Annotated in this window: 50 protein-coding genes, 2 tRNA genes, 1 other RNA gene and 1 pseudogene; 18 read left to right on the top strand and 36 right to left on the bottom strand. The window is 69.1% G+C overall.

Features of this window, described 5'->3' with window-relative positions:
• Positions 1-26: 26 nt before the first annotated feature.
• A complete protein-coding gene (locus Tfont_RS14605; RefSeq protein WP_260682213.1) occupies positions 27-1,760 on the top strand; it encodes an NUDIX hydrolase in 1,734 nt (577 codons plus the stop codon).
• Between the two features lie 31 nt (positions 1,761-1,791).
• Here the strand turns inward: Tfont_RS14605 and guaA are convergent, their stop codons facing one another.
• The 4 genes from guaA to Tfont_RS00245 all read right to left on the bottom strand — a co-directional run bounded on the left by guaA (position 1,792) and on the right by Tfont_RS00245 (position 5,816).
• A complete protein-coding gene (gene guaA / locus Tfont_RS00260) occupies positions 1,792-3,408 on the bottom strand; it encodes a glutamine-hydrolyzing GMP synthase (RefSeq protein WP_068609583.1) in 1,617 nt (538 codons plus the stop codon).
• Positions 3,409-3,479: 71 nt separating this feature from the next.
• Positions 3,480-4,952: an IMP dehydrogenase gene (guaB, locus tag Tfont_RS00255; protein WP_068609581.1), complete on the bottom strand. Its 1,473-nt coding sequence runs from the start codon at positions 4,950-4,952 to the stop codon at positions 3,480-3,482.
• 84 nt (positions 4,953-5,036) lie between these two features.
• Complete coding sequence (locus Tfont_RS00250) at positions 5,037-5,351, bottom strand: RnfH family protein (RefSeq protein ID WP_143968013.1); 315 nt, start codon at positions 5,349-5,351, stop codon at positions 5,037-5,039.
• Between the two features lie 15 nt (positions 5,352-5,366).
• Positions 5,367-5,816, bottom strand: coding sequence for a type II toxin-antitoxin system RatA family toxin (locus Tfont_RS00245; protein ID WP_143968012.1), 450 nt, complete (start codon positions 5,814-5,816; stop codon positions 5,367-5,369).
• 33 nt (positions 5,817-5,849) lie between these two features.
• On the opposite strand from Tfont_RS00245, the gene smpB reads away from it, so the two are divergent.
• Entirely contained in the window at positions 5,850-6,332 is a 483-nt protein-coding gene (gene smpB, locus Tfont_RS00240; protein WP_143968011.1) for an SsrA-binding protein SmpB, read from the top strand.
• Between the two features lie 46 nt (positions 6,333-6,378).
• Here smpB and Tfont_RS00235 read toward each other — a convergent pair whose 3' ends face one another.
• Genes Tfont_RS00235 through rimP form a run of 8 tightly spaced genes read right to left on the bottom strand, consistent with a single transcriptional unit; the run spans position 6,379 to position 16,611 of the window.
• A complete protein-coding gene (locus Tfont_RS00235; RefSeq protein ID WP_143968010.1) occupies positions 6,379-7,509 on the bottom strand; it encodes an enoyl-CoA hydratase/isomerase family protein in 1,131 nt (376 codons plus the stop codon).
• A complete protein-coding gene (locus Tfont_RS00230) occupies positions 7,506-8,384 on the bottom strand; it encodes a DMT family transporter (protein ID WP_143968009.1) in 879 nt (292 codons plus the stop codon). Before Tfont_RS00230 ends, Tfont_RS00235 begins: the two co-directional genes overlap by 4 nt.
• On the bottom strand, positions 8,381-10,216 hold the full coding sequence (gene typA / locus Tfont_RS00225; protein ID WP_068609570.1) for a translational GTPase TypA: 1,836 nt from the start codon (positions 10,214-10,216) through the stop codon (positions 8,381-8,383). The genes Tfont_RS00230 and typA overlap by 4 nt, the downstream gene beginning before the upstream one ends.
• Positions 10,213-11,172: a tRNA pseudouridine(55) synthase TruB gene (gene truB / locus Tfont_RS00220; RefSeq protein WP_068609568.1), complete on the bottom strand. Its 960-nt coding sequence runs from the start codon at positions 11,170-11,172 to the stop codon at positions 10,213-10,215. The genes typA and truB overlap by 4 nt, the downstream gene beginning before the upstream one ends.
• Positions 11,169-11,543: a 30S ribosome-binding factor RbfA gene (rbfA, locus tag Tfont_RS00215; RefSeq protein ID WP_068609565.1), complete on the bottom strand. Its 375-nt coding sequence runs from the start codon at positions 11,541-11,543 to the stop codon at positions 11,169-11,171. Before rbfA ends, truB begins: the two co-directional genes overlap by 4 nt.
• Positions 11,544-11,552: 9 nt before the next feature.
• Positions 11,553-14,456 carry a translation initiation factor IF-2 gene (gene infB / locus Tfont_RS00210; protein ID WP_068609563.1) on the bottom strand — a complete coding sequence of 968 codons (2,904 nt, stop codon included), beginning with the start codon at positions 14,454-14,456 and terminating at the stop codon, positions 11,553-11,555.
• 28 nt (positions 14,457-14,484) lie between these two features.
• Positions 14,485-15,984 carry a transcription termination factor NusA gene (gene nusA / locus Tfont_RS00205; protein ID WP_143968008.1) on the bottom strand — a complete coding sequence of 500 codons (1,500 nt, stop codon included), beginning with the start codon at positions 15,982-15,984 and terminating at the stop codon, positions 14,485-14,487.
• Positions 15,985-16,017: 33 nt separating this feature from the next.
• Positions 16,018-16,611 (bottom strand): ribosome maturation factor RimP, encoded by a 594-nt coding sequence (gene rimP, locus Tfont_RS00200; protein ID WP_143968007.1) that lies wholly within the window; start codon positions 16,609-16,611, stop codon positions 16,018-16,020.
• 185 nt (positions 16,612-16,796) lie between these two features.
• Here rimP and Tfont_RS00195 point away from each other — a divergent pair, with 185 nt between their 5' ends.
• The 6 genes from Tfont_RS00195 (at position 16,797) to Tfont_RS00170 (ending at position 21,578) form a co-directional block, all read left to right on the top strand.
• Positions 16,797-17,456 (top strand): glutathione binding-like protein, encoded by a 660-nt coding sequence (locus Tfont_RS00195; RefSeq protein WP_068609556.1) that lies wholly within the window; start codon positions 16,797-16,799, stop codon positions 17,454-17,456.
• Positions 17,457-17,459: 3 nt separating this feature from the next.
• Positions 17,460-17,536 (top strand) — tRNA-Pro (locus Tfont_RS00190).
• Positions 17,537-17,550: 14 nt separating this feature from the next.
• Positions 17,551-17,627 (top strand) — tRNA-Arg (locus Tfont_RS00185).
• A 14-nt stretch (positions 17,628-17,641) separates the two neighbouring features.
• Entirely contained in the window at positions 17,642-18,475 is an 834-nt protein-coding gene (gene map / locus Tfont_RS00180; RefSeq protein ID WP_260682222.1) for a type I methionyl aminopeptidase, read from the top strand.
• Positions 18,476-18,538: 63 nt separating this feature from the next.
• Positions 18,539-21,208, top strand: coding sequence for a [protein-PII] uridylyltransferase (locus tag Tfont_RS00175; protein WP_068609552.1), 2,670 nt, complete (start codon positions 18,539-18,541; stop codon positions 21,206-21,208).
• A gap of 37 nt (positions 21,209-21,245) precedes the next feature.
• A complete protein-coding gene (locus Tfont_RS00170) occupies positions 21,246-21,578 on the top strand; it encodes a hypothetical protein (protein ID WP_260682211.1) in 333 nt (110 codons plus the stop codon).
• Here the strand turns inward: Tfont_RS00170 and ligA are convergent.
• The 5 genes from ligA to dnaX all read right to left on the bottom strand — a co-directional run bounded on the left by ligA (position 21,547) and on the right by dnaX (position 27,629).
• Positions 21,547-23,712: an NAD-dependent DNA ligase LigA gene (gene ligA, locus Tfont_RS00165; RefSeq protein WP_143968139.1), complete on the bottom strand. Its 2,166-nt coding sequence runs from the start codon at positions 23,710-23,712 to the stop codon at positions 21,547-21,549. The genes Tfont_RS00170 and ligA overlap by 32 nt on opposite strands.
• A 43-nt stretch (positions 23,713-23,755) precedes the next feature.
• Positions 23,756-24,763, bottom strand: a complete 1,008-nt coding sequence (locus Tfont_RS00160; RefSeq protein ID WP_185974437.1) for an ABC transporter substrate-binding protein — start codon at positions 24,761-24,763, stop codon at positions 23,756-23,758.
• Positions 24,764-24,907: 144 nt separating this feature from the next.
• Positions 24,908-25,507, bottom strand: coding sequence for a recombination mediator RecR (gene recR / locus Tfont_RS00155; protein WP_068609546.1), 600 nt, complete (start codon positions 25,505-25,507; stop codon positions 24,908-24,910).
• Positions 25,508-25,536: 29 nt separating this feature from the next.
• Positions 25,537-25,869 carry a YbaB/EbfC family nucleoid-associated protein gene (locus Tfont_RS00150; RefSeq protein WP_068609539.1) on the bottom strand — a complete coding sequence of 111 codons (333 nt, stop codon included), beginning with the start codon at positions 25,867-25,869 and terminating at the stop codon, positions 25,537-25,539.
• 26 nt (positions 25,870-25,895) lie between these two features.
• Positions 25,896-27,629: a DNA polymerase III subunit gamma/tau gene (gene dnaX / locus Tfont_RS00145; protein ID WP_143968004.1), complete on the bottom strand. Its 1,734-nt coding sequence runs from the start codon at positions 27,627-27,629 to the stop codon at positions 25,896-25,898.
• A gap of 34 nt (positions 27,630-27,663) precedes the next feature.
• On the opposite strand from dnaX, the gene ffs reads away from it, so the two are divergent.
• From ffs to Tfont_RS00120, 5 genes are all read left to right on the top strand, one after another.
• Positions 27,664-27,760, top strand: an RNA gene (ffs, locus tag Tfont_RS00140) — signal recognition particle sRNA small type.
• A 48-nt stretch (positions 27,761-27,808) separates the two neighbouring features.
• Positions 27,809-28,141 carry a thioredoxin TrxA gene (gene trxA / locus Tfont_RS00135; protein ID WP_068609536.1) on the top strand — a complete coding sequence of 111 codons (333 nt, stop codon included), beginning with the start codon at positions 27,809-27,811 and terminating at the stop codon, positions 28,139-28,141.
• A gap of 252 nt (positions 28,142-28,393) precedes the next feature.
• Positions 28,394-29,659, top strand: a complete 1,266-nt coding sequence (rho, locus tag Tfont_RS00130) for a transcription termination factor Rho (protein ID WP_068609535.1) — start codon at positions 28,394-28,396, stop codon at positions 29,657-29,659.
• 84 nt (positions 29,660-29,743) lie between these two features.
• Complete coding sequence (locus tag Tfont_RS00125; protein WP_068609972.1) at positions 29,744-29,998, top strand: type B 50S ribosomal protein L31; 255 nt, start codon at positions 29,744-29,746, stop codon at positions 29,996-29,998.
• A 138-nt stretch (positions 29,999-30,136) separates the two neighbouring features.
• A complete protein-coding gene (locus tag Tfont_RS00120) occupies positions 30,137-31,837 on the top strand; it encodes a hypothetical protein (protein WP_260682209.1) in 1,701 nt (566 codons plus the stop codon).
• Between the two features lie 23 nt (positions 31,838-31,860).
• Here the strand turns inward: Tfont_RS00120 and phoR are convergent, their stop codons facing one another.
• The 7 genes from phoR to pstS form a co-directional block, all read right to left on the bottom strand.
• The gene (phoR, locus tag Tfont_RS00115; protein ID WP_260682208.1) at positions 31,861-33,180 is read right to left on the bottom strand and encodes a phosphate regulon sensor histidine kinase PhoR; all 1,320 of its coding nucleotides are present in this window, start codon (positions 33,178-33,180) and stop codon (positions 31,861-31,863) included.
• A 60-nt stretch (positions 33,181-33,240) separates the two neighbouring features.
• Positions 33,241-33,960, bottom strand: coding sequence for a phosphate regulon transcriptional regulator PhoB (phoB, locus tag Tfont_RS00110; RefSeq protein WP_143968003.1), 720 nt, complete (start codon positions 33,958-33,960; stop codon positions 33,241-33,243).
• Complete coding sequence (phoU, locus tag Tfont_RS00105; protein WP_143968137.1) at positions 33,957-34,658, bottom strand: phosphate signaling complex protein PhoU; 702 nt, start codon at positions 34,656-34,658, stop codon at positions 33,957-33,959. The genes phoB and phoU overlap by 4 nt, the downstream gene beginning before the upstream one ends.
• Complete coding sequence (gene pstB, locus Tfont_RS00100) at positions 34,658-35,476, bottom strand: phosphate ABC transporter ATP-binding protein PstB (protein ID WP_058615634.1); 819 nt, start codon at positions 35,474-35,476, stop codon at positions 34,658-34,660. The genes phoU and pstB overlap by 1 nt, the downstream gene beginning before the upstream one ends.
• Positions 35,477-35,516: 40 nt before the next feature.
• Entirely contained in the window at positions 35,517-36,371 is an 855-nt protein-coding gene (pstA, locus tag Tfont_RS00095; RefSeq protein WP_058615584.1) for a phosphate ABC transporter permease PstA, read from the bottom strand.
• 1 nt (position 36,372) lies between these two features.
• Positions 36,373-37,356: a phosphate ABC transporter permease subunit PstC gene (gene pstC / locus Tfont_RS00090; RefSeq protein WP_185974435.1), complete on the bottom strand. Its 984-nt coding sequence runs from the start codon at positions 37,354-37,356 to the stop codon at positions 36,373-36,375.
• 98 nt (positions 37,357-37,454) lie between these two features.
• Positions 37,455-38,492, bottom strand: coding sequence for a phosphate ABC transporter substrate-binding protein PstS (pstS, locus tag Tfont_RS00085; RefSeq protein ID WP_143968001.1), 1,038 nt, complete (start codon positions 38,490-38,492; stop codon positions 37,455-37,457).
• Positions 38,493-38,633: 141 nt separating this feature from the next.
• Here pstS and Tfont_RS00080 point away from each other — a divergent pair, with 141 nt between their 5' ends.
• Positions 38,634-40,118, top strand: coding sequence for a Ppx/GppA phosphatase family protein (locus Tfont_RS00080; protein ID WP_143968000.1), 1,485 nt, complete (start codon positions 38,634-38,636; stop codon positions 40,116-40,118).
• Between the two features lie 51 nt (positions 40,119-40,169).
• On the opposite strand, the gene Tfont_RS00075 is transcribed toward Tfont_RS00080, so the two are convergent.
• The 4 genes from Tfont_RS00075 to Tfont_RS00060 form a co-directional block, all read right to left on the bottom strand.
• Positions 40,170-40,643 carry a SixA phosphatase family protein gene (locus Tfont_RS00075; RefSeq protein ID WP_143967999.1) on the bottom strand — a complete coding sequence of 158 codons (474 nt, stop codon included), beginning with the start codon at positions 40,641-40,643 and terminating at the stop codon, positions 40,170-40,172.
• 5 nt (positions 40,644-40,648) lie between these two features.
• Positions 40,649-42,736 (bottom strand): polyphosphate kinase 1, encoded by a 2,088-nt coding sequence (ppk1, locus tag Tfont_RS00070; RefSeq protein WP_143967998.1) that lies wholly within the window; start codon positions 42,734-42,736, stop codon positions 40,649-40,651.
• A 128-nt stretch (positions 42,737-42,864) separates the two neighbouring features.
• A complete protein-coding gene (locus Tfont_RS00065; RefSeq protein WP_082955482.1) occupies positions 42,865-43,788 on the bottom strand; it encodes a UDP-2,3-diacylglucosamine diphosphatase in 924 nt (307 codons plus the stop codon).
• Positions 43,788-44,645: a GNAT family N-acetyltransferase gene (locus Tfont_RS00060; RefSeq protein ID WP_143967997.1), complete on the bottom strand. Its 858-nt coding sequence runs from the start codon at positions 44,643-44,645 to the stop codon at positions 43,788-43,790. Before Tfont_RS00060 ends, Tfont_RS00065 begins: the two co-directional genes overlap by 1 nt.
• A 323-nt stretch (positions 44,646-44,968) precedes the next feature.
• On the opposite strand from Tfont_RS00060, the gene Tfont_RS14600 reads away from it, so the two are divergent.
• The gene (locus Tfont_RS14600) at positions 44,969-45,283 is read left to right on the top strand and encodes a hypothetical protein (RefSeq protein WP_260682206.1); all 315 of its coding nucleotides are present in this window, start codon (positions 44,969-44,971) and stop codon (positions 45,281-45,283) included.
• Positions 45,280-45,582: a hypothetical protein gene (locus Tfont_RS14595; RefSeq protein WP_260682205.1), complete on the top strand. Its 303-nt coding sequence runs from the start codon at positions 45,280-45,282 to the stop codon at positions 45,580-45,582. Before Tfont_RS14600 ends, Tfont_RS14595 begins: the two co-directional genes overlap by 4 nt.
• On the opposite strand, the gene Tfont_RS00050 is transcribed toward Tfont_RS14595, so the two are convergent.
• A complete protein-coding gene (locus tag Tfont_RS00050) occupies positions 45,536-46,786 on the bottom strand; it encodes a glycosyltransferase family 4 protein (protein ID WP_143967996.1) in 1,251 nt (416 codons plus the stop codon). The two genes, Tfont_RS14595 and Tfont_RS00050, sit on opposite strands and share 47 nt — an antisense overlap.
• Positions 46,787-46,968: 182 nt before the next feature.
• Between Tfont_RS00050 and Tfont_RS00045 the strand changes: the two genes are divergently transcribed.
• Positions 46,969-47,577, top strand: a complete 609-nt coding sequence (locus tag Tfont_RS00045; protein ID WP_143968136.1) for a hypothetical protein — start codon at positions 46,969-46,971, stop codon at positions 47,575-47,577.
• A 74-nt stretch (positions 47,578-47,651) separates the two neighbouring features.
• On the opposite strand, the gene Tfont_RS00040 is transcribed toward Tfont_RS00045, so the two are convergent.
• Positions 47,652-49,331: an aminotransferase class III-fold pyridoxal phosphate-dependent enzyme gene (locus tag Tfont_RS00040; RefSeq protein WP_143967995.1), complete on the bottom strand. Its 1,680-nt coding sequence runs from the start codon at positions 49,329-49,331 to the stop codon at positions 47,652-47,654.
• 61 nt (positions 49,332-49,392) lie between these two features.
• On the opposite strand from Tfont_RS00040, the gene asd reads away from it, so the two are divergent.
• Positions 49,393-50,277 carry an archaetidylserine decarboxylase gene (asd, locus tag Tfont_RS00035; protein ID WP_260682204.1) on the top strand — a complete coding sequence of 295 codons (885 nt, stop codon included), beginning with the start codon at positions 49,393-49,395 and terminating at the stop codon, positions 50,275-50,277.
• 87 nt (positions 50,278-50,364) lie between these two features.
• Here the strand turns inward: asd and otnI are convergent, their stop codons facing one another.
• The 6 genes and pseudogenes from otnI to Tfont_RS00005 form a co-directional block, all read right to left on the bottom strand.
• Positions 50,365-51,153, bottom strand: a complete 789-nt coding sequence (gene otnI / locus Tfont_RS00030; RefSeq protein WP_143967993.1) for a 2-oxo-tetronate isomerase — start codon at positions 51,151-51,153, stop codon at positions 50,365-50,367.
• Between the two features lie 7 nt (positions 51,154-51,160).
• Positions 51,161-52,513: a phosphoglucosamine mutase gene (gene glmM / locus Tfont_RS00025; protein WP_143967992.1), complete on the bottom strand. Its 1,353-nt coding sequence runs from the start codon at positions 52,511-52,513 to the stop codon at positions 51,161-51,163.
• On the bottom strand, positions 52,510-53,397 hold the full coding sequence (gene folP, locus Tfont_RS00020; RefSeq protein ID WP_143967991.1) for a dihydropteroate synthase: 888 nt from the start codon (positions 53,395-53,397) through the stop codon (positions 52,510-52,512). Before folP ends, glmM begins: the two co-directional genes overlap by 4 nt.
• A 105-nt stretch (positions 53,398-53,502) precedes the next feature.
• Complete coding sequence (ftsH, locus tag Tfont_RS00015; protein WP_143967990.1) at positions 53,503-55,434, bottom strand: ATP-dependent zinc metalloprotease FtsH; 1,932 nt, start codon at positions 55,432-55,434, stop codon at positions 53,503-53,505.
• Positions 55,435-55,603: 169 nt separating this feature from the next.
• The gene (locus Tfont_RS00010; protein ID WP_143967989.1) at positions 55,604-56,293 is read right to left on the bottom strand and encodes an RlmE family RNA methyltransferase; all 690 of its coding nucleotides are present in this window, start codon (positions 56,291-56,293) and stop codon (positions 55,604-55,606) included.
• 48 nt (positions 56,294-56,341) lie between these two features.
• Positions 56,342-56,746, bottom strand: a pseudogene (locus Tfont_RS00005) (MFS transporter); the annotation flags it as partial.

Here is a 56,746-nt window from a genome sequence, read left to right as displayed (position 1 = left end):
AGCCCTTTTGCAACGGAGCCGCAACCATGCATATCGCCACCAAGAGGGATTGGCCAGACCTCAAGCCGATGCCTGCCTCGTATGAGGACATGAAGATCGAGCTGCATTTCAACGCCGCGCACATGCGCAACCTCCGGCGCGGGTTCGTCCCGTCCGATCAGGACGAGAAGTGGTTCCTCTATTTTGAGGACAACATCCTGCATATCCACCGCAGCTGGACGGGCATCAAGATGTACGAGGTGGTGTTCGACGACGACGGTGACGGCGGGGTTGCGCGCAGGGTAAGGATCAACCTGGGGCCCGACTATGGCGGCACCCGCGATGACGCCTGGAATACCTTGCTCGACGTGCTGAGCTATTACGCCAGCGACGAGGCCCATCAGCCCCACGAGTCAAGCTTCGTCTCTGCCCTGAAAGAGGCGACGCAGCCCGGCTATCTGGGTTCTCCGTCCGTGATCATGGAGCTGATTGCCCCCTATTTCTGGCGCATCCTCTGCAAGGAGCTGCCCAAATACTGTTCCGGGCTGGATGCCTTGCCCGATTATGAACCCGCCAGCTTCTCCGATGTGCTGAGCGCCAACGAACGCATTGCATCGGTGCTCAGCGGTGCTGACGAGAGCTTCCACGGGCTGGAAGCCTGGCGCACCGAGCAGGGATTGGGCAAGGCTGTCATCCGGACGCTGGCGCTGGACCCGGACTGGTACGCCGATGAGAACCTGCACTGCATCCTCAGCGAAGGACTGGCCGGCCTGTCGACGGCAATTGCAAAAATCATCGCCGACTGGGCCAATGACTCGTCTCCTCACAACCTGAACGCGCTGTTCGAGTTTGTCGCCGTCCTGCGCGAATTCACTGCCAGTGTGATCCTGGGGACTCACACGCTTTACTTCCCGGATGTAACACTCAGTGACTTCACCTGGGCGAACCGCTCACGCTTCATGCAGCGGGACGAAGAAGCCGGGAATTGCCTCGTGCCTGAAGAGAACCCGGAGGATTTCGACGAAGTGCCTGTTGAGGAAAGTCAACAGTCCAGCTTCGAGAAATTGCTGCGCGAGCTAGAGGCCCTGGACGCAGAACTGGAGGAAGACGACGCACTCGAGGACGAGGAAGAAGTTCTCCAGCCCGGCCCGCCGGTACACCCGCGCCGCGATGATAACGGCAATCCCGTCAAGCTCGCCCACCCCAGCACGCCCACGGCCCTGTGGACCTGGCAGGATCCCGAGAGCATCGCCATCGTCATCCCGGATGGCCCGATGCCGTCAGAACTTGCAGCAATACCCTTTGACTCGTGGGTTGATGCGCCAACCGACCATGCCGGGTGGCAGCGATTGGCTGAGCAACATCCGGTGGAAGAACCCGACCTCAACCTCCCCAAAGGCAAGAAAGCCGCAGCCGGCGTGGTCATCGTCGAGGACGACGGGCGTGTCTGGGCAGTGGCCCCCAGCAACGCCTACGGCGGTTACCAGGCGACCTTCCCCAAGGGCACCTACTCCCCCGGCACTAGCCTGCAAGCCGCCGCGATCCGGGAAGCCTACGAAGAAGCCGGCCTCCGCGTACAGCTAACCCGTTTTCTGGTGGATGTGCCCCGATCAACGAGCTACACCCGCTATTACCTAGCCCGCCGTATCAGCGGCCACCCCGGCGACATGGGCTGGGAAAGCCAGGCCGTCATGCTGATCCCGATCGACAGACTGCCTGAAATACTGACCCACAAGAACGACGCCCCCATCATCAAGGCCGTGCAGGCAATGCTGAGCTGACTGCCCGTATCGGCGGATGCCGGACGCGGGATCATTCCCACTCGATCGTCGCCGGCGGCTTGGAGCTGACGTCGTAGGTGACGCGGTTGATGCCGCGCACCTCGTTGATGATGCGGCTGGAGACGCGCTTGAGCAGGCTGTAGGGCAGCTCGGCCCAGTCGGCGGTCATGAAGTCGCTGGTCTGCACCGCGCGCAGCGCCACCACATAGTCGTAGGTGCGGCCGTCGCCCATCACGCCGACGCTCTTGACCGGCAGGAACACCGCAAACGCCTGGCTGACGAGGTCGTACCAGCTTTTGCCGGAGTTCGGCTCGATGGTGGAGCGCAGCTCCTCGATGAAGATGGCATCCGCCCGGCGCAGCAGGTCGGCGTATTCCTTCTTCACCTCGCCAAGGATGCGCACGCCCAGGCCCGGCCCCGGGAACGGGTGGCGGTACACCATGTCGTGCGGCAGGCCCAGCGCCACGCCCAGCTCGCGCACTTCGTCCTTGAACAGGTCGCGCAGCGGCTCCAGGAGCTTGAGGCCCAGCTGCTCGGGCAGGCCGCCGACGTTGTGGTGGCTCTTGATCGTGACGGCTTTCTTGCTCTTGGCGCCGCCGGACTCGATCACGTCCGGGTAGATGGTGCCCTGCGCCAGCCACTGGATGCCCTTGGAGCCGGGGCGCGCGGCCTTGAGCTTTTCCGCCTCGGCCTTGAAGACATCGACGAACAGCCGCCCGATGATCTTGCGCTTGCGCTCGGGGTCGGTCACGCCAGCCAGCTCGCGCAGGAACAGGTCGCTGGCGTCCACCCGGATCACCCGGGCGTGCAGCTTGCCGGCGAACATGTCCATCACCATGTCGCCTTCGTGCAGGCGCAGCAGGCCATGATCGACGAACACGCAGGTGAGCTGGTCGCCAATCGCCCGGTGGATGAGCGCTGCGGCCACCGAGGAATCGACCCCTCCCGAGAGGCCCAGCAGCACCTCCTCGTCGCCGACCTGGGCGCGGATGGCCGCCACGGCCTCCTCGATGTGGTCGCGCATGATCCAGTCGGGCCTGGCGCCGCAGATCTCCAGCACGAAGCGCTCCAGGATCGCCCGCCCCTGCACGGTGTGCGTCACCTCCGGGTGGAACTGCACGCCGTAGAAGCGCCGCGCCTCGTCGGCCATGCCGGCGATCGGGCAGGAGTCGGTGCTGGCCATCAGCTTGAAGCCGGGCGGCAGCTCCACCACCTTGTCGCCGTGGCTCATCCACACCTTGAGCATCCCATGCCCCTCGGGGGTGTGGAAGTCGGCGATGTCCTTCAGCAGCGCGGTGTGGCCGCGCGCGCGCACCTCGGCGTAGCCGAACTCGCGCACCGGCGAGCCCTCCACGCGCCCGCCGAGCTGCTGCGCCATCGTTTGCATGCCGTAGCAGATGCCCAGCACCGGCACGCCCAGCTCGAACACCGCATCGGGCGCGCGGTCGTCCACCTCGTAGACGCTGGCGTGGCTGCCCGAAAGGATCACGCCCTTGAGCCGCCCGTCGGCGGCGTACTGCCGCACCCACTCGCTGCTGACGTCGCAGGGGTGCACCTCGCAATAGACGTGCGCCTCGCGCACGCGCCGCGCGATCAGCTGCGTGACCTGCGAGCCGAAGTCGAGGATGAGGATCTTGTCGTGGTTCATCGGGTCATATCCGCTGCGGGGCCGCCAAAGCGAAGGGCCGCCTCGCTGGCGGCCCTCGGCACGGCGTGGTGTCAATCCAGCCGGTAGTTCGGCGCTTCCTTGGTGATCTGCACGTCGTGCACGTGGCTTTCGCGGATGCCGGCGGCGGTGATCTCGACGAAGGCGGCCTTCTCGTGCAGCTCGGCGATGCTGGCGCAGCCACAGTAGCCCAGCGCCGCGCGGATGCCGCCGGCCATCTGGAAGATGATCGTCACCACCGAGCCTTTGTACGGCACGCGGCCCTCGATACCCTCGGGCACCAGCTTGTCGGCGTTGGGATTGGCGGCCTCGTCGTTTTCCTGAAAGTAACGGTCGGCGCTGCCGGCCTTCATCGCACCGATCGAGCCCATGCCGCGGTAGCTCTTGTAGCTGCGGCCCTGGTACAGGATCACCTCGCCGGGCGCCTCCTCGGTGCCGGCGAACATGCCGCCCATCATCACGCAGTGCGCGCCGGCGGCCAGGGCCTTGGCGATGTCGCCGCTGTAGCGGATGCCGCCGTCGGCGATCAGCGGCACACCCGTCCCCTTGAGCGCCGTGGCCACGTTGTCGATGGCGGTGATCTGCGGCACGCCGACCCCGGCGACGATGCGCGTGGTGCAGATCGAGCCCGGCCCGATGCCGACCTTGACCGCGTCCGCGCCGGCCTCCGCCAGCGCGCGGGCGGCCTCGCCAGTGGCGATGTTGCCGCCGATGACCTGCACCTGCGGGAAGTTGTGCTTGACCCAGCGCACGCGGTCCAGCACGCCCTTGCTGTGGCCGTGCGCGGTGTCGACGACGATCACGTCCACGCCGGCCTTGACCAGCGCCTCGACGCGCTCGTCGGTGCCGGGGCCGACGCCGACCGCGGCGCCGACGCGCAGGCGGCCGTTGTCGTCGCGCGCGGCGTTGGGGAAATTGAGCTGCTTGGTGATGTCCTTGACGGTGATCAGGCCCTTGAGCTCGAAGGCGTCGTTGACGACCAGCAGCCGCTCCAGCTTGTGCTTGTTCAGCAGCGCCTTGGCCGCCTCCGGCGTGGTGCCCTCCGGCACGGTGACCAGCCGCTCGCGCGGCGTCATGATCTCGCGCACCGGGGCGTCCATGCGCGTCTCGAAGCGCAGGTCACGCCCGGTGACGATGCCGACCACCTTGCCACCCTCGACGACCGGAAAGCCCGACACGCCCAGCTCGTCCGACAGCCTGACGACCTGGCGCACCGTGGTGTCGGGGCTGATGACGACCGGGTCGCGCAGCACGCCGGATTCGTAGCGCTTGACCTTGGCCACCTGCGCGGCCTGCTCCTGCACCGACAGGTTCTTGTGGATGATGCCGATGCCGCCTTCCTGCGCGATGGCGATCGCCAGCCGGGCCTCGGTGACGGTGTCCATGGCGGCCGACACCAGCGGCAGGTTGAGGGTGATGTCGCGGGTAAAGCGGGTGGCCAGCGACGTGTCCTTGGGCAGAACTTGCGAGTACGCGGGGACCAACAACACATCGTCGAAGGTCAACGCTTTTCCGAGCAGGCGCATGGGATGGGCTCCAAAAGCGCTATTGTATTCGGGGCATCGGCACCGCACGGGGCCCGGTCCGCCCGAAGGGTGAGCCCCGGCGCGTCAACGTTTGGGGGTGCGGGCAAACAGGCCCGCCGCGCGTGCGCCCTGCCGCTGGAAGCGTTCCCGCCGCGCGACCTTGGGGTCCACCCGCAGCGGGCGGGTCAGTTCCAGCCGGTCGCCCTCGCGCAGCGGTGTATCCGGGGTCACGCGCCGCCCCCAGACGCTCGTCGCCAAGCCGCCCGGCCTCGCATCGAGCGGCCCCAGGTCCCAACCGGTAACGGCCAGCGCCTGCGCCACCGTGGCCCCGTCGGGCAGATCCAGGGCGACCTCCTGCACGGTGCGGGGGGCCGAGGCCCAGACGACGGTCACGCGCATCGCACCCCCTGCACCTCACACCCCATACACCTGGTCGGCCCGTTTGACGAAGGCGTCCACCAGGGAATCGGCAATGCGGTCGAACACCGGCCCCACCAGGGCCGACAGCACGCTGCTGGAAAACCCGTACCGCAGCGAAAACTCGATCTTGCAGGCGCGTGCGTCGCCGTCGCCCACGGGCAAGAACTCCCAATGCCCCTCCAACTGGGAAAACGGCCCCTCCACCAGGCGCAGATGGATGCGGCGGTCGGCCTCGTGCACATTGCGGGTGGTGAAGCTTTTGCGCACGCCACCAAAGGCCATGCCGATCGAGGCCACCATGCCGTCCGGCGTGCGCTCGAGCACCTGGCCGGACGCGCACCACGGCAGAAACTCGGGGTAGCGCTCCACGTCGCTGACCAGCTGAAACATCTCGTGCGGGCTGTGCCAGACGAGCACGGACTTGCGGACGGTTTTCGGTTTCATACAATCGTCGGCCCTGCCCCGATTGTAGGTCCCATGTCCACCCCCAAGTCCAAAGCCGCCACCGACAGCCGCATCGCCGAGAACAAGAAGGCGTTCTTCAACTACCACATCGAAGAGCGCTTCGAGGCCGGCGTCGTCCTGCAGGGCTGGGAGGTCAAGGCCATCCGCGACGGCAAGGTGCAGATCACCGAGGGCTATGTCGTGGTGCGCGACGGCGAGCTGTTCCTGATCGGCTGCCTCATCCACCCGCTGCGCAGCACATCCACGCACATTCGGGCGGATACCGACCGCACGCGCAAGCTGCTGATGCACAAGGCCGAGATCCGCCGCCTCATCGGCAAGGTGGAGCAAAAGGGCTACACCCTGGTGCCGCTGAACCTGCACTGGAAAAACGGCCGCGTCAAATGCGAGATCGCGCTGGCGCGCGGCAAGGCGCAGCACGACAAGCGCGACACCATCAAAGAGCGCGAGGGCAAGCGCGAGGTGGAGCGCGCGCTCAAACACCGCATGCGCTGACCCCCGGCCGCCCTGCCCCGGCGGCGCCGGCCGCCGGAGGGACGAATCAGCGCAAATGCCCGAGCGGATGCGCGTGCGCGGGCCAGGGGCTGTCGAAGAACGGCGCCACCATCGCCGCCGTCACGTCCTCGATGCGCGCCGGGTTCCAACGCGGCTGCTGGTCCTTGTCCACCGCCAGGGCGCGGATGCCCTCGACCGTCTCCCCCTCGGCTGGCGAGCGCCCCAGATGGCGGGGATGGAAGCAATGGCGCACCAGGTCCCGCTCCAGGCGCAGATCCTCGGCCAGGGTCATGCCCCGCGCGCGCCGCACATGTTCCAGCACCACATGCAGCATCAGCGGGCTGCGCAGGCGCAGTGTGGCCAGGGCCTGTGCCGCCGCGTCCGTGCCGGCCGCCTGCAGCGCCTGCACGATGCCGCCCACGGTGTCGGCACCAAAGGCGGCATCCACCTCTGGCGCCAGCGGCGCCACGGTGCGAGGCCCCGCGCTGCGCCAGCCGGCCTGCGCCGTCCACCCACGCCACGCAGCCTCGAACGCCTCGGGGCTATCCGCCTGCACGGTGGCGAGTGCGTCCCACGCGCGCGGCAGATCGGCCGCGGGGGCGGCCACATCGGCCAGGCCCCAGGCCAGCGCCGCATCCGCCCCGACGACCACCCCGGTCAGCCCCAGATACTCCCCGACATGCCCCGGGCAGCGGCTCAGGAAATGCCCTCCGCCGACATCTGGGAACAGCCCGATGTTGGTCTCGGGCATGGCCATCTTGGTGCGCTCGGTGACGATGCGGCAGCGCCCGCCCTGGCTGATGCCCATACCGCCACCCATGACGATGCCGTCCATGAAAGCGATATACGGCTTGGGGTAGGTAAAGATCAGGTGGTTGAGGGCGTACTCCTCGGTAAAGAAGTCCTCCAGCCGCGGATCGCCCGCCAGCGCGGCCTGATGGAAGAAGCGGATATCCCCGCCCGCGCAAAAGGCCCCGAACGGCCCGTCCTTGGAGGTGCCGCGAATCGCCACCGCCACCACGGCGGGGTCATCGCGCCAAGCGAGCAACGCCTCGGCGAGCGCCCGGATCATGCCCAGATCCAGGGCATTGAGGGCCTTGGGCCGGTCGAGGGTGATGCGCCCGACGCCGTTGGGCGTGCGCTCGATGTGGACGAAATCGCTCCAGCGCGAGGTCATGGGGATGTCTCCTTCCGTTGGGTCAACCACAGGTGGGTCAGCAATGCGCCCAGCACCAGGGCGCCGCCTTGCCAGACGGCGGGCGAAGGAACCTCGCCCGCGCCCAGCCATGCCAGCACGATGCCAAAGAGCACCTCCAGCAAGCCCAGCATCGAAACCTCGGTGGGCTTGAGCACACGCGCGCAGACGACGGCCAGCACGCACGGCACCGCCAGTTGCCACACGCCCAGCCCCGCCAGCCACGCCACGTCGTGCGCGCTGGCCCGCAGCGGCCAGGCCAGCGGCAGCGTCACCGCCGCCGACACGCCGGCGCCCACCAGCACGGCGGGCACCAAATCCACCCCGTGCCCTTCGCGCTGGCTGCGCTGCACCAGATTCCAGTTGAAGGCGCCCCCCAGCGGGGCGCCCAGCGCCACCACGCTGCCCAGCCAGCCGCCCTCGCCCAGTTGGCGCGCAAACATCCATGCGATGCCCAGGCCCGCCACCACGATGGCCGCCCAGGTCTGTCGCGCCAGCCGCTGCCCGAAGAACAGGCGCGAGATGAGCGCCGTCAGCAGCGGCCCGGCCGCCAGCGTGATCAGCACATTGGCCACACTGGTCAGCGCCAGCGCGATCATGAAGGCGGTGAACATGACCGCCCAGCACACCCCCGACCACCACAGAGCGCGGCCGCTGGTGACCATCCGGCGCCACACGCCGCGACCCTGCCACAGAGGCAGGATCAGCGCCAGCGACAGCGCGGTGAACGCGCTGCGCCAGAAGGTGATCTCGAACGCCTGCGCCTGCTCGAGCTGGCGCGTGACCACGCCCGCCGTCGCCCACAGGAACGTCACCGCCACCATCAGGGCGACGGCCTGCCCGTGACGCAGCGTCATGCGCCTTCCCGCGCGGCGCGCTTGCGCTCGTGCTCCTTCAGGTAGCGCTTGCGCAGGCGGATGCTCTTGGGCGTGATTTCCACCAGCTCGTCATCCTCGATGAACTCGACCGCGTACTCCAGCGTCAGCTCGATGGGCGGGGTGATCTTGATCGCATCCTCCTTGCCCGAGACGCGGAAATTGGTCAGCTGCTTGGTGCGCGTCGCATTGACCACCAGGTCGTTATCGCGGTTGTGCACGCCGACGATCATGCCCTCGTACACCGGGTCGCCGGCCTTGACGAACATGCGGCCGCGATCGTCCAGCTTGCCCAGCGCGTAGGTGAAGATCTCGCCGTCGTCCATGCTGATGAGCACGCCGTTCTTGCGACCGCCGATGTCGCCCTTGTGCGGCTCGTAGCCGTCGAAGATGTTGGAGATGAGGCCCGAGCCGCGCGTGAGGTTGAGGAATTCGTTGGAAAAACCGATCAGCCCCCGCGCCGGGATGCGGTACTCCAGCCGCACGCGGCCGCGGCCGTCGGGCTCCATGTTCACCAACTCTCCCTTGCGCTCGCCCAGCGCCTGCATCACGCCGCCCTGGTGCTGCTCCTCGATGTCGCAGGTCACCAGCTCGATCGGCTCGCACCGCACGCCGTCGATCTCTTTGAACACGACGCGCGGCTTGCTCACGGCCAGCTCGTAACCCTCGCGGCGCATGTTCTCCAGCAGGATGGTCAGGTGCAGCTCGCCCCGGCCCGAGACTTCGAAGACTCCGTCCTCGCCCGTCTCGCGCACGCGCAGCGCCACGTTGGATTGCAGCTCCTTTTGCAGCCGGTCCCAGATTTGCCGGCTGGTGACGAACTTGCCCTCACGCCCGGCCAGCGGCGAGGTGTTGACGCAAAAATTCATCGTCAGCGTCGGCTCGTCGATCTTGAGCATGGGCAGCGGCCGCGGGTTGGCGATGTCGGTGACCGTCACACCGATGCCGATCTCGTCGATGCCGTTGATCAGCACGATGTCGCCCGGCCCGGCCTCGCTCACCTGCACCCGGTCCAGCCCCTGGAACTTGTGCACCTGGTTGATGCGGCCCTTGAACTGCCGGCCGTCCGGCCCCTCCATGACCAGCACGTCCATTGCCGGCCGCAGCGTGCCGGCGTTGATGCGGCCCACGCCAATGCGGCCCACGAAGCTGTTGTAGTCCAGCGCCGAAATCTGCAGTTGCAGCGGCGCGGCGGGATCGCCCTCGTGGGCGGGCACATGCTTGAGGATGGTCTCGAACAGCGCGGACATGTCCGGCCCCCAGCGCTCGCCAGGCGCCCCCTCGGTCAGCGACGACCAGCCGTTGATGCCCGAGGCATACACCACCGGAAAATCCAGCTGCTCGTCGGTCGCCCCCAGCTTGTCGAACAGGTCGAACGCGGCGTTGATCACCTTGTCGCAATTGGCCCCGGGCTTGTCCACCTTGTTGACCACCACGATGGGCTTGAGGCCCAGCGCCAGCGCCTTCTTGGTCACGAAACGTGTCTGCGGCATCGGCCCTTCCTGGGCGTCGATCAGCAGCAGCACGCCATCCACCATGGACAGCGCGCGCTCGACCTCGCCGCCAAAGTCGGCGTGGCCCGGTGTGTCCACGATGTTGATGTGCGTGCCGTTCCAGCGCACGGCGCAGTTCTTGGCCAGGATGGTGATGCCGCGCTCGCGTTCGAGCGCGTTGCTGTCCATGACCGTGTCCTCCACCTTCTCATGGGCGGCAAAGGTGCCGGACTGGCGCAGCAGTTGGTCGACCATGGTCGTTTTGCCGTGGTCGACGTGGGCGATGATCGCGATGTTGCGAATCGGGGGGCGGGAGGTCATGGTGCAGCCTGTTGCAGATATTGGGAAACTTCGGTGGGCGCGAGCAGACGCGCCGGAATCAATTCGCCGCCGGCACAGCGGGCGGTGCCCAGCAGGGCCCGCGGGCGGTCGCCGAACACGGCAACCAGTTCAGCGGGCGGCCACGGGCCGCGGCGGCGCAAACCGCTCAGAAAACGGCCCGCATCGCGCTCATCCAGCACGACGCGCGGCGCGCCCTCCAGCAAGGTCTCGGGGGGCAGCAGGCAGCGCAGGCGCTGCGGTGGGGACAGGGCTTCCAGCGCGTCCAGCGTGATCGCCTGCGGCAGCGTCAGCCCCCCGGTGGCGGTGCGCCGCAGCGCGGTCAGGTGCGCGCCACAGCCCAGCGCCGCGCCGATGTCCTCGGCCAGCGTGCGCACATAGGTGCCTTTGCTGCAGCGCACTCGCAGGCGCAGCGCGGCGGGGTCGTCGGGCATCGGCTCCAGCGTCAACGCATGGATCGTCACGCGGCGCGGCGCGCGCTCGACCTCGATGCCCGCACGCGCATATTCGTACAGCGCCTTGCCGTCCTTTTTGAGGGCACTGTGCATCGGCGGAATCTGCTCGATCACGCCGGTGAAGCGGCGCGCCAGCTCGGCCAGCCGCGAGGGGGTCAGCCGGGCCGCGTCCACCGGCGCGGTGGCGATCACCTCGCCCTCGGCATCGCCGGTGGTGGTGCGCACACCCAGGCGCAGCACGGCCTCGTAGGCCTTGTCGGCCTCCAGTTGCACCTGCGCAAACTTGGTGGCCGCGCCCAGACACACCGGCAACAGCCCGCTGGCCAGCGGGTCGAGGGTGCCGGTGTGGCCGGCCTTTTCGGCCGCCAGCAGCCATTTGACCTTGGACACCGCCGCCTGCGCGGACAAACCGACGGGTTTGTCCAGCAGCAGCACCCCATGCACGGGGCGCCGCGGCACCCGTGCACGGGGCTCGGCCGTCATGTCGCGTCCTCGTCCTTGCCGCGCGAGGCGACCGCCTTGGCGATCAGGGCGTTCATGTCCGCCGCCCGCTCAATGGAGCGGTCGTAGACGAAGTGCAGCGTCGGCACCGTGTGGATGTGCAGCCGCTTGAACAAGGCATTGCGCAAAAAGCCCGCGCCCTGGTTGAGCGCGTCCTGGCTGTCTTGCGGGTCGCCGACCAGCACGCTGAAGTACACCTTGGCGTGCGCATAGTCGGGCGACACCTCGACGGCCTGGATGGTGACCATGCCCAGACGCGGATCCTTGAGCTCGCGCGGGATCAGCTCGCTCAGGTCGCGCTGGATCTGGTCGGCCACCTTCAGGCCGCGGTTGGATGCCTTTCTCGTCGCCATGCGGGTCTCTTACAGCGTGCGCGCGATTTCCTTGATCTCGAAGAACTCCAACTGATCCCCTTCCTGGATGTCGTTGTAGTTCTTGAGCTTGATGCCGCACTCGAAGCCTTCCTTGACCTCGCGCACATCGTCCTTGAAGCGCTTGAGCGACTCCAGCTCGCCGGTGTAGATGACCACATTGTCGCGCAGCAGGCGGAAATGCGCGCTGCGCGTGACGTGGCCCTGCGTGACCATACAGCCCGCCACGGTGCCGATCTTGGAGGCGACGAAGACGCTGCGGATCTCGGCCATGCCGATGACTTCCTCGCGCTTCTCGGGCGCGAGCAGCCCCGCCATCGCGGCCTTCAGGTCGTCCACCGCGTCGTAGATGATGTTGTAGTAGCGGATCTCGACGTCGCTGGCCTCGGCCACCTTGCGCGCGTTGGCGTCGGCGCGGGTGTTGAAGCCGATGATGATGGCCTTGGACGCGATCGCCAGGTTGACGTCGGATTCGCTGATGCCGCCCACGCCCGCGTACACGAGCTGCACCCGCACCTCGTCGGTGGAGAGCTTGAGCAGCGCGGCCGACAGCGCCTCCTGCGAGCCTTGCACATCCGCCTTGATGATGATGGGCAGGGTCTTGACCTCGCCCGCCGCCATCTCGGCAAACATGTTCTCCAGCTTGGCCGCCTGTTGCTTGGCCAGCTTGGTGCTGCGGTACTTGCCGGCGCGGTAGGTGGCGATTTCGCGCGCGCGGCGCTCATCGGCCATCACCATGAAGTCGTCGCCCGCCAGCGGCACCTCGGCCAGGCCCTGGATCTCCACCGGGATGGACGGCCCGGCTTCCTTGACCGGACGGCCGGCCTCGTCGAGCATGGCGCGCACCCGGCCATAGGTCTGACCGGCCAGCACCACGTCGCCGACGCGCAGCGTACCCGACTGCACCAGGGCGGTCGCCACGGGGCCGCGGCCTTTGTCCAGCCGCGCCTCGATCACCAAGCCCTTGGCCTTGGCGTCCACCGGGGCCTTCAGCTCCAGCACCTCGGCCTGCAGCAACACGTTTTCCAGCAGCTCGTCGATGCCCTGGCCGGTCTTGGACGACACGCCAATGAAGGGCGAATCGCCGCCATACTCCTCGGGCACCACCTCCTCGGCCACCAGCTCCTGCTTGACGCGGTCGGGGTTGGCCTCGGGCTTGTCGATCTTGGTGAGCGCCACCACGATCGGCACCCCCGCCGCCTTGGCGTGCTTGATCGCCTCGCGCGTCTGCGGCATCACGCCGTCGTCGGCCGCCACCACCAGGATGACGATGTCGGTGGCCTGCGCGCCGCGCGCCCGCATGGCGGTGAACGCTTCGTGACCCGGCGTGTCCAGGAAGGTGACGACGCCGCGCGGCGTCTCGACGTGGTAGGCGCCGATGTGCTGGGTGATGCCACCGGCCTCGCCCGCGGCGACCTTGGCGCGGCGGATGTAGTCCAGCAGCGAGGTCTTGCCGTGGTCGACGTGGCCCATGACCGTGACGACCGGCGGGCGGGGCTTCTCCTCGCCCTGGTACAGCACCGCTTCCTCTTCCGAGAAGGCCTCCGGGTCGTCCAGGGCCGCGGCCACCGCCTTGTGGCCCAGCTCCTCGACGACGATCATCGCCGTGTCCTGGTCGAGCGACTGGTTGATGGTCACCATCTGACCCAGCTTCATGAGCTGCTTGATGACCTCGGACGCCTTGAGCGCCATCTTGTGGGCCAGTTCGGCCACGGTGATGGTCTCAGGCACGTGCACTTCGATGACACGCTGCTCGCTGGCGGGGGCGGCAGAGGCGCCGCGCTCGTCCCGTCCGCCGCGGCCGGGCTTGCCCTTCGGGCCGGCGCGCCAATTGCTGCCCGAGCGTGCCGGACCGCTGTCGCCGCGCGTCTTGAGCTCCTTCTTCTTGCCGGCCTCGTCCTTCCACGACGACGACAGCGCCTCGGACTTGACCTCCTTCTTGGCCGAAGGCGCCGCCGGTGCGCCGGCGGGCGGACGCGCGGGCGTGCCCGCGGGCTTGTGCAGCGTGCCCTTGATGCCCGGCTTGGCTTCGGCCGCGGGCTTGGGTTCCTCGGGCTTCTTGGCCACCAGCACCTTGCGCGGCTGGGCCATCATGGCCCGGATGGCTTCCGCCTCGGCCAGCGCCTTGCGGCGACGTTCTTCGATTTCGCGCACGCGGGCTTCCTCGGCCGCTTTTTCGGCGGCCTTCTCGGCGGCTTGCTCCGCCGCCCGGCGGGCCTGCTCCGCCTGTTCGGCCTCGGCGCGCTCGGCTGCCGCGCGCACCGCCTCATCGGCCGCCGGTTGGGCCGGGGCCGCGGGCTCGTCGGCGACCGACTCGCCGGTCGTGGCGACGGCGGTTTCGGCGCGGGCCTTCAGGGCCGCCGCCTCGCGCTCGGCTCGGGCCCGGGCTTCGGCCGCTTCGCGGGCCAGCCGGGCCTCCTCGGCGGCGCGGGCCTCGGCCTCTTCGCGCTCGCGGCGCTTGCGGGCGAGTTCTTCCTCTTCCTGACGCAGGCGCTCCGCCTGCAGCCGCGCCTCTTCTTCCAGCCGGGCCAGTTCGGCCGCCTGCGCCGCTTCCTCGGCCTGGGCGGCAGCGTCGCTGGCGCGCTCGGCCTCGTCGTCGCGCTTGACGAAAGTGCGCTTCTTGCGCACCTCCACTTGGATGGTGCGCGCACGGCCGGAGGCGTCGGCTTGCTTGATCTCGGTGGTCGAGCGCTTGGTCAGCGTGATCTTGCGCCGCTCCTGCCCCAGGGTGCCGTGGGCGGCCTTGAGGTGGGCGAGCAGGCGCTGTTTGTCCGCCTCGGTGACGGGGTCGCTGCCGGCGTGCTTGTCCACGCCAGCGGCGACGAACTGCTCCAGCAGCAGCGAGACGGGTTTGTTCAGTTCGGCGGCGAATTCGGCGACGGTGTTACTCGACATACGGTGTCCTTCTCCTCGGCTGGGCTGTTCACGAACGCGCGGACGATGCATCGCCGGCGAACCAGTGTTCGCGCGCCTTCATGATCAGGGCCGTCGCTTCCTCGCGGCTCTGTCCCGTGATCTCGACCAATTCGTCGACGGCCAGATCGGCCAGGTCGTCGAGCGTGTGCACACCGGCATCGGCCAGCTTGGCGATCAGGTCGGTGGTCAGCCCGTCCAGATCGCGCAGATCCTGCGAGACCTCCTCGACGCTTTCCTCCTTGGCGATCTCCATCGTCAGCAGCACGTCCTTGGCGCGGGCGCGCAGCTCGTTGACGGTGTCCTCGTCGAAGGCCTCGATCTCCAGCATCTCTTGCAGCGGCACATAAGCCACTTCCTCGAGGCTGGTGAAGCCCTCCTCGATCAGGATGTCGGCGATCTCCTCGTCGACGTCGAGCTTGCTCATGAACAGCTCGCGCAGCGCCTGGCGCTCCTGGGCCTGCTTCTCGGCCGATTCCTCGGCCGTCATGATGTTGATCTTCCAGCCCGTCAGGTCGGACGCCAGCCGGACGTTCTGCCCGCCGCGGCCGATGGCGATGGCCAGGTTTTCCTCGTCGACGACCACGTCCATCGCGTGCCGCTCTTCATCGACGACGATGGACTGCACATTGGCCGGCGCCAACGCGCCGATCACGAACTGGGCCGGATCGTCGCTCCACAGCACGATGTCCACGCGCTCGCCGGACAGCTCGTTGGTCACCGCGTTGACGCGCGAGCCGCGCACCCCGACGCAGGTGCCGATGGGGTCGATGCGGCGGTCGTGCGACAGCACGGCGATCTTGGCGCGACTGCCCGGATCGCGGGCGCAGGCCTTGATCTCCAGCAGGCCCTGCTCGATCTCGGGCACCTCCTGGCGGAACAGCTCGATCATGAACTCCGGGCTGGCGCGCGACAGCAGAATGGGCGCGCCCCGCAGGGTCGGGTCCACCTCGATGATGAGGGCGCGCACGCGGTCGCCCGAGCGGAAGTTTTCCTTCGGGATCATCTCGCTGCGCTTGAGCCGCCCTTCGACACGGCCGCTCTCGACGATCACATCGCCCTTGTCCAGCCGCTTGACGGTGCCCACGAAGATCTTGTCGCCACGCGACAGAAAATCGTTGAGCAGCATCTCGCGCTCGGCGTCACGGATCTTTTGCAGGATCACCTGCTTGGCCGCCATCGCGCCGATGCGGCCAATGGGCACGCTCTCGATCGGCTTTTCGATGAAATCGCCCACCTGGATGCCGGGGTGGTCCTCCACGGCGTCGGAGTACAGCTCCTCGGCATCGGGGTTTTGCAGGCCGGCCTCATCCGGCACCACCTTCCAGCGCTGGAAGGTTTCGTAGGCGCCGGTGTCGGGGTCGATCGACACCCGCACGTCCACCTCGCCGCCCAGCAGCTTTTTGGTGGCCGACGCCAGCGCGGACTCCACCGCGCCCAGCACGACGCGCGGCTCCACGTTCTTCTCGCGCGAGATGGCATCGATCAACATCAACATTTCGCGGTTCATTGCTCTGGCCTGCCTTTCACTGCCTGCGTACTCTTATGCGTTACCGGCGGCGCCGCGCGGGCGACGCCCCTTGAAATCCACGATCGGCGCCAGCCGTGCCTCGCGCACCTCGTCGAGCGTGAAGCCGAGCACCTGCACGGCTGCGGGCTCGGCGGGGCGGCGCGACGACTTGGCGGCCGGTTTGGCGGCGGGCTTGGCGGGCGCGTCCTCGACCAGATCGAGCTGCCACGCCCCGGGCGCCTCGCCGCGGCGCAAGACGCCGCGAAATTTTCTCCGCCCCGGCGCCACCGCCCCCCCGCCAGCCGCCCCGATGGGGGCGCGCAGAGTGACATCGACGGTCTCGCCGACGAAGCGTTCGTAATCGCGGGCGTGGCGCAGCGGGCGGTCGATGCCAGGCGACCCCACCTCGAGGCGGCGATAGTCCACGGCCTCGACCTCCAGGACATACTGGAGCTGTCGCGTGACGCGCTCGCAGTCCTCGACGGTGATGAAGCGCTCCTGCGCCTGCGTCGCATCCCAGGGCCAATCGATGGTCACGCGCAGCAAGCCGCCGGCGGACCGCTCCAGATCCACCAAGTCATATCCGAGCCCGACCACCGTCTGCTCCACCACCTGCTGCCAGCTCATGCGTCCCGTTTTCGCCTTTCGTGTCGGCACCGGGCGGTGCCTGATTGCGCCTTGCGCTGGATGGCGCTCGATCGCGTTCGACCAAAAAAAATGGGCCGGTGTGCACCCGCCCATTCGGTCGTGAGATCATTATTCTACCACCCTAGGTCAGAATTCGCACTCCCTCCACCCACCCGCCCACCGCCATGATCGACGTCTATTCCTGGCCCACCCCCAACGGCCACAAGGTCCACATCGCACTCGAGGAGTGCGGCTTGCGCCTGGGGCGCGACTGGCGGGTGCATCCCGTGGACATCGGCAAGGGCGAGCAGTTCGCCCCCGACTTTCTGCGCATCAGCCCCAACAACAAAATCCCCGCCATCGTCGACCCCGATGGCCCGGACGGCAAACCGATTGCGCTGTTCGAGTCCGGCGCGATTCTGCTCTACCTGGCCAGCAAAACCGGCAAACTGCTGCCCAAGGGCGAGCGCCAGCGCTGGGAGGTGCTGCAGTGGCTGATGTTCCAGGTCGGCGGCGTCGGCCCCATGCTGGGCCAGGCGCACCATTTTCGGATATACGCACCACAAAAAATCGACTACGCCGTCGACCGCTACACCAACGAGGCGCGTCGCCTGTACGGCGTGATGGAGCGCCGCCTGCAAAGCAGCCCCTGGCTCGGCGGGCGCAGCTACAGCATCGCGGACGTGGCGACCTTCCCCTGGGTGCGCGTGTGGCAAAACCAGGGCGTGGCGCTGTCCGACCACCCCGCGGTGCAGGCCTGGCTGGACCGCATCGCCGCGCGTCCCGCGGTGCAGCGCGGCCTCGCGACCCTGGCCAATGCCCGCCCGCAGGTACAATCGCGCTGATGTCGGAGCGTAGCGCAGTCTGGTAGCGCATCTGCTTTGGGAGCAGAGGGTCGAAGGTTCGAATCCTTTCGCTCCGACCACAAACAAACCCCTGCCGTCCGTAGCTCAGCCGGATAGAGCAACGGCCTTCTAAGCCGTGGGTCGGGGGTTCGAGCCCCTCCGGACGGGCCATCCGCACACGCACGATTCACGACATGACAGCCACCATCAAGGACGCCGCAGGCATCGAGGGCATGCGCACCGCCGGACGTCTGGCGGCAGAGGTGCTGGACTACCTGACACCGCACGTGCGGCCGGGCGTCACCACCAACGAGCTGGACCGCCTGGCGCACGACTACATCGTGCACGTCCAGCAGGCCATCCCCGCGCCGCTCAACTACGCCCCCAGCGGCTACCAGCCCTACCCCAAGAGCATCTGCACCTCGGTCAACCACGTCGTCTGCCACGGCATCCCCAACGACAAGCCGCTCAAAAAAGGCGACATCGTCAACATCGACGTCACCGTCATCAAGGACGGCTGGCATGGCGACACGAGCCGCATGTTTCTGGTCGGTGAGGTGCCCCCGCACGCGCGGCGCTTGTGCCAGGTGACCTACGAGGCCATGTGGAAAGGCATCGAGCAGGTCCGCCCCGGCGTGCGCCTGGGCGATATCGGGCACGCGATCCAGACCTACGCCGAGAGCGCCGGTTACAGCGTGGTGCGGGAGTTCTGCGGCCACGGCATCGGTCAGCGCTTTCACGAGGACCCGCAGGTGCTGCACTACGGCCGCCCCGGCACGGGGATGGAAATCAGGCCGGGCATGACGTTCACCATCGAGCCCATGATCAACCAGGGCCGGCGCGAGATCCGCGAGATGGGCGACGGCTGGACGATCATCACCAAGGACCGGTCGCTGTCCGCGCAGTGGGAGCACACCGTGCTGTGCACCGAAGACGGCTACGAGATCCTGACCCGGTCGGCCGGCATGCCGGCGCCGCCCCCCTTCGTCTCGGCAGCGGCCAGCCCGGCTGCGGCTTGACGCAGCCGCTGGAGGTCGCCGCTGGATGCCGTATCTGGCCCCGGTCTTGCTTGTGACCGAGCCATGTCCGCCCCACCCTGCCCCGCCCCAGCCGACCGTCTGGACATCGCCGCGCTGCGGCAGCACTACCGCGATGCCAAGCGCGGGGTGCTGCACGCCATCGAGGGCCTGAGCGGCCGCTCGCGCGGCGTGCGCGTTCTGTTGCGGCGGCTGAGCCGCCTGACCGACGACACACTGCGCACGCTGTGGGCGGCCTCCGGACTGCCGGACACGCTGGCGCTGGTGGCCGTGGGCGGCTACGGGCGGGGGGAGCTGTTCCCCTACTCCGACGTCGATGTGCTGGTGCTGCTGCCCGACGGCGTCCGCGCCGAGGCGGATGCGGCGCTCAAGGCCGCGCTGGAGCGCTTCATCGGCCACTGCTGGGACATCGGGCTGGAGATCGCCTCCAGCGTGCGCACCGTGACCGAATGCCTGCAGGAGGCGGCCGCCGACATCTCGGTGCAAACCGCGCTGCTGGAAAGCCGCTGGCTGGCCGGGGACCGGCGGCGCTTCGTCGCGCTGGGCCGCGCGCTGGACGAGCAGATCGACCCGCTGGCGTTTTGCCGCGCCAAGCAGTTCGAGATGCAGCAACGCCACCAGCGCTACGAGAACACGCCCTACGCGCTGGAGCCCAATTGCAAGGAATCGCCGGGCGGGCTGCGTGACCTGCAGGTGATCCTGTGGGTCGCCAAGGCCGCCGGTTTCGGCCACACCTGGGGCGAACTCGCGCGCCGCGGGCTGGCCACGGCGCGCGAGGCCCGCCAGCTCAAGGCCAACGAGGCGCTGTTGAGCCTCATCCGCGCCCGTCTGCACACCCTGGCCCAGCGGCGCGAGGACCGCCTGGTGTTCGACCTGCAGACCGCGCTGGCGGCCTCGTTCGGCATCGAGGCCGAGGGCACGGGCGACGGCAGCCGCGAGCAATCGGCGCGCCGCGCGCGCAAGGCCAGCGAGCGGCTCATGCGGCGCTACTACTGGGCGGCCAAGGCGGTGACGCAGCTCAACCAGATCCTGCTGCTCAACATCCAGGAGCGCCTGGAGCGCGACGAGCACGGGATGGAGCCCCCGCGCCCGCTGAACCCGCGCTTTCTGGACAAGGGCGGCCTGCTGGAGGTGGCCAGCGACGACCTGTATCTCCAGCAGCCGCACGCGATCCTGGAAACCTTTTTGCTGTACCAGCAAATCCCGGGCATCAAGGGCTTGTCCGCGCGCACGCTGCGGGCCTTGTACAACGCCCGCCCCATCATGAATGCGGCGTTTAGGCGCGATCCCGTCAACCGCCGCACCTTCGTGCAGATGCTGCAGCAGCCGCAGGGCATCACGCATGCCTTCCGGCTGATGAACCAGACCTCGGTGCTGGGGCGCTACCTGTGGCCGTTTCGCAATACGGTCGGCCAGATGCAGCACGACCTGTTCCACGTCTATACGGTGGATCAGCACATCCTGATGGTGCTGCGCAACATGCGGCGCTTTTTCATCCCGGAGCATGCGCACGAGTACCCGTTTTGCTCGCAGCTGGCGGCCGGCTGGGACAAGCCGTGGGTGCTGTACGTCGCGGCGCTGTTCCACGACATCGGCAAGGGCCGGGGCGGCGACCATTCCGTGCTGGGCGCGCGGGACGTGCTGACCTTCGCGCGCCAACACGGCATCGATCGCGAGGATGCGGCGCTGATCCGCTTTCTGGTCGCGGAGCACCTGACCATGAGCCAGGTGGCCCAGAAAGAGGATATCAGCGATCCGGACGTCATCCGCGCGTTTGCGCGGCGCGTGGGCGACGAGCGGCACCTCACGGGCCTGTACCTGCTGACCGTGGCCGACATCCGCGGCACCAGCCCCAAGGTCTGGAACGGCTGGAAAGCCAAGCTGCTGGAGGACCTCTACCGCGCCACCCTGCGCGCGCTCGGCGGCGGGTCGCCGGACCCCCACGCCGAAATCGAAGCCTGCAAGCGCGAAGCGCTCGCGCTGCTGGCCCTGCACGCCCTGCCGCACCAGGCCCACCAGGCGCTGTGGTCACGGCTGGATGTCGGCTACTTCATGCGCCACAGCGCCGACGAGATCGCCTGGCATACACGCCACCTCTCGCGCGCGCTGGCGCAGGCCGCGCCGGGCGCGCCGCTCACCCTGGTGCGCGCCCGCCTGTCCCCCGCCGGCGAGGGGCTGCAGGTGCTCGTCTACACGGACGACCAGCCCGATCTGTTTGCCCGCATTTGCGGCTACTTCGACCAGGCCGGCTTTTCCATTCTGGACGCCAAGATCCACACCACGGGCGACGGCCGCGCCCTCGACACCTTTCAGGTCGCGACGGAAACCCTGTCCGAACACTACCGCGAGCTGGTGGGCATGGTCGAAAGCGGCCTGCCGCGCGCGCTGGATCCGGCCACGCCGCTGCCCCCGCCAGGGCGCGGCCGCGTATCGCGCCGTGTGCGCAGCTTTCCGGTCGTGCCGCGCGTGCAGCTGCAGCCGGACGAGCGGGGCCAGCGCTGGCTGCTGAGCCTCTCGGCCAGCGACCGCAAGGGGCTGCTCTACCGCATCGCGGGGGTGTTCGCCCGCCACCGGGTGCAACTGCAGCTCGCCAAGGTCACGACACTGGGGGAGCGGGTGGAGGACACCTTCGTCATCTCCGGCCCCGCGCTCCATGTCCACCGCGAGCAGGCCCTGTTGACGCAGGATCTGCTGGCAGTGCTGGACGAAACCTGAGGGCTGGATTTATAGTGCCGCGACAAGGAGGTGCAGCATGGTCCTTTCACACGCTTGGCCCCTGATCGTGGGAATGGTGCTGTTGATGCCGACGCTCAGCCGCGGCGAAATTCCCGCGATCTTTCGCGGCGCCGATCTGGCTGCAGGCGAACAGCTCATCCGCCAGCACCGCTGTGCCCAGTGCCACACCGAGAAGGTGGGCGGCGACGGCAGCGGCATCTACCGCCCGCTCGGCCGCATCAACACCCCCGGGTTGCTGCGCGGCATGGTGGAGCAATGCAACGCCGCGCTCAACCTGCAGATGTGGCCGGAAGAGGTGACGGCGGTGGCGGCGGTCCTCAACCGCGACCACTATCGCTTCCGGGACTGACGGCACCCGGGGCGTGCAGCAAGGCGATCAGGCCCGCTTCGTCGAGGATCGCCACGCCCAGTTCCCGCGCCTTGTCGAGCTTGCTGCCGGCGGCTTCGCCCGCCACCACCCAGTCGGTCTTGCGGCTGACCGAGCCCGCCACTTTACCGCCCGCCGCTTCGATGCGGGCCTTGGCGGCCTCGCGCGTCAGGGTGGGCAAGGTGCCGGTCAGCACGAAGGTCTTGCCGCTCAGCGGCAGGGGTGCGGCCTGGGCGTCGCCATCGTGCTCGGGCCAGTGCACGCCGCTGGCGCGCAATTGCTCCACCACCTCGCGGTTGTGCGGCTGCGCAAAAAAGGTGTGGATGCTGTTCGCCACCACCGGCCCCACGTCGGGCACGCGCAGCAGGTCGTCCACCGACGCGTCCATGATGGCGTCCAGCCGCCCGAAGTGGCGGGCCAGATCGCGCGCCGTGCTCTCGCCGACGTGGCGGATGCCCAGGCCAAACAGAAACCGCGCCAGTGTCGTGGACTTGGACGCCTCGATGGCCGCCAGCACATTGGAGGCCGATTTGTCCGCCATGCGATCCAGCCCGACCAGCGACGACAGGCCCAGCCGATACAAGTCCGCCACGCCGCGCACGACGTCGCCGTCCACCAGTTGATCGACCAGCTTTTCGCCCAGGCCTTCGATGTCCATGGCCCGGCGCTGCGCAAAGTGCAGGATCGCCTGCTTGCGCTGGGCGGGACAGTACAGCCCCCCCGAGCAGCGGTGGTCCACCTCGTCCGCCTCGCGCACCACGGCGCTGCCACAGACGGGGCAGGTCGACGGCATCACGAAGGGCTCGCCGCGCGGCTGCGGCAGGGGCAGCGCCACGGCCACCACTTCCGGGATCACGTCGCCGGCGCGGCGCACGATGACGGTATCGCCCACCCGCACGTCCTTGCGCGCCACCTCATCGGCGTTGTGCAGCGTCGCATTGGTCACGGTCACCCCGCCGACGAATACCGGCTCCAGCTTGGCCACGGGCGTGAGCTTGCCCGTGCGCCCCACCTGCACGTCGATCGCCAGCACCCGGGTGAGCTGCTCCTGCGCGGGAAACTTATGCGCGATCGCCCAGCGCGGCTCGCGCGTGACGAAGCCCAGGGTGCGCTGCCAATCCAGCCGATCCACCTTGTACACGACGCCGTCGATGTCGAAGGGCAGCGCATCGCGGCGCGCCCCGATGTCGCGGTGGTAGGCCGCCAGGGCTTCGCCCCCTTCGCAGCGACGCACCAAGTCCGACACGGGAAAGCCCCAATCGCGCAGCGCCTGCAGCACCTGCCAATGGGTCCCCCCCTCGGGGCGTTCGCCCAAAGCGGCGGGCCATTCGCCCACGCCATAGGCAAAAAAACTCAGCGGGCGCGACGCCGTGACGGCTGGGTCCAACTGGCGCACGGCGCCGGCAGCGGCGTTGCGCGGGTTGACGAACGTCTTGTCGCCGCGGGCGCGCTGGCGTTCGTTGAGCGCCTCGAAATCGTCACGCCGCATGTACACCTCACCGCGCACCTCCAGCCGCTCGATCTCCGCCCCCGTTCCCCGCAGCCGCAGCGGAATCTGGCCGATGGTGCGGATGTTTTGCGTTACGTCCTCGCCGGTTTCGCCATCGCCGCGTGTCGCTGCGCGCACCAGCAGGCCGTGCTCATACAGCAGCCCGATCGCCAGACCGTCGAACTTGGGCTCGGCCACGTAGACCACCGGCGGGTCGTCCGGGCCCAGCGCCAGCTCCTTGCGGATACGGGCGTCGAAGGCCAGGGCGGCGCCTGCCTCGGTATCGGTTTCGGTGCGGATGCTGAGCATCGGCACCGTGTGGCGCACCGGCTCAAAACCTTCCAGCGGGCGCCCCCCGACGCGTTGGGTGGGCGAATCGGGCGTGACCCAATCGGGGTGTCGCGCCTCGATGGCCTGCAGTTCGGCGAACAGACGGTCGTACTCGACGTCCGGGATTTCGGGGTCGTCGAGCACATAGTAGCGCCACGCATGGTGATGGAGGGCACGGCGCAAGGCCTCGGCACGCCGCCATTCGGGATCGGCCACCGCCCCCGTGGGCAAGGCGGCGAACAGATCGGGTTGCAAGGACGGATCGGGAGCGGAGGATGGTGCGGACACGGCCGCCATTATCCATCCGCGCATCCATCCGAGCGTCGCGGTGGCGCGCCTTTCAAAGCGCGGTGACCACCCGAGCGGTGTAGAGGCGCGCCGGCTCCACGCCGTCGTACTGGTGCCCCTGCGGCAGCGAACGCAAGACCCGCAACACGTTGTGGATGGCGCGCTCGTCCACCGCGGCGTCCACGGCGAACGACTCCCGCGTGTGCATGATGACAGACAGAAAAGCCCCCGGGTCGCCGGCAAACCCGGCAAGGTCGGCATGGGGGGCCAAGTCCATCGGCCCGGCCGTCTGCAACCAGCGCAGCGCCCGCTGCACGGCACGGGCAACGGCCTGCAATTCGGCCGCGTGCGATTCCACCACGGCTGCGGGGGTGCTCAGCCCCGCACAGAGCACAGGGCCGCCGAGCAGGCGCAGGCTCTCGCTCAGGTGGCGGGTGTCCGTGACGACCCGGATGGCCCCCCGGCGTTGCAGGCCCGTCAACAGCGGGTCGCCCACGCAGACGGCATCCACCTCGCCGAGCAGAAACGCGGCCTGCGTCTGCTGCGCCGTGGGCAGGGCGAGGAACTGGGTGGCACGCGGCTGGGCCCCATGGGCCTGCACCACCAACCACGCGATCCGTTGGGCCAGACGGCTCGTCTGCGGCACTCCGATGCGGGCATCCTGCAGTTGCAGGGACAACTCCGCGCCGGCCCGCAACGGGTGCCGCAGGCCAAAGCCCATTTGCGGTGTCCGCGCCAGGGTCAGAAACACCAGCTCCGACTGTCCTTGCAGATGCTGCCGCAGCACGGTGTCGAAGCCCCCCGCGCTCACCCGCACGGGCGGGCGCGCCCCAGGCAGCGTCTGCGGCGGCCGCTCGCTCCACGGCTCGAACGCCACCGGCACGCCCTCGGCGGCGAAGTATCCCAGGCGCTCCGCCAGCCGAACCGGCAGGACTTTCAGGGGAGCGTCGGTCTGCCACTGGATCGTGACCGGACGCAGCGACGCCGCCCGCACGCGCACCGCGGCGGCAGCGACCACCGCCGTCATCGCCCCCATGCGCAAGCACCGCCGCCTGTCCATCCCCGTCGCCTTGTCACCGCCCGTGCGGGCCGTTGGCGACAGCGTACGTCGCCCCATGCGCGGCAGCCATCGGGATCTGCCCCATGCGGGAAGACCCGGAAGACGCCCAACACGGCGTTCGTATCCGGCGTTCGTATCAGCGTATCAGCGCCGATCGGCCAGCGCGTGGGCGATGGTGCCCAGGTCCACGTACTCCAGCTCGCTGCCGACGGGCACCCCGCGCGCCAGCCGCGTGGCCTTCAGGCCCAGGGCCCGCGCCAGTTCCCCCACGACATGGGCGGTGGCCTCGCCTTCGGCGGTGAAGTTGGTGGCCAGGATCACCTCGCGAACCGGCGGCTGCGCCTGGAGGCGTTCCAGCAGCGGACGCACACCGATGTGGTCGGGGCCGATGCCGTCCAACGGGCTGAGCCGCCCCATCAACACGAAATAGCGGCCGCGATAGGCCCCGGTGCGCTCCAGCGCCGCCTGGTCGGCGGGCGTCTCCACCACGCAGAGCAGACCGGTGTCACGGGACGGATCGGCGCAGGTGGGACACACCTCCTCTTCCGAAAAGGTGTGGCACAGCGCACAGTGCCGGATGCCTTCGGCCGCTGCCTGCAGCGCCTGCGCCAGTTGCAGCGCCCCGTCGCGGTCGTGCTGCAGCAGGTGGTACGCCATGCGGGAGGCCGACCGCGCCCCCACGCCGGGCAGACGTTGCAGCGCCTGCACGAGCCGATCGAGCCGCCGCGAGGCCGACGGGGCCATGGGGGACGGGGGCCGAACCAATGGCGCCGTCAGAACGGGAACTTCATGCCGCCGGGCAGCCCCGGCATGCCGGCCGTCACTTTGGCCATGCGCTCCTGCGTGGTCTCTTCGACCTTGCGCACGGCGGCGTTGAAGGCGGCCGCCACCAGATCTTCGAGCATGTCCTTGTCGTCGGCCAGCAGGCTGGGGTCGATGGTCACGCGCTTGACGTCGTGCTTGCCCGTCATGACCACTTTGACCAACCCCGCGCCGGATTCGCCGGTGACCTCCATTTGGGCCAGCTCCTCCTGCGCGCGCTTGAGGTTGTCCTGCATGGCCTGGGCCTGCTTCATCAGGCCCGCGAGTTGTCCTTTGTTGAACATGGTTGGCGACTTTCGTGAATGCGGATTCAGACGGCGGCAGCGCCGTCGACGGGCTGGATGCTACCAGGGACGATGGTGGCCCCGTACTCGTGCATCATGGCCTGGACGAAGGGGTCGGACAGAATGGCGGCCTCGGCCGCCGCCTGTCGGGCACGGCGGGCCGCCGCCCGCCGTTCGGCCGGGGAGTCGGGGGCCGGCCCCACCTCCACGACCAGGCGCCAGTCCTCCCCCACCCCCAGATGCTCGACCAGGGCGGCGCGCAGGCGCTCGCGCGGGGTGTCCTGGGCCAGGGTGGTGCGCGGCACGCGCAAGCGCCACCCCTCGGCACGGCGCTCGATCAGCTCGGCCTGCAGCGCCAGCTCGCGCGCCAGGGCCTGTACGCGCCCGGCCGCCTCCAACGCCTCGACCACACGCGCCCATTCGTCGCCGAGCGACCCATCGGGTGTCGCCTCGCCATCGCTTGCCACAGGGGGCGGTATGGTCGTATCCGGTGGCGGCCCCGCTGGTGGTGGCGATGCCGGTTGGGGCGATGGCTGCGGTTGAGGCGGTTCAGGCGGAGGGGGCGGACTCTCCGGCGTTTTTTTTTCCGGTACGGCCGGGGCTGCCACGGCCACGGCACCTTCGACACCCGCGGGGAGCTGCCCGGCGCTCTGTCCGCTCGGCCCATCGCCCCAAAAGGTGAGCGCCCGCAGCAACACCATGGTCAGCGCGGCATATTCGTCGGGGGCCAGACCCAATTCGCCGCGCCCGTGCAGGCACAGGCTGTAGAGCAATTGCGTGATATCGGGGGACAGCGCCGATGCCAGGGCTGCCAGCCGCGGCTCGGGCGGCTCATCGGCCCCCGCCGTACCCGTCCATTGCAGCACCGCCATGCGCTGCAGCGCGGCAACCAGTTCCTCGAGCGTCGCGGCGGGTGCCACGCCGTTGCGGCGCATGTCCTCCACGGCGGCCACCAGTGTGCGCGCGTCGCGGGCCGCCAGCGCCTCCAGCAACCCATACACGGGGTCGCGGTCCACCACGCCGAGCATCTGGCGTACTCCGGCTTCGTCCAGGCGGCCGCCGCCGAATGCAATGGCCTGATCCGTCAGGCTCAAGGCGTCGCGCATCGATCCGTGCGCGGCGCGCGAGAGCAGGCGCACGGCCTGCGCGTCCGCGGCGATGCCTTCCACTGCCAGCACGCGCTGCAGATGCTCGGCGACGGTGGCCGGCGCCATCGGCCGCAGGTTGAACTGCAGGCAGCGGCTCAGCACCGTCACCGGCACCTTCTGCGGGTCGGTGGTGGCCAGCACGAACTTGAGGTACTCCGGCGGCTCCTCCAGCGTCTTCAACATGGCGTTGAAGGCGGTGTTGGTCAGCATGTGCACTTCGTCGATCATGAAGACCTTGAAGCGCCCCTGCACCGGCTTGTAGACCGCCTGCTCCAGCAGCGTCTGCACCTCGTCGACGCCGCGGTTGGAGGCGGCGTCCAGCTCCGTGTAGTCCACGAAGCGGCCCGCGTCGATCTCGCGGCAGGCGTCGCACACGCCACACGGCGCGTCGGTGATGTCGCCCTGCCCGTCCGGGCCCGTGCAGTTGAGCGACTTGGCCAGGATGCGGGAGACCGTGGTCTTGCCCACCCCGCGCGTGCCCGTGAACAGGTAGGCGTGGTGCAGCCGCCGCGCGCGCAGCGCATTGCCCAGGGCCTGCACCACGTGCTCCTGCCCCACCATCTCGGCAAATGTCTTGGGGCGGTACTTGCGGGCCAGGACCAGATACGACATGCGGGGATTCTAGCGGTCGCATACAATGCGGGGTGACGGGCCTTCCCGCATGGTGAAGCGGCCAACCGGGTCAGGTGGGGAACCAAGCAGCCCTAACCGTGTAGCCAGTGCCGGGGTCAAGGCTCGTCACCCCCGATTTCTCCGTTGACGCGAACAAGACGACCCGAGGCCCATCCACCATGGCGAGCGACCTGATCAAACACGTGACCGATGCCACCTTCGAAGCCGACGTGCTCAAGTCGGCGACGCCGGTGCTGGTCGACTTCTGGGCCGAGTGGTGCGGGCCGTGCCGCATGATCGCCCCCATCCTGGACGAAGTGGCCGGCGCCTACCAAGGCAAGCTGCAAATCGCCAAAGTCAACGTGGACGAGAACCGGGCCATCCCCGCGCAGTACGGCATCCGCGGCATCCCCACGCTGATGCTGTTCAAGGACGGCCAATTGGCCGCCACCAAGGTGGGCGCACTGAGCAAGGCGCAACTCACCGCCTTCGTCGAGCCCTACCTGGCCTGATAGCCGTTTGCCGGCCGGCGCCTCGCGCACGGCCTCGGCCTACCTGCCGGTCTGTTGGCCGGCGGTAATGTCATAATATGCGCTGATACGGCAGCGTACCTCTCGCTGCCGCGCTGCGGTCGTCAGATCGACCCACCACAGCAACCCATCCAGATGCCGGCACCGTCGGCCCCTCGTGATCCTCTCTTGCCTTAGGCACCCGCCCCCGCGGCGGCTCGCCGACAACGCACTCCCCATCCGGAGTTGACCCCCATGCACCTGAACGAACTGAAGGCCCTGCACGTCTCGGAGCTGCTCAAGATGGCCGAGGCGCTCGAGATCGAGAACACGGGCCGCATGCGCAAACAGGAGCTGATGTTTGCCATCATCAAACGGCGCGCCAAGGCCGGTGAGCAGGTGTTCGCCGACGGCGTGCTGGAGGTGCTGCCCGACGGTTTCGGCTTCCTGCGCGACCCGAGTGCCAGCTACACCGCCAGCACCGACGACATCTACATCTCGCCCAGCCAGATCCGCCGCTTCAACCTGCACACCGGCGACATGATCGAGGGTGATGTGCGCATCCCCAAGGATGGCGAGCGCTACTTCGCCCTCAACAAGCTCGACAAGATCAACGGGCTGCCGCCGGAGCAGAACAAGCACAAGATCATGTTCGAGAACCTCACGCCGCTGTTCCCCAAGGAACAGATGAAGCTGGAGCGTGAGGGGCTCAAGAGCGAGGAAAACATCACCGGCCGCATCATCGACATCATCGCGCCGATCGGCAAGGGCCAGCGCGCGCTAATCGTCGCGCCGCCCAAGAGCGGCAAGACCGTCATGATGCAGCACATGGCGCACGCCATCACGGCCAACTACCCCGAAGTGACGCTGATGGTGCTGCTGGTGGACGAGCGCCCCGAAGAAGTGACCGAGATGCAGCGCACCGTGCGCGGCGAGGTCATCGCCTCCACCTTCGACGAGCCGGCGGCGCGCCATGTGCACGTGGCCGAAATGGTGATCGAGCGCGCCAAGCGGCTGGTGGAGCTGAAGAAGGACGTGGTGATCCTGCTGGACTCCATCACCCGGCTGGCGCGCGCCTACAACAACGTGCTGCCTTCCAGCGGCAAGGTGCTGACCGGCGGCGTGGACGCCAACGCGCTGCAGCGGCCCAAGCGCTTCTTCGGTGCCGCGCGCAACGTCGAGGAAGGCGGCAGCCTCACCATCATCGCCACCGCGCTGGTGGACACCGGCAGCCGCATGGACGAAGTGATTTTTGAAGAGTTCAAGGGCACCGGCAACAGCGAACTGCACCTGGACCGCCGCCTGTACGAAAAGCGCGTCTTCCCCTCGATCCAGCTCAGCCGCAGCGGCACGCGGCGCGAGGAACTGCTGCTGCCGCCGGAGATCCTGCAGAAGACCCGCATCCTGCGCCAGTTCTTCTACAACATGGACGAGATCGAGGCGATGGAGATGGTGCTCAAGAGCATGAAGCAGACGAAGAACAACCAGGAGTTCTTCGAGCTGATGCGCCGCGGCGGTTGAACGCGGCCGTCCGCCGTATAATGCGAAGCTTTGCAGCAAGTGCGCCGGATGGGCCGGTCGTGGCTACTGCAGCAGGAAGCGATCATGAAAGAAGGCATCCACCCGAACTACCGCGACGTGTGCTTCGTCGACCTGTCCAACGGCAACCAGTTCATCATCCGCTCGTGCGCGCCGACCAAAGAGACCATCAAGCTCGACGACGGCCGGGAGCTGCCGCTATTCAAGCTGGAAACGTCGAGTGAGTCGCATCCCTTCTACACGGGCACGCAAAAGAGCGTGGACACCATGGGTGGCCGTGTCGAGAAGTTCCGCAACCGCTACGCGCGCGTCGGCAAGTAAGCCTTTGTGGTCGTCGGCCGCAGCCCCGCGCGGCCGAGTCCCCTGCACGAAAGCAGCCCTGCGGCTGCTTTTTTGTTGTCCGGCTCGTGTAGGCTAGCGCCCCATTGACGCTCTCGCCCCCGCCGCCCCGCCCCTGCCGTGCTGCGCCCCAATCCCGCCCTCGTCACCGCGAATGCCGCCCGCCGTCTGCCCCGCTGGGTGCCGTGGCTGTTGATCGCCGCCTACGTCCTGCCCGGCTTTCTGGGACGGGACCCGTGGCGTACGGAGGATCTGGCCGCCTTTGCCGTGATGCTGGACATGCACCATGGCGGGCCGTGGTGGACGCCCCAGGTGCTGGGCCAGCCCGCGGAGACGCTCGCATGGCTGCCCTACTGGCTGGGCGCGCTGGCCCTGGGCACCCTGCCCCTGCCGGCCGAGCTGGCCGTTCGCGTGCCCTTCGCGGGATTGCTGGGCCTGACGCTGGCGGCCACGTGGTATGCCACCTACCACTTGGCACGCGAGCCCGCCGCGCAACCGCTGAGCCTGGCTTTTGGCGGCGAAGCCCGGCCGGCGGACTACGCGCGCGCCCTCGCTGACGGTGCCCTGCTCGTTCTGGTGGCCACGCTGGGTTTGGCCATGCTGTCGCACGAGGCCACCCCGACGGCGGCGCAACTGGGGTTTGCCACGCTGGTGTTTTATGCGGTGGCGCTGGGACTGCGCTCCCCGTCCGACGCCACACGACCCGCCGTCTGGCCCAACTTGGCGCTGTGGTGGGCGGGCGCCTGGGGATGGGCGTTGTCGGGCGGCCCCGTGCCCATGCTGGCGGTCTCGGCGGCGGGCGTGTGGTGGTGGTGGCGCTGCGGGCGCCCCCCCAGGGTCTGGGGGATCGCGGCATTGGGCAGCCTGTGCGCGGCCGGCGTGGCGTTTGCGCTCGGCGCAGCGGCCGGTCAAACGGCCGAGCTCATCCCCCTGCGTTGGGGGGGCTGGTCCACGCTCGCGGCATGGCAGGGGCTGGGGCGGCTGCTTGCGTGGTTTCTGTGGCCGGCAGCGGCCTTTGCGCTCTGGACGCTGTGGCGCTGGCGCGGCCGCTGGCGTGCGCCGCACATCGGCTGGCCTGCGACGGTGGTGGCGCTGGTGCTGGGCATGACCTTTTTGAACGGTGGCGACGATCGCACCCTGCTGTTGGCGCTGCCGCCGCTGGCGGCGCTGGCGGCGTTTGCCCTGCCAACCCTGCGGCGCAGCGTCAGCGCCCTGATCGACTGGTTTGCGGTGCTGTTTTTTACCGGGGCGGCGGTCCTCGTCTGGCTGATCTGGATCGCGATGCAAACCGGTGTCCCGCCCAAACCCGCGGCCAACATTGCCCGCGCAGTCCCGGGGTTCGAGCCCGTGCTCGACGGGTGGCTGCTGCTGCCGGCGCTGGTCGCCACGGTGGCCTGGGTTGGCTTGGTGGCGTGGCGCTTGGGGCGCTATGCGCCGGCGCTGTGGAAAGGGGTGGTGCTGTCGGCATCGGGCCTGACCCTGAACTGGGTGCTGCTCATGACCCTGTGGCTGCCGCTGCTGAACTACGGCCTGGGGCAGGCCCCGGTGTCACGGCGGATCGCCGCGCTGGTGGCGCCCGGCGATTGTGTGCTGGTGCACGGGCTGGATGCCGCGCGCATCGCCGGGCTGCAGCACCACGGCGGTCTGACGGTGCGGCGCATCGGGCAAGCGGACGCGCCACGCTGCCGCTGGCTGGTGGCCTCGCCCGCGGACTTTCCGGGTCTGGCCCGCAGCGAAGATCTGTCCGGCTGGCAACTGCGCACCGAAGTCCCGCGCCTGCGCGAAAACCGCGAAAAGTGGCTGGTGTTCGAGCGCCGCTGACGCTCAGGCCGGTTGGGGTGGACTCAAGCCCGCTCGCGGACGAGCACGCGCGCCGGTGGCAGGCGCAGCCGGAACGTCGAGCCGACCCCCAGCGTGCTCTCGATGAGCAACTGGCCGCCGTGCCGCTGGGCCACGTGCTTGACGATCGCCAGCCCCAGCCCGGTCCCGCCGCTGTCGCGCGAGCGGCTGCGGTCCACGCGATAGAAGCGCTCCGTCAACCGGGGCAGATGCTCCGGCGCGATGCCGGGGCCGGTGTCCGTGACGTAGAACTCGACCTCGTCGTCCGCCAACAGCCGCCAGCCCGCCTCGACACGGCCCTGCGCCGGGGTGTAGCGCACGGCATTGGTCAGCAGATTGCCGATGGCGCTGAGCAGCTCGCCGCGTGCTCCGGCCACCTCCAGCGCCGGGCCGGTCTGCAGCACGAGCGTCTGCTGGCCGGCGTGCAGCACATCGGCCAGCGCCTGGGCCTGGGTGCCCGCCTCGGTCAGCAAATCGGCGGCTGCCACCCATTGCGAATCGTCGGGGATGGGACTGCCCTCCAGCCGCGACAGGGTGAGCAAATCGTCCACCAGCGTTTGCATGCGCTGCGCCTGCTGCCGCATCAGCTCCAGAAAGTGCGCGCGCTCGGCCTCTTGCAGCGGCAGGGTTTGCAGGGTCTCGATAAAGCCGGCGATCACCGTCAGCGGGCTGCGGATCTCGTGCGAGACATTGGCCACGAAATCGCGCCGCATCGCCTCGGCCAGTTCGATCGTGGTGACGTCGCGCGTGAGCAGCAGGCGGCGCCCTTTGGCGTAGGGGAAGATCTGGATCGCGATGTGCTGCGGATGACCGGGGCGGGCATTGCGGCCGTCGATCTCCACCGGCTGGCTGAAGTCGCGCTGGTTGAGATAGGCGATGAAGGCCGGATCGCGGACCAGGTTGCGGATGCGCTGGCCCAGATCGCGCTTGGCGTCGAAGCCCAGATGCTCGCCCGCCATCAGATTGCACCACTCGATGGTGCCTTCCTTGCCCAACAGCACGACCCCGTTGGGCGAGGCCTGCATGGCCGCCAGCAGCTCCTGCAACCGCGCATTGCTTTTGCGCGCCTTGCGGTTCAACACCTTGAAGGCGCGCCGGGAGCGGTCTACGACCTCCCCCCACACCGAGCCGACGGCGGGCAGCCGCGCGGCGGAGGGCTCGCGCAACCACGCCAGCACCCGGCGCGCGCGCCAGTTGTCCACGGCCAGCCACACCAGCGCGCCCGCCAGGGCGCCCAGCACGCCCCAACCCGGCCCATCGGACCACAGGAGCGCCAAGCCACCCCCTGCGGCCACCAGGCCGGTCAGTTCTAACGAGCGTCGCATCATCGCCGCGCCATCATAGCGAAGCCCCTGCACCGGGGACCGGACGATGGCGCGGCGGCATCACGCCGAGCGGGCGTCGGCGACCGATTCCAGCGCGCGCGGCGAGAAGCGATAGCCCGCCCCGCGCACCGTCTCGATCAGCGCGCCGGCCACCCCGAGCGCCTCGCGCAGACGCTTGATGTGCACATCCACCGTGCGCTCCTCGATAAACACATGGTCACCCCAAATGCGGTCGAGCAGCGCGGCCCGCGTGTGGACCCGCTCGGGGTGCTTCATCAGGAAATGCAACAGGCGAAACTCGGTGGGCCCGAGTTTGAGCCCCCGCCCTTCGAAGGACACGCGGTGGGCGGCGGCGTCCAGCATCAGCCCGCCCGCCTGCACGGTGTCGTTGACCGCTTCCGGCGCGCGGCGGCGCAGCACCGCGCGGATGCGCGCGAGCAGCTCCTGCGTGGAAAAGGGCTTGGTGATGTAGTCATCGGCGCCGGCATCCAGCCCCTGGACCTTGTCGGACTCCTCGGAGCGGGCGGTGAGCATAATGATGGGCACCGCCTTGGAGCGCTCGTGGGCGCGCCACTGCCGGGCCAGTTGCACCCCGCTCTGGCCCGGCAGCATCCAGTCCAGCAGGATGACGTCCGGCAGCACGGCATCGACCTCGCGCTGCGCGGCGTCCGCGTCGAACACGACGATGGGCGCGAACCCGTTGTGCCGCAGGTTCACCGCAATCAACTCGGCGATCGAGGGCTCGTCCTCGACCACCAGAACACGGGGCAGCTTTCTCATTTGATGGCAGATTCGCGCTCGGCCGGCGTGGCGTGCCGGATGTCCTTGCCCATGGCCACATAGACCGCGGCCTCGGCGATGTTCTTCGCGTGGTCGCCCACGCGCTCGACCGCCTTGGCCAGGAACATCAGCCCCAGACACGGGGTGATCATGCGCGGGTCTTCCATCATGTAGGTGATCAGCTTGCGCACGAAGCCCTCGTACACCACGTCGAGGCGGTTGTCCTCGTCGATGACCTTGATCGCCGCCTGCACATCCAGCCGGGCAAAGGCGTCGAGCGTGGCGCGAATCGACTCGGCCGCCATCTTGGCGGCGTTGACCAGATCGTCGATGGGCAGCGCGCGCGGGGCACCGGCGTCGATGAAGTCCTTGGTCAGGCGTGCGATGCGCGCGGCCTCGTCGCCAGCGCGCTCCAGGTTGACGATGACGCGCGAGACGCCCACCAGCAGGCGCAGATCGCGCGCGGTGGGCTGGCGCCGGCTCATCACCGAGGTGATGTCGCGGTCGATCTCGACCTCGAGCCGGTTGACGCGCTCCTCCAGCTCCAGCACCTGCTGCGTGGCCGGCAGGTCGAGCTGATAGAGGGCATAGATGGCATGGCGAAGCTGCGACTCCACCACGCCCCCCATCTCGAGCACGCGGGTCGAGATGCGGTTGAGTTCCTCGTCGAACTGGCTGGACAGGTGTTTTTCCATGATCAGCCGAACCTCCCGGTGATGTAGTCCTCGGTTTCCGTGCGCTTGGGCTTGACGAAGATTTGCTCCGTCTCGCCAAACTCGATCAACTCGCCCAGATACATGTAGGCGGTGTAGTCGCTGCAGCGCGCGGCCTGCTGCATGTTGTGGGTGACGATGGCGATCGTGTACTCGGTCTTGAGCTCGTGGATCAGCTCTTCGATCTTGCCGGTGGAGATGGGGTCCAGCGCCGAGGTCGGCTCGTCGAGCAGCACCACCGAGGGCTTGACCGCCACGCTGCGCGCGATGCACAGACGCTGCTGCTGGCCGCCCGACAGCGACATGCCGTTTTGGTGCAGCTTGTCCTTGACCTCGTTCCACAGGGCCGCCTTGGTCAGCGCCCACTCGACGCGATCGTCCATGTCGGACTTGGACAGCTTTTCGTACAGGCGCACGCCGAAGGCGATGTTCTCGTAAATCGTCATCGGAAACGGCGTGGGCTTCTGGAACACCATGCCGATGCGCGCGCGCAGCAGGTTCAGGTCCGTGCCGGGGTCGAGGATGTTGCGGCCGTCGAAGCGGATTTCGCCCTCGGCACGTTGCCCCGGGTACAGGCTGTACATGCGGTTGAGGGTGCGCAACAGCGTGGACTTGCCGCAGCCCGAGGGGCCGATGAAGGCCGTCACGCGGCGCTCGGGGATGTCCAGCGAGACGTTCTTGAGCCCCTGGAACTGGCCGTAATAGAAATTGAGGTTGCGGATCTCGATCGCGTTGCGCTCGGGCGCGGCCGAGGCCGCCCGGTTCTCGCCGAGTGCCGCTGCGGTGGAAATGGAGGCGGTCATGGTGGAATGTTCCTGCGTATCCTGCGAATGGATCATCGGGTCACTTGGGCGCACGCTCGCGGAAGTAGACGCGCGCCAGGATGTTGAGCAGCAGCACGGCGAGCGTGATCAGCAGCGCCCCGCCCCACGCCAGGCGGATCCAGTTGTCATACGGGCTCATGGCGAACTGGAAGATGACCACCGGCAGGTTGGCCATGGGCTTGCCCATGTCGGTGTTGAAGAACTGGTTGTTGAGCGCCGTGAACAGCAGCGGCGCCGTCTCGCCGCTGATGCGGGCCACGGCCAGCAACACCCCGGTGATGACGCCACTGCGGGCCGCGCGCAGCGTCACCATCGTCGCCACCTTCCAGCGCGGCGCGCCTAGGGCGAATGCCGCCTCGCGCAGGCTGCCGGGCACCAGCCGCAGCATGTTCTCGGTGGTGCGCACCACCACCGGCACGGCGATCAGCGACAGCGCCAGGCTGCCCGCATAGCCCGAGAAGTTGCCCACCGTCGCCACCGCGATGGCATAGACGAACAGACCCAGCACGATGGACGGGGCCGACAGCATGATGTCGGTGACGAAGCGCGTCAGCGACGCGGTGCGGCTGGTGTCGCCGTACTCCGCCAGATAGACCCCCGCCAGAATGCCGATCGGCGTGGAAACCAGCACCGTCAGGCCGACGATCATCAGACTGCCGACGATGGCGTTGCGCAGGCCACCGCCTTCGGTGCCGGGGGCCGGCGTGTCCTTGGTGAAGATGTTGCCGTCGATGGCCGCGATGCCGTTGGAAAACAGCACATACAGAATCCACAGCAACACCGCCAGGCCCAGGGCCATCGCGGCCATCGACAGGGTCAGGCCGACGGCGTTGGACAGCCGGCGCCGGGCGTAGAGTCGGTCGTCGATCGCCATGTCAGAGCCCCTTGGCCTTTTCGGCGCGCAAAATCATGAGCTTGGCCAGTGCCAAGACCACGAAGGTGATGAGGAACAACAGCAGCCCCAGCGCAAACAGCGCCGAGAGGTGAAAGTCGGCCGCTTCGGCAAATTCGTTGGCCAGCGTGGACGCAATCGACGTGCCGGGCGAAAACAGCGACGTGGGCATGCGGTTGGCGTTGCCGATGACGAAGGTCACGGCCATCGTCTCGCCCAGCGCGCGCCCCAGACCCAGCATGACGCCGCCGATCACGCCCTTTTGCGTGTAGGGCAGCACGATACGGCGCACCACCTCCCAGGTCGTGCAGCCCAGGCCGTAGGCCGACTCGCGCAGAATCCCGGGCACGATCTCGAACACGTCGCGCATGACCGCCGCGATGAACGGAAGGATCATGAAGGCCAGGATGATCCCCGCGGCCAGGATGCCCAGACCCGTGGGCGCACCGCCGAACAGCCAGCCGATCAGGGGCATGCCGCCGAGCAGGCTTTGCAGCGGCACCTGCACATAGTCCGCGAACAGGGGCGCGAACACGAACAGGCCGAACATGCCGTAGATGATGGAGGGCACGGCGGCCAGCAGCTCCACGGCGGTGCCCAGCGGCCGGCGCAGCCAGAGCGGACAGGTCTCGGTCAGGAACAGCGCAATACCAAAGGCCAGCGGCACGGCCAGCAGCAGCGCGATGCCCGCGCTGATCAGCGTGCCGACGATGGCGATCGCAGCCCCGAACTCCTCGTTGACGATGTCCCACTCCACGTACCACAGGAAGCGGATGCCGAACTTCTGGAATGCGGGCCAGGCGTTGATGAACAGCGAGACGATGATGCCCAGCAACGCCAGCAACACCAGCAGGGAAAACGCCTGCGTCAGCCGATGGAAGACGACATCCTGCAGCCGCTGGCGGCGGGCGATCGCCGTCACGCGGGACGCATCGGCGGCATCGGGGGCTTCGGTGGGGTGGGTCATGGGAATGTCCACGTTCATCGACCTGAGGCTCCGGAGAATATCCAACAAAAACCCGTCGGCGCTCACAAGCCGCCGACGGGCGCACGGGTCTCAGCGGATCACTTGTTGTTGATCTGTGACCAGACCTTGCTGCGGATCTCGGCGGTCAGCTTGTCGGGCAGCGGCACGTAGTCCAGGTCCAGCGCCATCTGCTTGCCGTTCTTGAAGGCCCAGTCGAAGAACTTGAGCACCTCGGCGCTCTCGGCCTTGTTGGTCGGCTCCTTGTACATCAGGATGAAGGACGCCGTGACCACCGGATAGGCGTTGTCGCCGGGCTGGTTGACCAGGGAGATGCCCATGCCGGGGACGCTGAACCAGTCGGCGCCGGCCGCGGCGGCGGCGAAGGTCGCATCGTCGGGCATGACGAACTTGCCGTTGCGGTTCTGCAACTGCATCACGGGGATGTTGTTCTTCTTGGCATAGGCGTACTCGACATAGCCGATCGAGCCCTTGATGCGCGAGACGTTGGCCGCCACGCCTTCGTTGCCCTTGCCGCCCACGGAGGTCGGTGCCGGCCACTTGACGGCGGCGCCCTTACCCACGGTGTCGGCCCATTCCTTGCTGACCGCGCTCAGGTAATCGGTCCAGTTGAAGGTGGTCCCCGAGCCGTCGGCACGGTGAACGACGGTGATGGCCTGGTCGGGCAGCTTCTTGCCCGGGTTCAGCGCGGCGATCTTCGGATCGTTCCACTTGCTGATCTTGCCCATAAACATCTCGGCCAGCACGGGGCCGGTGATGCGCAGCTCACCCTTGCCGAAGCCGTCCAGGTTGAACACGGGCACCGTGCCGCCGATGATGGCGGGGAACTGCACCATGCCGTCGCGCTCCAGCTCGTTGCCCGGCACCGGGGCGTCGGTGGCGCCGAAGGCCACGGTCTTGGCGCGGATCTGGCGGATGCCGCCCGAGGACCCGATGGACTGGTAGTTCAGGCCGGTGCCGGTGGCCTTCTTGTACTCCTCGGCCCACTTGGCGTAGATCGGGAACGGGAAGGTCGCGCCCGCGCCGGTGATGTCGGCGGCCATGGCGACGGCGCCCCAACCCAGGGTGACGGAGGCGACGGCAGCGGCGGCGACGGTCTTGAGAAATTGGCGTTTCATGCGGATCCTTTCGTGGTGTGCATCAACACGATCGGGACTGTAGTGACGCTTTGTGACGGTTCTGTGACATCCGTGCGGCGCGGCACCGCGGCGCCGTCACGGGGGTTTGGTATGCTGCAGGCCGACGACTGGAAGCCCTGCATGCAAGACGGAACCCTGCTGGCCGCGCTGGACCTCGGCTCGAACAGCTTTCGCCTGGAAATCGGCCGCTACCACGGCGGCCACATCGAACGCGTCGAGTACCTGAAAGAAACGGTACGCCTTGGCGCGGGCCTGGACGAGCACAAGACGCTGAGTCTGGTGGCGATGGAGCGCGGCTGGGAGTGTCTGGCGCGCTTTGCCGAGAAGTTGCGCCCGTTCGAGCGCCGGCAGGTGCGCGCGGTGGCCACCCAGACGCTGCGCGAGGCGCGCAACCGCGACGATTTTCTGGGCCGGGCGCAGGCGATTCTGGGCTTTCCGATCGACGTCATCGCCGGCCACGAGGAGGCGCGGCTGATTTATCAAGGCGTGTCGCACCTGCTGCCGCAGTCGGACGAACGCCGCCTGGTGGTGGACATCGGTGGCCGCTCGACCGAGGTGATCCTGGGCCAGGGCTACAGCCCGCAGCGCATGGAGTCCTACGGCCTGGGCAGCGCGTCGTGGTCGACGCGGTATTTTCCCGGCGGGCGGGTGAGCGAGGCAGCGTTGCGCCGGGCTGTCGTCGCGGCAAAGGCCGTGGTGGACGAGGCGCTGGACGTCTTTGCGCCGGGGAGTTGGGACGCGGTGTACGCCTCCTCCGGCACGGCGGGGGCGCTGGCCGACATGCTGGCGTTGGCCGGCTTTGCGCCCGGGGTGATCACGCGCGAGGGGATCGACTGGGTGGCCGACCGGCTGGTGCGCGCAGGCCACGTGGACGAGGTGCGGCTGGACGGCCTGAAAGACGACCGCCGCCCCGTACTGGCCGGGGGCCTGAGCGTGCTGCTCGCGCTGTTCGAGCTGTTCGACTGGACCGTGGTCAACCGCGCCCAAGGAGCGCTGCGCCAGGGCGCCCTGTACGACCTGATCGACCGGGCGTCGGACCAGTCGGACGTGCGCGAGCGCACCGTGCGCTGGCTGGCGCAAAAGTTTGCTGTCGATACGGCGCAGGCCGAGCGCGTGCGCCGCGTGGCCACCGGCCTGTTCGAGCAGGTGGCCACGCCCGACCCGCGCAACGGCCGCTATTCCCAAAAACTGGCATGGGCGGCGCGGTTGCACGAAATCGGCGCACACATCTCCCACACCAGCGCCCACCGCCATGGGGCGTACATCCTGGACCATGTGGATGCGCCGGGTTTTTCGCTGCCCGAACTGCACCGCATGAGCCTGCTGGTGCTGGGGCAGCGGGGCAAACTGCGCAAGCTGGAGCCGCACTTTGGCGACGAGCTGTTCATCAAGCAGCTGCTGTGTCTGCGCCTGGCGGTGCTGCTGTGCCACGCGCGCAAAGATCCGGACGTCGCGGCACTGCGGCTGCAGTATGCCTCGCGGCAGTTCCGGCTCACCACGGTGCCCGGGTGGGCCCGGCAGTACCCGCAGTCCGCGTGGCTGCTGCAAGAAGAAGCCGACGCCTGGGCGAAGACCGCGTGGCGTCTGACGGTGGACCTGCGCTAAACAAGCCGGTGCGCTGACCGCGCCTGCCGAGCAGGACGCGGGTTCAGCGCCTCAAAGCAGCTCCGGCGACTGCACGCACAGCAGCACGGTTTGCCAGCCCTGGTGGCGTTCGCGGCGGCGCAGCCACCAGACCGCGCCCTTGCGGATCGAGCATTCGCCGCTTTCGATGCCCAGCAACCCCGCCACGACGCGGCCCAGGGTCGGCTGGTGCCCCACCACCAGAGCCGGGTGGCGCGCATCGGGCCACTGCACCACGTTCAGCAGCCCCTGCGGCGTGCCGTCGGGGGCCAGCTCATGCCGGACGCGGTAACGCCGCCCGAGCGCCAGCACCGTCTGCTCCGTGCGCACGGCGGGGCTGGACCAGATGCGGGTGCCCTCCGGCAGCCGGCGGTCGAGCCATGCCGCCATGCGCGCGGCCTGCTTCTCGCCCTTCGGCGTCAGACGGCGCGACAGGTCGTCACCGCCGCCCTCGTCGGTTTCGTCCAGGTCCTCGGCTTCGGCGTGTCGCCACAAAATCAAGTCCATCCGGTTCACCCTTTGGTGCCGTAGCGGCCCATCAAGCTGGCCTGCGCCGACGGCAGACCGCTGCCGCGCGCGGGCTTGGCCGCCAGGGACGCGGCCTTGACGTAGTTCCCGTCGGGCTGCAGCAGCCACGCGTCGCGCTGATCGGCCAGATACAAATGCAGGCACTCGTCCATGATGCGGGCGCGCAGATGCGGATCGGTCACCGGCCAGGCCAGCTCGACGCGGCGCAACATGTTGCGGTTCATCCAGTCGGCGCTGGACAGCCACAGCTCCTCCTCGTCACCGCAACGGAAGTAAAACACCCGGGAATGTTCGAGAAAGCGCCCGATCACCGAACGAATGCGCACGTTGTCGGTGTGGCCAGGCACCCCCGCGGGCAGGATGCACGCCCCGCGCACGATCGCCTCCACCTGCACACCGGCCTGGGAGGCGGCCACCAGCGCCCGCGCGAGCGGCTCGTCCGTCAGGGCGTTCATCTTCAGGATGATCTGCGCGGGCCGGCCCGCCTTCGCTGCGGCAATGGCGGCATCGATGCGTTCCAACATCCGTTTGTGCAGATGGAACGGCGCCATGAGCACCTTCTGCAACCGCGGCAGCCGGTTCTGGCTGGCCAGGTGGCCAAAGATGTGGTCGACGTCGGCGGTCAGCGCCTCGTCGGCGGTGAGGTAGCTGAGGTCGGTGTAGACCTTGGCCGTGCCCGGGTTGTAGTTACCGGTGGAGACGTGGGCATAGCGCACGATGCGCCCGTCCTCGCGCCGGGTGACGAGCAGCATCTTGGCATGCGTCTTGAGGCCGACGATGCCATAGACCACTTGTGCGCCGACCGACTCCAGCCGCTCGGCGTGGTTGATGTTGGCCTCCTCGTCGAAGCGGGCTTTGAGCTCTACCACCGCGGTGACTTCCTTGCCGCGGCGCACCGCCTCGCGCAGCAGCTCGGTCATTTCGCCGCGCGAGCCGGTGCGATAGATGGTTTGCTTGATGGCGAGCACCTGGGGGTCTTCCACCGCCTCGCGCAGGAAGGCCAGCACCGCGTCGAAGCTCTCGAACGGCTGGTGGATGAGCACATCCCCCTGCTTGAGCCGTTCGAAGAACGACTGCCCCGGCACCAGCGCCACCGGCCAGCCGGGCGTAAAGCGCTCGAAGCGCAGCGCCGGGGCGTCGATCAGGTCCACCAACTGGTTGAGGCGCACCAGGTTCACTGGGCCCGCCACGCGGTAGAGGCTCTCGGGCGGCAGATTGAATTGCTCGAGCAAAAAGCCCGCCAAAAAGTCGGAGCAACCGGCAGACACCTCCAGCCGCAGCGCCTGGCCGTAGTGGCGCTGCTGCAGGCCCAGCCGCAGCGCGGTGCGCAGGTTTTTGACCTCTTCCTCGTCCACGGCCAGGTCGGAGTGGCGCGTGACGCGAAACTGCGAGAACTCCAGCACCGTCCGCCCCGGGAACAGATCGGCCAGATGGGAGCGCACGATGCTGGAGATGGAGACGAAATGCAGCTGCTTGGAGCCCTTGACCCCCGGCATCGGCACGAAACGCTTGAGCGCCCGCGGCACCTTGACGATGGCGATCTCGTTTTCGCGCCCGAAGGCGTCGCGCCCGCCCAGCCGCACGATGAAGTTGAGCGACTTGTTGGCCACCTGGGGGAAGGGGTGGGACGGATCCAGTCCCACCGGCAGCAGCAGCGGCTGCACCTCGTTGACGAAGTACTCGCGCACCCAGCGGCGCTGGCGCGGATTGCGCTCGCCGTGCGAGATGATGCGGATGCCGCGCTTTTCCAGCGCGGGCAGCAGCTCGTCGTTGTAGATCGCGTACTGCCGCTCGACCAGGGCGTGCACCCGCTCGGTCAGGGCGCGGTAGGTATCGACCGTAGCCGCACCCCGCTGCTCGTTGGTCAGCCGGGCCGTGTGGTGCGGCGCGAAGCGGACCTCGAAAAACTCATCCAGGTTGGACGACACGATGGCCAGGTAGCGCAGCCGCTCCAGCAGCGGGACGTCGGCGCGGCAGGCCCAGTCGAGCACGCGCTCGTTGAAGGCGAGGATGCTCTGGTCGCGATCGAGAAAAACGTGGCGGTGGACGGAGTTCAAGGCAGCGTGGGTCATGGTCGAGGACAGGGGGCGTGACCGGGACGCCCAGGTACACGGTTCAGCCTACCATTATTTCCACTCTGCGCGTCGATTTGATGACAACTCGATGACGCTCACCGCACCGTGCGGGCTCGGTGACCGGCTCAGGCGCGCGCACGGTGGACCGCGGCCCCGGCCGTGACGGGGACGGCCACCCGCTCCTGCGCCCAGTGGACGATCTCCAGTCGGCCATCGGCGTGTTCGACCAGGGCGCTGAGGCTCTCCACCCAATCCCCGTCGTTGCAGTACAGCACACCGTCGATGACACGCATCTCCGGCCGGTGGATGTGGCCGCAGACGACGCCGTCCAGCCCGCGGCGGCGCGCCTCGTGCGCCAGCGCCTCCTCGAAGCGGGTGATGAAGCTGACCGCCGACTTGACACGGTGCTTGAGGTACTGCGACAGGGACCAGTAGGGCAACCCCATGCGGGCGCGCCAGGAGTTGACATGGCGATTCAGGCGCAGCGCCCACTCGTACAGGGTGTCCCCCAGGTAGGCCAGCCATTTGGCGTACTGGATCACGCCGTCGTACAAATCGCCGTGCGTCACCCACAGGCGGCGGCCGTCGGCGGTCTCGTGCACGGCTTCTTCCACCACGCCCACCCCGCCGAAGGGGTGCCCGACGAACTCGCGCACGAACTCGTCGTGGTTGCCGGGGATGAACACCACCTGGCAGCCCTTGCGCGCGCGGCGCAGGATCTTCTGCACGACGTCGTTGTGGCTCTGCGGCCAGTACCAGCGCCGGCGCAGCTGCCAGCCGTCGATGATGTCGCCGACCAGGTACAGCCGGTCGCTCGGGTGCGCCTTGAGGAACGCCAGCAGCGCCTTGGCCTGGCAGCCCGGCGTGCCCAGGTGCAGGTCCGAGATGAACACCGCGCGCAGCCGCTCTCGCCCCTCGGCGGGATGGTCGTCTTCGTCGGGTTCGATCCAGCCCCCGTCCCGCGCCGCGGCCACCCCGCTCGGCCGGGCACCGCCCGCCGCGTCCGGCCACCGGGCCGTCCGTCCTGCCACAGAGTCGCTGCGCAGCATCAGGCCCCCAGCAGGTGGCGCCGGTAGCGCGACGGCAGGTCCGCCAGCCGCATCATCATCGGCAGATCGGCGGTGTTGAAGTCCGGGTCCCAGGCCGGCGCGCCCAGCACCTTGGCGCCCAGCCGCAGGTAGCCCTTAACCAGCGCCGGCGGCTCCACCGGCAGGGTGTCGTCCAGCTCGTACACCGGCAGCGGCAGCCGCGGCGTGACGTGGAACTCCACCGGCGCCAGATGGCGCTCGCGCACCTGGCGCCAGATGCTGGCCGCGGCGTGGCCGCCGCCGGCCATGCCGTGCGGGCCCTCGTAGTGCATCGGGATGCTGGCGCAGCCGATCATCACGTCCAGCCGGTTGCGCACCATGAAGTCCGCCAGCGCCCCCCACAGCGCCATGATGACGCCGCCGTGGCGGTGCTGCGGGTGCACGCAGGAGCGGCCCAGCTCCACCATCTGCTCGCGCAGGGCGCGCAGGCGCGTCAGGTCGAACTCGGTGTCGCTGTAGAAGCAGCCGACGCGCTTGGCCTGCGCGGGGGTGAGCACGCGGTAGGTGCCGATCACCTCACCGGTGTCGGCCTCGCGCACCAGCAGATGCTCGCAGTAGTCGTCGAACAGGTCGATGTCGTGCCCCGGCAGCGGCGTGCGCAGGCGCGCGCCCATCTCCTCGGCGAACACCGCGTACCTCAGGCGCTGGGCGGCGCGCACGTCGTCGAGGTGGCGCGCCCACGCCACCTCCAGGCGCGCAGCGGGCGCAGCGGCAGCGTCGGCCGCGCGCGCTGGAAGCAACCTCCCGGCCGTGCGGCCCGGGGTCTGGCCCCCAACCAGGGTGGACAGGTGCAGCGTGGGCGTCGGAAGCTCTTTCATCGGGCGTCATCTCCGCTTGGGGTGGCGGGCGGCGCCGCGGCCGCCCACGGCTGGGCATTCTGGGCGGCGGGCGTGACGCGGCCTTGGCGGTTCCGTGTCAGCGGCATGACATCGCACGCGGCCGGCCCGGCTTCACGCGCGTGTCACGCAGCGGCGCCAGACTTGCGGCCCCATGCCGGCGGGTTTTTTCTGGTTGCTGGCGACGCAGTTCCTCTCGGGGCTGGCCGACCACGCGGTGCTGATCGTCGCGATCGCCTATCTGCAGGAGCAGCGCCACCCGCTGTGGTGGGCCCCGCTACTGAAGTTCGCCTTCACGTGGCTACGTGCTGCTGGCGCCGCTGGCCGGCGCCTGGGCCGATGCGGTGCGCAAGAACGTGCTGATGGGGCGCATGAACGCGCTGAAGGCGCTGGCGTGGCTGGGGCTGGACGGCTGGCTGCCGACCACGGCGCTGCTGCCGGCGTTCGCGGCGGTGCTGGCGCTCTATGCCCTGGCGGCGTGGTGCAACCGTCGCATCCCGTCGCGGCCGGCGCGGCGCGCGCTGCCGCTGCGCGACTGGCCGGCGCTGTGGCCGCGCTTCTGGCGCGACAACGCGCGGCTGTGGCGTGATCCGCTCGGCTGGCTGTCGTTGGCGGTGTGACGACGTGGTTCTGGGGTTTCGGTGCGCTGGGCGGGATGCTGGTGGTGCCGATGAACGCGCTGCTGCAGTACCGCGGCCACCGGCTGCTGCAGCCGGGGCAGTCGATCGCCATCCAGGGCTTCAACGAGAACGCGAGCGTCCTCGTGATGCTGGGGGCACTGGCCCTGGCGATGCGCGCCGACTGGCCGCTGGTGCCGCTGCTGTCGGCGCTGGGGGTGACGATGGCGCTGGGACTGGCGCTGCTGTGGGGCCTCACGCGCCGGTGGCGGGCAGACCGTCCCACCACGGCGACGACTTGACCACCGCTGGCCCGGCCGCGTGCGCGGCCAGCAGCCGCAGCCAGATCGACTCCACCTGCTCGACGATGCGCCCCCAGCCGAGATGCTGCACCGCGTGCACCGCACCGGCGCGCAGCCGCTGCAGCAGCGCGTCGTCGCCGGCCACCGTTCGCGCCAGCTGCAGGTAGGCGTCCGCATCCCCCACCGGCGCCAGCAGGCCGCTGTCGCCGTGGCGCACCACCTCGGCCGCGGCGGCGTAGTCGAACGCCAGCACCGGCAGGCCGCTGGCCAGCGCCTCCAGCGTCACGTTGCCGAAGGTCTCCGTCAGGCTCGGGAAGGCCAGCAGGTCGCCGTTGGCGTAGGCCTGCGCCAGCGCCTCGCCGGCCAGCGCGCCCAGCAGCACCGCCTGCGGGCAGCGCTGCGCCAGCCAGGCGCGCTGCGGCCCGTCGCCGACCACCACCAGCCGCCAGCCCGGCTGCACCGCGCGCATCGCGTCGTACGCCGCCGCCAGCAGCTCCAGGTTCTTCTCCGGCGCCAGGCGGCCGACGTACAGCAGCACGCGCTCGCCCGGCTGCACGCCCCACACGGCGCGCAGCGCCGGGTTGCGCAGCGCCGGCGTGAAGCGGTCCACGTCCACGCCGCGCTGCACGACGATCAGCCGCTCGAAGCCGGCGGCGCGCAGCTGCTGGCGCAGGCCGTCGGTCGGCACCAGCGTGCAGTCCGCCAGGTTGTGAAAGCGCCGCAGGTAGGCCTGCACCGAGCGGCGCAGCCAGCCGACGCCGTAGTGCTCGCTGTAGGCGTCGAAGTTGGTGCGGAAGTCCGTGCTGACCGGCAGCTGCAGCTTGCGCGCGGTGCGCAGCGCCGACCAGCCCAGCGGGCCTTCCGTGGCGATGTGCACGATGTCGGGGCGGCGGCGCATCCACAGCGCCTGCAGCGCGCGCTGCGCCGGCAGGCCCATGCGCAGCTGCGGGTAGCGCGGGATCGGCAGGCCGCGCGTCAGCACCTGCTCCAGCCCCAGGCGGCTGCCGTCGCGGTCCCAGGCGTCGGCCGCCTGGCGCGGCCGCACCACCTGCACGTCGTGGTCGCGCAGCTGCAGCCCGCGCACCAGCCGCTCCACCGTGGTGGCCACGCCGTTGACCTCGGGCGGGAAGGTTTCGGTGACCACCGAGACGCGCAGCAGCGCACGGCGGGGCGGAAAGCTCTCGATCATCAGGCGCGCATCCATGGCCGGCGAGCTTGGCCGCGGCGTGCGACAGCCGTGTGACAGACCCCGGCGCGGCCGCGGACGTCACCGTGGCGTCACACGATGTCGCGACCATGACGAGCGCCGCAGCCACGCGCCGCAGCGGCGCACGCGGCTGCGTTTCCCCTGCCCCTTTTCCCTCCCCTCGACGAGGACACCCGATGATGCTGCAACGCTTCCTGCACACCCTGCGCGAGCAGCGCTGGGACGACCACCGCTATTACCACCAGAGCCGCATCAACCAGACGCTGCACCTGATCAGCGCGATCAGCTTCGTGGTCGCCTACGTCTGGCTGTTCCAGGACCCCGCCACCGCCGCGCTGATCGCCTGGGGCATCTCGATGGTGACGCGCCAGTCGGGGCACTTCTTCTTCGAGCCCAAGGGCTACGACCACGTCAACCAGGTGACGCACGAGTACAAGGAGGCGGTCAAGGTCGGCTACAACCTCAAGCGCAAGGTGGTGCTGATGACGGTGTGGGCGGCCTCGCCGCTGCTGCTGGTGTGGGATCCGACGGCGTTCGGCTGGCTGGAGCCGCACGAAGACTGGCGCGGCTTCTGGCACAACGTCGGCTGGCTGTGGTTCGTGATCGGCGTCGGCGGACTACTGGTGCGCGTGCTGCAGCTGTGGGTGGAGAAGGACCTCTACACCGGCATCGTCTGGGTGACGAAGATCCTCACCGACCCGTTCCACGACATCAAGCTGTACCACCGCGCGCCGCTGTACCTGCTGCGCGGCCAGCTGCTCGACCCGGGGCACCCGCGCGCCGGCTGACGGCGCGGCACCGGCCCGCCTGCGGGGGGCGCGGACGGCATGGATTGCCATGGAGCCGGCGCGGCGCGCCGGCTTCAGGCGGCGGCCCGGTCGCGCCGCCGCGTCTGCCACCAGGCCTGCAGCGTCTCGCGCAGCAAACCCCGGCGCAGGCGCCTGGCCCACGCTTCGGGCGGCAGCGCCTCGTCGCGCCACCACCAGCCGTCGGCCTGCATGCGCCGGCAGGCGGCCACGAAGCGCTGCAGCGCCTCCTCGAACGCCGATTCCTCCAGCGCGATCGGGAAGATCAGCCGCCCGGTGCCGACCCAGCTCAGCGCCAGCCCCGCGTCGCGCAGGTAATACTGCAGCAGCCAGTGGTAGCGCCCCGGCTGGGTGTAGAGCACCGTCCAGATCGACGACAGCGCCGCCACCCGCACCGGCACGCCGGCGGCCTGCAGCGCCGCGTTGAAGCGCCGCTCGCGCGCGCGCCAGCGCTCGTCCAGCCCGTCGTAGGCGGCGCGCACCTCCGGCCGGTCCAGCGCGCGCAGGAAGGCGTTCATCGCCCCCATCACGTAGGGGTGGGCGTTGAAAGTGCCGCGCGCGAAGCACAGATCGGCCGGACGCTCGGGGCGGAAGCGCTCCATCCAGCGCCGCTTGCCGCAGACCACGCCGACTGGAAGGCCGCCGCCGAGCGTCTTGCCGTAGCAGACCAGGTCGGCCTGCACGCCGAAGTACGCCTGCGCCCCGCCCGGCGCCAGGCGGAAGCCCACGAACACCTCGTCGAAGATCAGCGCGATCCCGGCCTCGGTGCAGACCTCGCGCAGGCGCTGCAGCCAGCGCGCGTAGGCGTCGCGGTCGAAGGCCGCCGCGCGCGTGCCGCCGACCAGCGTGGAGTCGCTCGGCGCGGCGCGGTTGGGGTGCAGCGCCTGCAGCGGGTTGACCAACACGCAGGCGATGTCGCGCCGCTTGCGCAGCACCTCAAGCGTTGCCTCGCTCAGATCCGCCAGCGTGTAGGTCTCGCGCGGCGGCAGCGGGTTGCCCGGGCCGGGCTGCACATCCTCCCACCAGCCGTGGTAGGCGCCCGCAAAACGCACCACGTAGCGCCGCCCGGTGTGGTAGCGCGCCAGCCGCACGGCCTGCATCACCGCCTCGGTGCCGGACATGTGAAACGTCACGTCGTCCATGCCGCTTAAGCCCTTCAGCCGCGCGACGTTGTCGGCCACGCACGGGTGCAGGCCGCCCAGCACCGGCCCCAGCGCCGCGCCGAGGCGCGCGCCCTCCTCCATCGTGCCCTTGTAGAAGTCCAGCCTCAGCACGTTGACGCCGTAGGAGCCGGTCAGGTCGAGGAAGCGGTTGCCGTCGAGGTCGATCAGCCACGGGCCGTCGTTGCGCACCCAGAAGGCGCCCACCGGCAGCTCGCGCGCCAGCTCCGCGAACGGATACGGCACGCGGTAGCGCCCGGTCAGGCGCAGGTCCGGCATGCCGTCGCGCGCCTGTGCGGTCAGCGCCAGCGTCTGCGGCGCGGCGGCGCGCAGCCGCTGCGACAGCGCCTGCCAGCCCTGCAGCCGCGCCTGCAGCATCTCGGCCGGCGCCCCGTCCAGCGCGAACGCCTGCGGCGCCTGCAGCGCGTAGCCGGGCAGCCAGCGCGCCACGCGCTTGGCCATGCGCTGGTGCCCGGCGAGCGACGGGTGCTTGGCGCGCGACAGGCGCAGCCGCCGCCAGCCCCACGGCGCGGCCGCCAGCGCGGCGGCGGCCCCCAACCAGACGGGTTCGAGCATCGGTGTCACCATTCCTTCAACGGGTTCGGCGACAGTTGTACGCATGGCCTTTGACACGCCCGTGAAACCCGAACCCACGCCGGCCGGCTGGCGCGCCTGGCGCGACCGCGTGCTGCAGCACGAGCCGCTCAACTTTGCGCTGACCAACCACGTGCCGCGCGTGGCCCTCACCCTGCTGATGGGGCGGCTGAGCCGCATCGACAGCCCCGCCTTCACGCGGCTGGCGCTGGCGGTATGGCGGCTGTTCGCCGACCTGGACCTCAGCGACGCCGCCCCGGCCGATTACCGCAGCCTGCGCGACGTCTTCACGCGCGCGCTGCGCGACGGCGCGCGCCCCTTCGACCCCGACCCGGACGTGCTGTGCAGCCCGTGCGACGCCATCGTCGGCGCCTGCGGCGACGTGCACGGCACCACCGTCTGGCAGGCCAAGGGCATGCCGTACCGGCTGGAGGACCTGATCGGTCCCGAGGCCGCCGCCGTGCACGCCAACGGGCGCTTCGTCACGCTGCGGCTGACCTCGACGATGTACCACCGCTTCCACGCCCCGGCGGACCTGCACGTGCGGCGCGTGCGCTACGTCAGCGGCGACGTCTTCAACGTCAACCCCCCGGCGCTGCGGCGCATCCCGGCGCTGTTCTGCCGCAACGAGCGCGCGCTGATCGAGGCGACGCTACCGGACGGCAGCCCGATCGCGCTGGTGCCGGTGGCGGCGATCCTGGTGGCCAGCATCCGGCTGCACTTCCTCGACGTCACGCTGCACCTGCGCTGGCGCGGCCCGCACGAGCTGCCGTGCGACGCGCGCCTGAGCCGCGGGCAGGAGATGGGCTGGTTCGAGCACGGCTCCACCATCATCCTGTTCGTGCCGGCGCACTGGCGGCTGGCCGACGGCATCGAGCCGGGCCGCACGATCCGCGCCGGGCAGGCGCTGTGGCGGCGGGAGGCTTGAAACGGATCGGTCAGACGCAGCGCCCGCCGTCGACCTCCAGGCAAACCACCGCCCCTTGGCCGCAGTGCCTCGCGCTGGTCGCTGGCGTCAGGACTGAACGTCTTTGTACGGTGCGAACCAGCCCAGCCCGGCCGAGGTGGCGCCGCGCGGACGGTATTCACACCCGATGTACCCGTCGTAGCCCAGCGCGTCGATCTCGTCGAACAGCCAGCGGTAATTGACTTCGCCGGTATCCGGCTCGTGCCGGTGCGGCACGCCTGCGATCTGCAGGTGACCGACGCCGGCCAGATGGCGCTGGAGCCGCATCAGAAGGTCGCCCTCCATGATCTGGCAGTGGTAGAGGTCCATCTGCACCTTCAGGTTGGTGGCGCCGACTTCGGCCACCACCTCGTGGGCCTGTTGCTGATAGTTCAGGAAATAGCCCGGCATGTCCCGGGTGTTGATCGGTTCGATCAACGCGGTGATGCCATGGGGCGCGAGCTGTTGCGCCGCGTGGCGCAGGTTGGCCACGTAGGTGCGCCGCATCGCGTCGCGGTCGGCGCCCTCCGGCACCCGACCCGCCATCACATGCAGGCGCCGGCAACCCGTGGCCAGGGCGTACCGGAGCGCCTGCTGCACGCTCTCGGCAAACTCAGCTTCGCGACCGGGCAGCGCCGCCACGCCCCGCTCGCCCGCCGCCCAGTCGCCGGGGGGCAGATTGAACAAGGCCTGGGTGAGGCCATGCTCGCGCAGCCGCCGCGCGATCTCTTCGGGAGGGTGCTCGTAGGGAAACAGGTACTCGACCGCCCGGAAACCGTCCGCCGCCGCCGCGGCAAAACGGTCCAGGAAGTCGTGCTCCGTGTACATCATCGACAGATTGGCGGCAAAGCGGGGCATGGTTGGATCACGCCGACACGGGCGCCCCCGCAACAGCCGCCTCGGCCAGCCGCGCGGCCCAGCGTTCGGCGTCCTCGGCGCGGCGCGCCTCCACCATCACGCGCAGCACCGGCTCGGTGCCGCTGGCGCGGATCAGCACGCGGCCATTGGCGCCCAGCGCCGCCTCGGCCTCACGCTGCGCCTGCTGCAGAGCGGCGCTCGCGCGCCAGTCCGCGCCCGGGGCCAGCCGCACGTTGCGCAGCACCTGCGGAAAGCGCTCCACGCCGCGCAGCACGTCCGCCAGCGTGCGCTGCTGGCGCAGGAAGGCCTGCAGCACCTGCAGCGCCGAGACGATGCCGTCGCCGGTGGTCTGCCTGTCCAGGATGATCAGGTGGCCGGAGCCCTCCCCGCCCAGCAGCCAGTGGTGGCGGTGCAGCTCCTCCAGCACGTAGCGGTCGCCGACCTTGGCGCGCACCAGCCGCACGCCGCGCGCGGCCAGCGCCTGCTCGATGGCCATGTTGGTCATCAGCGTGCCGACCACGCCCGGCACCACCTCGTCGCGGCCCAGCCGGTCGTCCGCCAGCACGTACAGCAGCTCGTCGCCGTCGTAGAGGCGGCCGCTGGCGTCGACCATCTGCAGCCGGTCGGCGTCGCCGTCCAGCGCGATGCCGAGGTCGGCCTCGTGCGCGCGCACCGCGGCAATCAGCGTCTGCGGGTGCGTGGCGCCGACGCCGTCGTTGATGTTGCGGCCGTTGGGGCTGCAGCCGATCGGCACGACGTCGGCGCCCAGTTCGTGGAACACCGCCGGCGCGATCTGGTAGGCCGCACCATGGGCCGCATCCACCACGATCTTCAACCCCCGCAGGCTGAGGTCCGGGGCGAAGGTGCTCTTGCAGAACTCGATGTAGCGCCCGGCAGCATCGCTCAGCCGCCGCGCCGCGCCGAGCGAGGCCGAGTCCACCCACGCCGGCGGCTGCGCCAGCGCCGCTTCCACCGCCAGCTCCCACTCGTCGGGCAGCTTGGTGCCGTGGGCGCTGAAGAACTTGATGCCGTTGTCCGGGTAGGGGTTGTGGCTGGCGCTGATGACGACGCCGAGGCTCGCGCGCTGCGCGCGCGTGAGGTACGCCACCGCGGGCGTCGGAACCGGCCCGAGCAGCACCACGTCCACCCCGGCGGAGGCAAAACCCGATTCCAGCGCCGACTCCAGCATATAACCAGAGATGCGCGTGTCCTTGCCGATCAGCACCGTGGGCCGCGCTTCGGTGCGCCTGAGCACCTGCCCGACCGCGTGCGCCAGCCGCAGCGCGAAGTCCGGCGTGATCGGCGCTCGGCCCACCGTGCCGCGGATGCCGTCGGTGCCGAAGTACTGTCGTGTCGTCATGTTTCCTCCCTTTGGCTCAGCGCCATCCAGACCTTGAGCGCCTGCACCGTGGCGGCGACGTCGTGCACGCGCACGATGCGCGCGCCGCGCTGCACCGCGAGCAACGCCGCGGCGACGCTCGCCCCCAGCCGCTCGGCGGCCACCTCCACGCCGGTCAGGCGCCCCAGCGTGGACTTGCGCGACCAGCCCGCCAGCAGCGGGTAGCCGAGCATCAGCAGCTCGCGCTGGCGGGCGAGCAGCTCCAGGTTCTGCTCCACCGTCTTGCCAAAGCCGATGCCGTAGTCGAGCACGATGCGCTCGGCCGCGACGCCGCGCGCGCGCAGCGCCGCCGCGCGCGCGGCCAGAAAGTCACGCACCTGCGGCACCGCGTCGCCCTGCATCGGCTGCGCCTGCATGTCCTGCGGCTGGCGATGCATGTGCATCAGCACCACGCCGCAGGCCGGATCCTGCGCCACCACGTCCTCTGCGCGGCGGCCATCCGCGCCGGTGCGTCGCAGCGCCCAAATGTCGTTGACGATGTCCGCCCCCAGCGCCAAGCACTCCGCCATCACCTCGGGCTTGTAGGTGTCGACGCTGATCGGCACGCCCCAGCGCACTGCCTCGCGCACCACCGGCACGACGCGCGCCAGCTCCTCCGCCAGGGGCACCGGCGGCGCGCCGGGCCGGGTCGATTCGCCGCCGACGTCGAGGATGTCGGCCCCTTCCTTCAGCAGCGCCTCGGCGTGGCGCAAGCCGCTCGTGGCGTCGGCGTGCGCCCCCCCGTCGGAGAACGAGTCCGGCGTGACGTTGACGATGCCCATCACGCGCGGGCGGCTCAGATCGATGCGAAAGCGTGCCGTCTGCCAGCAGGCAGACGGGGGGGCGGACGGAAGGGACGACGGCATGGCCGCTATTGTGCCCGGGCCGCGAGGCCACCCTCGAGGCCGCCACAGCCAAAACCATCGAGGCCGCGGAAAGCGGCCTCGAGACTCGTACGGTAGACAGACCGGTCAGGCCGCCGTGGGCGCCTGCGGCGAGGGATCGGCCTTCACCGGTTCGGCCGCACCCCCGGCGTCGCCCCCACCCCCCGCGTTGGGCGTGCGGGGACTGATGTCCTTGGGCGGACGCGGCGGGCGACCGGCCATGATGTCGTCGATCTGCTCGCTCTCGATCGTCTCCCACTCCAGCAACGCCTTGGCCATGGCGTGCATCTTGTCGGCGTTTTCCTCGATCAGCCGGCGGGCCAGCGCGTATTGCTCGTCGATGATGCGGCGCACCTCGGCGTCGACCTGCCGCATCGTCTCCTCGCTCATGTGCGTGGTCTTGGTGATCGAGCGGCCCAGGAACACCTCGCCCTCGTTCTCGGCATAGACCATCGGCCCGAGCTTTTCGGACATGCCATAGCGCATCACCATGTCCCGGGCGATCTGCGTGGCGCGCTCGAAGTCGTTGCTCGCCCCGGTGGTCATCTGGTTCATGAAGACCTCCTCGGCAATGCGACCGCCAAACAGCATGCTGATCTGGTTGAGCATGTACTCCTTGTCGTAGGAGTAACGGTCCTTCTCCGGCAGGCTCATCGTCACGCCGAGCGCCCGGCCGCGCGGGATGATGGTGACCTTGTGCACCGGGTCGCACTTGGGCAGCAGCTTGCCGATCAGCGCGTGGCCGGCCTCGTGGTAAGCGGTGTTGCGCCGCTCCTCCTCGGGCATGACCATGCTCTTGCGCTCGGGGCCCATCAGGATCTTGTCCTTGGCCTTTTCGAAGTCCTGCATCTCCACGACGCGGGCGTTGCGCCGCGCCGCCATCAGCGCCGCCTCGTTGCACAGGTTGGCCAAATCCGCGCCGCTCATGCCGGGCGTGCCGCGGGCGATGATCTCCGGGCTCACGTCCGAGCCGATCGGGATCTTGCGCATGTGCACCTTCAGGATCTGCTCGCGGCCGCGAATGTCGGGCAGCGTCACATACACCTGACGGTCGAAGCGCCCCGGACGCAGCAGCGCCGCATCCAGAATGTCGGGCCGGTTGGTGGCGGCGATGACGATGACGCCGAGGTTGGTCTCGAAGCCATCCATCTCCACCAGCATCTGGTTGAGGGTCTGCTCGCGCTCGTCGTTGCCGCCGCCCAGCCCCGCGCCGCGCTGGCGGCCCACGGCGTCGATTTCGTCGATGAAGATGATGCAGGGGGCGTTCTTCTTGGCGTTCTCGAACATGTCGCGCACACGCGCGGCACCGACACCGACGAACATTTCGACGAAGTCCGAACCCGAGATGCTGAAGAACGGCACCTTGGCCTCGCCCGCGATGGCCTTGGCCAGCAGCGTCTTGCCGGTGCCCGGGGGGCCCACCAGCAGCAGGCCGCGCGGAATTCGGCCGCCGAGTTTCTGGAATTTCTGCGGATCCTTGAGGAAATCGACGACTTCCTTGACCTCCTCCTTGGCCTCGTCGCAACCCGCCACGTCGGCAAAGGTCACGGTGTTGGCGTTTTCGTCCAGCATGCGCGCCTTGCTCTTGCCAAAGCTGAACGCACCGCCGCGCCCGCCGCCCTGCATCTGCCGCATGAAGTAGATCCACACGCCGATCAGCAGCAGCATCGGCCCCCAGCTGACCAGCAGGGTCATCAGCAGCGAGCCCTCCTCGCGCGGGCGCACGTCAAACTTGACGTCGTTGGCGATCAGGTCGCCCACCAAGCCGCGGTCGAGATAGGTGGCGTTGGTGCGCACCCGCCGGTCGTCGGTCGTGATGGCCACGATCTCGGTGCCGTTGGCGCCCTCCTGGATGGTGGCGCTCTTGATGCGCTGGGCCTTGACCTCGTTGAGGAAGTCCGAGTACGCCATGTAGCCGGCGCCGGACGTGGCACGGCCGTCAAACTGCTTGAAGACCGTGAACAGCACCATGGCGATCACCATCCAGATCGCCACTTTTGAAAACCACTGGTTGTTCAACGAAGGCTCCTACCTTGTCATGGTGGGGTGGCGGATGCGAGGGCTCCGCGCTTGCACCCCATGTGCGCCCCATTGTAGGACTTATCAAGACCGTCCCCCCTTGACAAAAGCGAAACCCTTTCGATCGATGGGATAGGACGCGCAAATCGGCTCGGCGGACCGAGGAATGTCACCCACCCGATTTCAGACCCACCCCAACCAGAAAGGTTTCCGCCGACTGGGGGCGCGACGCCTTGGGCTTGTGCGCCTTGACGGTCCGAAAGTGCGCCCGAAACAGCCGCACCGCCGCGTCGTACGCCCCACCGTGGAACACCTTGGCCACGAGCGCCCCGTCGGGCTTGAGGTGCGCCACCGCAAAGTCCACGGCCAGTTCGATCAGATGCTCGATGCGCGCAGCATCCACCTCCTCCACGCCGGACAGGTTGGGGGCCATGTCCGACACCACCAGATCCACCCGGTGGGCCGCATCGCCGCCCAGGGCATCGGCCAAGGCCGCCTGCAGGGCGGCCAGCGTGGTCTCCTCGCGGAAGTCGCCCTGGATGAAGCGCACACCATCCACCGGCTCCATGGGCAGCAGGTCCAGGCCGATGACCGTGCCGCGCACCCGGGGCTGCCCGTCCGGGCCCGTTGTCGTCCCCAGGCGCCGGCGCAAGTACTGGCACCACGCCCCCGGCGCACAGCCCAAGTCCACCACGCACTGGCCAGGGTGGACCAAGTGGAAGGTCTCGTCCAGCTCCTTGAGCTTGTAGGCGGCGCGGGCGCGATAGCCCTCTTTTTGCGCCAGGCGCACCCAGGGATCGGTGACGTGCTGGTTGAGCCACGCCTTGTTGACCTTCTTGCTTTGCGTCTTGACCTTCATGGGGGTGGGACTATACGGCCGGACTGCGCCCCCCGCCGCCCAACCCGCTCAACGGTGGGGGCTGCGCCACAGCGGGCGCATGGCCAGCAGACCCAGGGCGGGGCCCAACGCCAGCCCGGGCAGCAGCAGCTCCAGCGGGAAACGCTCGGCCAGCGCCGTGAACAGCAGAATGCTGCCAATCGAAATGGCAAACCCCAGGCAGTTGGTCAAAGTCAGCACGCTGCCGACCGCGCTGGGCGGCGCATTGCGGGCCGTGAGGGTGGAAAACTGCGGGGAGTCGCCAGCCACGGTGATGCCCCACAGCACCAACCAGCCATAGAACCAGGGATCGGGCGCACTCAGCATCCAGGGCGCGGCCAGACAGCACGAGCCGCTGATGGCAAGCTGCACGCACGCCACGCGCGCACTGCCCCACCGCATGGCCAGCCAGCCACCCCCGGCGCACCCCAGGGC

The organism is Tepidimonas fonticaldi, from assembly GCF_007556755.1.
Lineage (GTDB): Bacteria > Pseudomonadota > Gammaproteobacteria > Burkholderiales > Burkholderiaceae_C > Tepidimonas > Tepidimonas fonticaldi.
Note: the sequence above shows the minus strand (reverse complement) of the source record. Positions and strands in the feature narration are given on the sequence as shown.

Coding starts and splice junctions, on each gene's coding strand:
- Tfont_RS14605 (WP_260682213.1), top strand. CDS start 27: ATGCATATCGCCACCAAGAGGGATTGGCCAGACCTCAAGCCGATGCCT.
- guaA (WP_068609583.1), bottom strand. CDS start 3,408: ATGAACCACGACAAGATCCTCATCCTCGACTTCGGCTCGCAGGTCACG.
- guaB (WP_068609581.1), bottom strand. CDS start 4,952: ATGCGCCTGCTCGGAAAAGCGTTGACCTTCGACGATGTGTTGTTGGTC.
- Tfont_RS00250 (WP_143968013.1), bottom strand. CDS start 5,351: ATGCGCGTGACCGTCGTCTGGGCCTCGGCCCCCCGCACCGTGCAGGAG.
- Tfont_RS00245 (WP_143968012.1), bottom strand. CDS start 5,816: ATGAAACCGAAAACCGTCCGCAAGTCCGTGCTCGTCTGGCACAGCCCG.
- smpB (WP_143968011.1), top strand. CDS start 5,850: ATGTCCACCCCCAAGTCCAAAGCCGCCACCGACAGCCGCATCGCCGAG.
- Tfont_RS00235 (WP_143968010.1), bottom strand. CDS start 7,509: ATGACCTCGCGCTGGAGCGATTTCGTCCACATCGAGCGCACGCCCAAC.
- Tfont_RS00230 (WP_143968009.1), bottom strand. CDS start 8,384: ATGACGCTGCGTCACGGGCAGGCCGTCGCCCTGATGGTGGCGGTGACG.
- typA (WP_068609570.1), bottom strand. CDS start 10,216: ATGACCTCCCGCCCCCCGATTCGCAACATCGCGATCATCGCCCACGTC.
- truB (WP_068609568.1), bottom strand. CDS start 11,172: ATGACGGCCGAGCCCCGTGCACGGGTGCCGCGGCGCCCCGTGCATGGG.
- rbfA (WP_068609565.1), bottom strand. CDS start 11,543: ATGGCGACGAGAAAGGCATCCAACCGCGGCCTGAAGGTGGCCGACCAG.
- infB (WP_068609563.1), bottom strand. CDS start 14,456: ATGTCGAGTAACACCGTCGCCGAATTCGCCGCCGAACTGAACAAACCC.
- nusA (WP_143968008.1), bottom strand. CDS start 15,984: ATGAACCGCGAAATGTTGATGTTGATCGATGCCATCTCGCGCGAGAAG.
- rimP (WP_143968007.1), bottom strand. CDS start 16,611: ATGAGCTGGCAGCAGGTGGTGGAGCAGACGGTGGTCGGGCTCGGATAT.
- Tfont_RS00195 (WP_068609556.1), top strand. CDS start 16,797: ATGATCGACGTCTATTCCTGGCCCACCCCCAACGGCCACAAGGTCCAC.
- Tfont_RS00175 (WP_068609552.1), top strand. CDS start 18,539: ATGTCCGCCCCACCCTGCCCCGCCCCAGCCGACCGTCTGGACATCGCC.
- Tfont_RS00170 (WP_260682211.1), top strand. CDS start 21,246: ATGGTCCTTTCACACGCTTGGCCCCTGATCGTGGGAATGGTGCTGTTG.
- ligA (WP_143968139.1), bottom strand. CDS start 23,712: ATGGCGGCCGTGTCCGCACCATCCTCCGCTCCCGATCCGTCCTTGCAA.
- Tfont_RS00160 (WP_185974437.1), bottom strand. CDS start 24,763: ATGGACAGGCGGCGGTGCTTGCGCATGGGGGCGATGACGGCGGTGGTC.
- recR (WP_068609546.1), bottom strand. CDS start 25,507: ATGGCCCCGTCGGCCTCGCGGCGGCTCGATCGGCTCGTGCAGGCGCTG.
- Tfont_RS00150 (WP_068609539.1), bottom strand. CDS start 25,869: ATGTTCAACAAAGGACAACTCGCGGGCCTGATGAAGCAGGCCCAGGCC.
- dnaX (WP_143968004.1), bottom strand. CDS start 27,629: ATGTCGTATCTGGTCCTGGCCCGCAAGTACCGCCCCAAGACATTTGCC.
- trxA (WP_068609536.1), top strand. CDS start 27,809: ATGGCGAGCGACCTGATCAAACACGTGACCGATGCCACCTTCGAAGCC.
- rho (WP_068609535.1), top strand. CDS start 28,394: ATGCACCTGAACGAACTGAAGGCCCTGCACGTCTCGGAGCTGCTCAAG.
- Tfont_RS00125 (WP_068609972.1), top strand. CDS start 29,744: ATGAAAGAAGGCATCCACCCGAACTACCGCGACGTGTGCTTCGTCGAC.
- phoR (WP_260682208.1), bottom strand. CDS start 33,180: ATGCGACGCTCGTTAGAACTGACCGGCCTGGTGGCCGCAGGGGGTGGC.
- phoB (WP_143968003.1), bottom strand. CDS start 33,960: ATGAGAAAGCTGCCCCGTGTTCTGGTGGTCGAGGACGAGCCCTCGATC.
- pstB (WP_058615634.1), bottom strand. CDS start 35,476: ATGACCGCCTCCATTTCCACCGCAGCGGCACTCGGCGAGAACCGGGCG.
- pstA (WP_058615584.1), bottom strand. CDS start 36,371: ATGGCGATCGACGACCGACTCTACGCCCGGCGCCGGCTGTCCAACGCC.
- pstC (WP_185974435.1), bottom strand. CDS start 37,356: ATGACCCACCCCACCGAAGCCCCCGATGCCGCCGATGCGTCCCGCGTG.
- pstS (WP_143968001.1), bottom strand. CDS start 38,492: ATGAAACGCCAATTTCTCAAGACCGTCGCCGCCGCTGCCGTCGCCTCC.
- Tfont_RS00080 (WP_143968000.1), top strand. CDS start 38,634: ATGCAAGACGGAACCCTGCTGGCCGCGCTGGACCTCGGCTCGAACAGC.
- Tfont_RS00075 (WP_143967999.1), bottom strand. CDS start 40,643: ATGGACTTGATTTTGTGGCGACACGCCGAAGCCGAGGACCTGGACGAA.
- ppk1 (WP_143967998.1), bottom strand. CDS start 42,736: ATGACCCACGCTGCCTTGAACTCCGTCCACCGCCACGTTTTTCTCGAT.
- Tfont_RS00065 (WP_082955482.1), bottom strand. CDS start 43,788: ATGCTGCGCAGCGACTCTGTGGCAGGACGGACGGCCCGGTGGCCGGAC.
- Tfont_RS00060 (WP_143967997.1), bottom strand. CDS start 44,645: ATGAAAGAGCTTCCGACGCCCACGCTGCACCTGTCCACCCTGGTTGGG.
- Tfont_RS00050 (WP_143967996.1), bottom strand. CDS start 46,786: ATGGATGCGCGCCTGATGATCGAGAGCTTTCCGCCCCGCCGTGCGCTG.
- Tfont_RS00045 (WP_143968136.1), top strand. CDS start 46,969: ATGCTGCAACGCTTCCTGCACACCCTGCGCGAGCAGCGCTGGGACGAC.
- Tfont_RS00040 (WP_143967995.1), bottom strand. CDS start 49,331: ATGCTCGAACCCGTCTGGTTGGGGGCCGCCGCCGCGCTGGCGGCCGCG.
- otnI (WP_143967993.1), bottom strand. CDS start 51,153: ATGCCCCGCTTTGCCGCCAATCTGTCGATGATGTACACGGAGCACGAC.
- glmM (WP_143967992.1), bottom strand. CDS start 52,513: ATGACGACACGACAGTACTTCGGCACCGACGGCATCCGCGGCACGGTG.
- folP (WP_143967991.1), bottom strand. CDS start 53,397: ATGCCGTCGTCCCTTCCGTCCGCCCCCCCGTCTGCCTGCTGGCAGACG.
- Tfont_RS00010 (WP_143967989.1), bottom strand. CDS start 56,293: ATGAAGGTCAAGACGCAAAGCAAGAAGGTCAACAAGGCGTGGCTCAAC.